At 73.7% G+C, this 56,261-nt stretch carries 55 protein-coding genes (2 of these 55 cut by a window edge); 34 read left to right on the plus strand and 21 right to left on the minus strand.

The window, feature by feature from the left end; all coding sequences use genetic code 11:
- The 6 genes from FHX32_RS14365 to FHX32_RS14390 form a co-directional block, all read left to right on the plus strand.
- Positions 1–755 carry the 3' portion of a hypothetical protein gene (locus FHX32_RS14365; RefSeq protein ID WP_167181812.1) on the plus strand. It extends 169 nt beyond the left edge of the window, so 755 of the gene's 924 nt are visible here — the last part of the coding sequence; its start codon lies beyond the left edge, outside the window; the stop codon is at positions 753–755.
- 346 nt (positions 756–1,101) lie between these two features.
- Positions 1,102–3,615 (plus strand): bifunctional FO biosynthesis protein CofGH, encoded by a 2,514-nt coding sequence (locus tag FHX32_RS14370; RefSeq protein ID WP_167181814.1) that lies wholly within the window; start codon positions 1,102–1,104, stop codon positions 3,613–3,615.
- Positions 3,616–3,782: 167 nt separating this feature from the next.
- Complete coding sequence (locus FHX32_RS14375) at positions 3,783–4,058, plus strand: hypothetical protein (RefSeq protein WP_167181816.1); 276 nt, start codon at positions 3,783–3,785, stop codon at positions 4,056–4,058.
- A gap of 17 nt (positions 4,059–4,075) precedes the next feature.
- Positions 4,076–5,470 (plus strand): DUF4331 domain-containing protein, encoded by a 1,395-nt coding sequence (locus tag FHX32_RS14380; protein WP_167181818.1) that lies wholly within the window; start codon positions 4,076–4,078, stop codon positions 5,468–5,470.
- Positions 5,471–5,481: 11 nt separating this feature from the next.
- Positions 5,482–5,835: a phospholipase gene (locus FHX32_RS14385; protein ID WP_167181820.1), complete on the plus strand. Its 354-nt coding sequence runs from the start codon at positions 5,482–5,484 to the stop codon at positions 5,833–5,835.
- Positions 5,836–6,306: 471 nt separating this feature from the next.
- Positions 6,307–6,564: a WhiB family transcriptional regulator gene (locus FHX32_RS14390; protein WP_007455784.1), complete on the plus strand. Its 258-nt coding sequence runs from the start codon at positions 6,307–6,309 to the stop codon at positions 6,562–6,564.
- Positions 6,565–6,675: 111 nt separating this feature from the next.
- Here FHX32_RS14390 and FHX32_RS14395 read toward each other — a convergent pair whose 3' ends face one another.
- A complete protein-coding gene (locus tag FHX32_RS14395) occupies positions 6,676–7,125 on the minus strand; it encodes a metallopeptidase family protein (RefSeq protein WP_167181822.1) in 450 nt (149 codons plus the stop codon).
- A gap of 153 nt (positions 7,126–7,278) precedes the next feature.
- Between FHX32_RS14395 and FHX32_RS14400 the strand changes: the two genes are divergently transcribed.
- Entirely contained in the window at positions 7,279–7,644 is a 366-nt protein-coding gene (locus FHX32_RS14400) for a DUF3499 domain-containing protein (protein ID WP_167181824.1), read from the plus strand.
- A 56-nt stretch (positions 7,645–7,700) separates the two neighbouring features.
- Here the strand turns inward: FHX32_RS14400 and FHX32_RS14405 are convergent, their stop codons facing one another.
- The 3 genes from FHX32_RS14405 to FHX32_RS14415 form a co-directional block, all read right to left on the minus strand.
- Positions 7,701–9,077: an NAD(P)/FAD-dependent oxidoreductase gene (locus tag FHX32_RS14405; protein WP_167181826.1), complete on the minus strand. Its 1,377-nt coding sequence runs from the start codon at positions 9,075–9,077 to the stop codon at positions 7,701–7,703.
- 145 nt (positions 9,078–9,222) lie between these two features.
- Positions 9,223–10,569: an aspartate aminotransferase family protein gene (locus FHX32_RS14410; RefSeq protein WP_167181828.1), complete on the minus strand. Its 1,347-nt coding sequence runs from the start codon at positions 10,567–10,569 to the stop codon at positions 9,223–9,225.
- Positions 10,570–11,011: 442 nt separating this feature from the next.
- Positions 11,012–11,524, minus strand: coding sequence for an Lrp/AsnC family transcriptional regulator (locus FHX32_RS14415; protein WP_109898180.1), 513 nt, complete (start codon positions 11,522–11,524; stop codon positions 11,012–11,014).
- Between the two features lie 204 nt (positions 11,525–11,728).
- On the opposite strand from FHX32_RS14415, the gene FHX32_RS14420 reads away from it, so the two are divergent.
- The 7 genes from FHX32_RS14420 (at position 11,729) to FHX32_RS14450 (ending at position 18,254) form a co-directional block, all read left to right on the plus strand.
- Complete coding sequence (locus tag FHX32_RS14420) at positions 11,729–12,913, plus strand: polyamine ABC transporter substrate-binding protein (protein ID WP_167181830.1); 1,185 nt, start codon at positions 11,729–11,731, stop codon at positions 12,911–12,913.
- 11 nt (positions 12,914–12,924) lie between these two features.
- On the plus strand, positions 12,925–14,085 hold the full coding sequence (locus FHX32_RS14425; protein ID WP_167181832.1) for an ABC transporter ATP-binding protein: 1,161 nt from the start codon (positions 12,925–12,927) through the stop codon (positions 14,083–14,085).
- Entirely contained in the window at positions 14,082–14,996 is a 915-nt protein-coding gene (locus tag FHX32_RS14430) for an ABC transporter permease (RefSeq protein WP_167181834.1), read from the plus strand. Before FHX32_RS14425 ends, FHX32_RS14430 begins: the two co-directional genes overlap by 4 nt.
- A 55-nt stretch (positions 14,997–15,051) precedes the next feature.
- On the plus strand, positions 15,052–15,903 hold the full coding sequence (locus FHX32_RS14435) for an ABC transporter permease (protein WP_486481053.1): 852 nt from the start codon (positions 15,052–15,054) through the stop codon (positions 15,901–15,903).
- Positions 15,900–17,321: an FAD-dependent oxidoreductase gene (locus tag FHX32_RS14440; RefSeq protein ID WP_167181836.1), complete on the plus strand. Its 1,422-nt coding sequence runs from the start codon at positions 15,900–15,902 to the stop codon at positions 17,319–17,321. Before FHX32_RS14435 ends, FHX32_RS14440 begins: the two co-directional genes overlap by 4 nt.
- A 78-nt stretch (positions 17,322–17,399) precedes the next feature.
- Positions 17,400–17,627, plus strand: a complete 228-nt coding sequence (locus FHX32_RS35105) for a saccharopine dehydrogenase NADP-binding domain-containing protein (protein WP_486481054.1) — start codon at positions 17,400–17,402, stop codon at positions 17,625–17,627.
- A 456-nt stretch (positions 17,628–18,083) separates the two neighbouring features.
- Positions 18,084–18,254: a hypothetical protein gene (locus FHX32_RS14450; RefSeq protein WP_167181838.1), complete on the plus strand. Its 171-nt coding sequence runs from the start codon at positions 18,084–18,086 to the stop codon at positions 18,252–18,254.
- Positions 18,255–18,459: 205 nt separating this feature from the next.
- On the opposite strand, the gene FHX32_RS14455 is transcribed toward FHX32_RS14450, so the two are convergent.
- From FHX32_RS14455 to FHX32_RS14465, 3 genes are read right to left on the minus strand one after another with little or no spacing between them, the layout of a single operon-like run.
- Positions 18,460–18,807 (minus strand): DUF779 domain-containing protein, encoded by a 348-nt coding sequence (locus FHX32_RS14455; protein ID WP_167181840.1) that lies wholly within the window; start codon positions 18,805–18,807, stop codon positions 18,460–18,462.
- Entirely contained in the window at positions 18,807–20,312 is a 1,506-nt protein-coding gene (gene adh / locus FHX32_RS14460) for an aldehyde dehydrogenase (RefSeq protein ID WP_167181842.1), read from the minus strand. The genes FHX32_RS14455 and adh overlap by 1 nt, the downstream gene beginning before the upstream one ends.
- A 43-nt stretch (positions 20,313–20,355) precedes the next feature.
- Positions 20,356–21,657 (minus strand): GAF domain-containing protein, encoded by a 1,302-nt coding sequence (locus FHX32_RS14465; protein ID WP_167181844.1) that lies wholly within the window; start codon positions 21,655–21,657, stop codon positions 20,356–20,358.
- A 235-nt stretch (positions 21,658–21,892) separates the two neighbouring features.
- Here FHX32_RS14465 and FHX32_RS14470 point away from each other — a divergent pair, with 235 nt between their 5' ends.
- From FHX32_RS14470 to FHX32_RS14490, 5 genes are all read left to right on the plus strand, one after another.
- Entirely contained in the window at positions 21,893–22,558 is a 666-nt protein-coding gene (locus FHX32_RS14470) for a response regulator transcription factor (protein WP_167181846.1), read from the plus strand.
- Positions 22,555–23,607, plus strand: a complete 1,053-nt coding sequence (locus tag FHX32_RS14475) for an ATP-binding protein (RefSeq protein WP_167181848.1) — start codon at positions 22,555–22,557, stop codon at positions 23,605–23,607. The genes FHX32_RS14470 and FHX32_RS14475 overlap by 4 nt, the downstream gene beginning before the upstream one ends.
- A 163-nt stretch (positions 23,608–23,770) precedes the next feature.
- A complete protein-coding gene (locus tag FHX32_RS14480) occupies positions 23,771–24,793 on the plus strand; it encodes a pyridoxal-phosphate dependent enzyme (protein WP_167181851.1) in 1,023 nt (340 codons plus the stop codon).
- Positions 24,790–25,929, plus strand: a complete 1,140-nt coding sequence (locus tag FHX32_RS14485; RefSeq protein ID WP_167181853.1) for a D-alanine--D-alanine ligase family protein — start codon at positions 24,790–24,792, stop codon at positions 25,927–25,929. Before FHX32_RS14480 ends, FHX32_RS14485 begins: the two co-directional genes overlap by 4 nt.
- Positions 25,926–26,561: a M15 family metallopeptidase gene (locus FHX32_RS14490; RefSeq protein ID WP_167181855.1), complete on the plus strand. Its 636-nt coding sequence runs from the start codon at positions 25,926–25,928 to the stop codon at positions 26,559–26,561. Before FHX32_RS14485 ends, FHX32_RS14490 begins: the two co-directional genes overlap by 4 nt.
- 12 nt (positions 26,562–26,573) lie before the next feature.
- On the opposite strand, the gene FHX32_RS14495 is transcribed toward FHX32_RS14490, so the two are convergent.
- The gene (locus tag FHX32_RS14495; protein ID WP_167181857.1) at positions 26,574–27,395 is read right to left on the minus strand and encodes an NmrA family NAD(P)-binding protein; all 822 of its coding nucleotides are present in this window, start codon (positions 27,393–27,395) and stop codon (positions 26,574–26,576) included.
- A gap of 138 nt (positions 27,396–27,533) precedes the next feature.
- Between FHX32_RS14495 and FHX32_RS14500 the strand changes: the two genes are divergently transcribed.
- Positions 27,534–27,884, plus strand: coding sequence for an RlpA-like double-psi beta-barrel domain-containing protein (locus FHX32_RS14500; protein ID WP_486481055.1), 351 nt, complete (start codon positions 27,534–27,536; stop codon positions 27,882–27,884).
- A 232-nt stretch (positions 27,885–28,116) separates the two neighbouring features.
- On the opposite strand, the gene FHX32_RS14505 is transcribed toward FHX32_RS14500, so the two are convergent.
- From FHX32_RS14505 to FHX32_RS14515, 3 genes are all read right to left on the minus strand, one after another.
- Complete coding sequence (locus FHX32_RS14505; protein ID WP_167181859.1) at positions 28,117–30,051, minus strand: S8 family peptidase; 1,935 nt, start codon at positions 30,049–30,051, stop codon at positions 28,117–28,119.
- 173 nt (positions 30,052–30,224) lie between these two features.
- Positions 30,225–31,499 carry a 4-aminobutyrate--2-oxoglutarate transaminase gene (gabT, locus tag FHX32_RS14510; protein WP_167181861.1) on the minus strand — a complete coding sequence of 425 codons (1,275 nt, stop codon included), beginning with the start codon at positions 31,497–31,499 and terminating at the stop codon, positions 30,225–30,227.
- Positions 31,500–31,502: 3 nt separating this feature from the next.
- On the minus strand, positions 31,503–32,939 hold the full coding sequence (locus FHX32_RS14515; RefSeq protein WP_167181863.1) for a gamma-aminobutyraldehyde dehydrogenase: 1,437 nt from the start codon (positions 32,937–32,939) through the stop codon (positions 31,503–31,505).
- A 145-nt stretch (positions 32,940–33,084) separates the two neighbouring features.
- Between FHX32_RS14515 and FHX32_RS14520 the strand changes: the two genes are divergently transcribed.
- The gene (locus tag FHX32_RS14520; protein ID WP_167181865.1) at positions 33,085–34,524 is read left to right on the plus strand and encodes an aldehyde dehydrogenase family protein; all 1,440 of its coding nucleotides are present in this window, start codon (positions 33,085–33,087) and stop codon (positions 34,522–34,524) included.
- Positions 34,525–34,561: 37 nt separating this feature from the next.
- Here FHX32_RS14520 and FHX32_RS14525 read toward each other — a convergent pair whose 3' ends face one another.
- Positions 34,562–34,789 (minus strand): winged helix-turn-helix domain-containing protein, encoded by a 228-nt coding sequence (locus FHX32_RS14525; protein WP_109898201.1) that lies wholly within the window; start codon positions 34,787–34,789, stop codon positions 34,562–34,564.
- A 900-nt stretch (positions 34,790–35,689) separates the two neighbouring features.
- On the opposite strand from FHX32_RS14525, the gene FHX32_RS14535 reads away from it, so the two are divergent.
- The 11 genes from FHX32_RS14535 to ahcY all read left to right on the plus strand — a co-directional run bounded on the left by FHX32_RS14535 (position 35,690) and on the right by ahcY (position 46,381).
- Positions 35,690–35,860 (plus strand): hypothetical protein, encoded by a 171-nt coding sequence (locus tag FHX32_RS14535; RefSeq protein ID WP_167181869.1) that lies wholly within the window; start codon positions 35,690–35,692, stop codon positions 35,858–35,860.
- Positions 35,861–35,908: 48 nt separating this feature from the next.
- Positions 35,909–36,499: a DinB family protein gene (locus FHX32_RS14540; protein WP_167181871.1), complete on the plus strand. Its 591-nt coding sequence runs from the start codon at positions 35,909–35,911 to the stop codon at positions 36,497–36,499.
- Positions 36,499–37,170, plus strand: coding sequence for a tetratricopeptide repeat protein (locus FHX32_RS14545; RefSeq protein WP_486481056.1), 672 nt, complete (start codon positions 36,499–36,501; stop codon positions 37,168–37,170). Before FHX32_RS14540 ends, FHX32_RS14545 begins: the two co-directional genes overlap by 1 nt.
- A 122-nt stretch (positions 37,171–37,292) precedes the next feature.
- Complete coding sequence (locus FHX32_RS14550; protein ID WP_486481111.1) at positions 37,293–37,961, plus strand: endonuclease V; 669 nt, start codon at positions 37,293–37,295, stop codon at positions 37,959–37,961.
- Positions 37,962–38,168: 207 nt separating this feature from the next.
- Positions 38,169–39,329, plus strand: coding sequence for a hypothetical protein (locus FHX32_RS14555; RefSeq protein WP_208418088.1), 1,161 nt, complete (start codon positions 38,169–38,171; stop codon positions 39,327–39,329).
- A 68-nt stretch (positions 39,330–39,397) separates the two neighbouring features.
- Positions 39,398–40,783, plus strand: coding sequence for a phosphomannomutase/phosphoglucomutase (locus tag FHX32_RS14560; protein WP_167181875.1), 1,386 nt, complete (start codon positions 39,398–39,400; stop codon positions 40,781–40,783).
- Between the two features lie 63 nt (positions 40,784–40,846).
- Positions 40,847–41,029, plus strand: coding sequence for a Trm112 family protein (locus FHX32_RS14565; RefSeq protein WP_167181877.1), 183 nt, complete (start codon positions 40,847–40,849; stop codon positions 41,027–41,029).
- Positions 41,026–42,222, plus strand: coding sequence for an SIS domain-containing protein (locus FHX32_RS14570; RefSeq protein WP_167181879.1), 1,197 nt, complete (start codon positions 41,026–41,028; stop codon positions 42,220–42,222). Before FHX32_RS14565 ends, FHX32_RS14570 begins: the two co-directional genes overlap by 4 nt.
- Positions 42,223–42,298: 76 nt before the next feature.
- The gene (locus tag FHX32_RS14575; RefSeq protein WP_167181881.1) at positions 42,299–43,306 is read left to right on the plus strand and encodes a cation diffusion facilitator family transporter; all 1,008 of its coding nucleotides are present in this window, start codon (positions 42,299–42,301) and stop codon (positions 43,304–43,306) included.
- Between the two features lie 3 nt (positions 43,307–43,309).
- Positions 43,310–44,473 carry a mannose-6-phosphate isomerase, class I gene (manA, locus tag FHX32_RS14580; protein ID WP_167181883.1) on the plus strand — a complete coding sequence of 388 codons (1,164 nt, stop codon included), beginning with the start codon at positions 43,310–43,312 and terminating at the stop codon, positions 44,471–44,473.
- 408 nt (positions 44,474–44,881) lie between these two features.
- The gene (gene ahcY / locus FHX32_RS14585) at positions 44,882–46,381 is read left to right on the plus strand and encodes an adenosylhomocysteinase (protein WP_167181885.1); all 1,500 of its coding nucleotides are present in this window, start codon (positions 44,882–44,884) and stop codon (positions 46,379–46,381) included.
- Positions 46,382–46,546: 165 nt separating this feature from the next.
- On the opposite strand, the gene FHX32_RS14590 is transcribed toward ahcY, so the two are convergent.
- From FHX32_RS14590 to FHX32_RS14605, 4 genes are all read right to left on the minus strand, one after another.
- Positions 46,547–46,708, minus strand: coding sequence for a hypothetical protein (locus FHX32_RS14590; RefSeq protein ID WP_167178325.1), 162 nt, complete (start codon positions 46,706–46,708; stop codon positions 46,547–46,549).
- Entirely contained in the window at positions 46,696–47,568 is an 873-nt protein-coding gene (locus tag FHX32_RS14595; protein ID WP_167181887.1) for a tetratricopeptide repeat protein, read from the minus strand. The genes FHX32_RS14590 and FHX32_RS14595 overlap by 13 nt, the downstream gene beginning before the upstream one ends.
- A gap of 88 nt (positions 47,569–47,656) precedes the next feature.
- Positions 47,657–48,103, minus strand: coding sequence for a hypothetical protein (locus tag FHX32_RS14600; protein WP_167181890.1), 447 nt, complete (start codon positions 48,101–48,103; stop codon positions 47,657–47,659).
- 199 nt (positions 48,104–48,302) lie between these two features.
- A complete protein-coding gene (locus FHX32_RS14605) occupies positions 48,303–49,382 on the minus strand; it encodes an RDD family protein (protein ID WP_486481057.1) in 1,080 nt (359 codons plus the stop codon).
- Between the two features lie 16 nt (positions 49,383–49,398).
- Here FHX32_RS14605 and FHX32_RS14610 point away from each other — a divergent pair, with 16 nt between their 5' ends.
- Positions 49,399–50,427, plus strand: a complete 1,029-nt coding sequence (locus FHX32_RS14610) for a stage II sporulation protein M (protein ID WP_208418091.1) — start codon at positions 49,399–49,401, stop codon at positions 50,425–50,427.
- Between the two features lie 47 nt (positions 50,428–50,474).
- Here FHX32_RS14610 and FHX32_RS14615 read toward each other — a convergent pair whose 3' ends face one another.
- The 5 genes from FHX32_RS14615 to FHX32_RS14635 are packed head-to-tail and all read right to left on the minus strand — an operon-like array spanning position 50,475 to position 55,639.
- Complete coding sequence (locus FHX32_RS14615) at positions 50,475–51,785, minus strand: DUF58 domain-containing protein (RefSeq protein ID WP_167181894.1); 1,311 nt, start codon at positions 51,783–51,785, stop codon at positions 50,475–50,477.
- On the minus strand, positions 51,782–52,711 hold the full coding sequence (locus FHX32_RS14620; RefSeq protein WP_208418793.1) for an AAA family ATPase: 930 nt from the start codon (positions 52,709–52,711) through the stop codon (positions 51,782–51,784). The genes FHX32_RS14615 and FHX32_RS14620 overlap by 4 nt, the downstream gene beginning before the upstream one ends.
- 59 nt (positions 52,712–52,770) lie before the next feature.
- Positions 52,771–54,225, minus strand: coding sequence for a DUF4350 domain-containing protein (locus tag FHX32_RS14625; RefSeq protein WP_167181898.1), 1,455 nt, complete (start codon positions 54,223–54,225; stop codon positions 52,771–52,773).
- A complete protein-coding gene (locus FHX32_RS14630; RefSeq protein ID WP_486481058.1) occupies positions 54,222–54,749 on the minus strand; it encodes a DUF4129 domain-containing protein in 528 nt (175 codons plus the stop codon). Before FHX32_RS14630 ends, FHX32_RS14625 begins: the two co-directional genes overlap by 4 nt.
- 47 nt (positions 54,750–54,796) lie before the next feature.
- Entirely contained in the window at positions 54,797–55,639 is an 843-nt protein-coding gene (locus tag FHX32_RS14635; protein ID WP_167181902.1) for a hypothetical protein, read from the minus strand.
- Positions 55,640–55,841: 202 nt separating this feature from the next.
- Here FHX32_RS14635 and mtrA point away from each other — a divergent pair, with 202 nt between their 5' ends.
- Positions 55,842–56,261: the 5' portion of an MtrAB system response regulator MtrA gene (gene mtrA, locus FHX32_RS14640; RefSeq protein ID WP_088995875.1), read on the plus strand. Its footprint extends 270 nt past the window's final position; 420 of the gene's 690 nt are visible here — the first part of the coding sequence; it begins with the start codon at positions 55,842–55,844; its stop codon lies beyond the right edge, outside the window.

The following is a 56,261-nucleotide window of genomic DNA, read 5'->3' on the forward strand; positions in this document are numbered from 1 at the left end:
GGGCCGGGACCGCCTTCTACGCGTTCGCCGGTTGGGAGGCGGTGGTGCTGCCCGTGCTGGCCGTGCTGCTGGCCACGCACGTGCAGCCGGTGGTGGCCAAGGCGAAACTGATCACCCAGGTGGCGCTCGTCGAGTACGCGGTCAGCGCCCTGTTCGGCGTGCTGACCCTGCTGATCTGGACGGTCGGCCGGCTGTCCCAGGGCGAGGTGCTCGACGCGCTGCTCGGCCTGCTCGCCCGGGTGGCCTGGCTCGCCGTCTTCGCGGCCGCCGGCTACGTCGTCTACACGGTGTGGCGCAAGCTCTACTACGTACCGAAGCCCAAGCCGCAGCCCGGCGTCTACGGCCAGCCCCAGCCCGGCTGGCCGCAGCAGCAGGCCGGCTACCCGGCACCCGGCCAGCCGGGTGGCTACCCGGTGCCCGGCCAGCCCGGCGCCTACCCGGCCCCCGGCCAGCCGAGCGGCTGGACCGCCCCCGGCCAGTACGGTGGCCAGCCCGCCGCGCCGTACGCCCCGCACCCGGCCCCGCAGTCCGCGCCGCCGGCCAACCCGGTCCCCGGGTTCGGCCAGTCGGACAACCCCGTCCCGGGCTTCGGGCAGCCGCAGCCCGCGCCGCCGTTCGGGCAGCCGCCGTCGGCCGATCCGACCCAGGCGATCCCGCGCCAGTCCGCCGAGCCGACCCAGGCCATCCCGCGCGACGGTGACAGCGACCGCACCCAGCGGATCAACCCGGGCGAAGACCCCGACCAGCCCCGCTGACCCGGCGCCCCGCGCCGCACCACCACCCGCGCCCCGCACCACCACCCGCGCCCCGCGCCGCACCCGCGGCGCGGGGCGCACCGCCTCCCACCCCGCGCCCTCCTCCCTCCCTCCCTCCCTCCGCGCCCAACGCCGCACCAAGGTCGAACGCCCGGCACATTCACTGAATGAGTGGCCTCGCGCGCCGCTGAAACCCCGCATTCACTGAATGTGCGACCCGCGCCCGCGGCGGGTTGCGCCCGCGGCCGCGCCGCGTAAAGGGCCGTGGCCGGAGGTGGGAGTGGGGGTGGGGTTTGCCACCGGGTGGCTGGGGTGGGCGGGGCGGGGCACCGCATAGGCTGAGCGGATGGTTGATCGCACCGACCCGGGCCCGAGCGACGCGAGCGTGCGCCGGGCGCTGCGCCGGGCCGAGACCGGGCGGGCGCTGGACGTCGACGAGGCGACCGCACTGCTGAGCGCCCGTGGCGCCGCGCTGGACGAGCTGCTCCGGGTCGCCGGTGCCGTACGCGACGCGGGCCTGCGCGAGGCCGGTCGCCCCGGCGTCATCACCTTCTCCAAGAAGGTCTTCATCCCGCTCACCCGGCTCTGCCGGGACCGCTGCCACTACTGCACCTTCGCCACTGTGCCGCACCGGCTGCCGGCGGCCTTCCTGGACCGTGACGAGGTGCTGGCGATCGCCCGGGCGGGCGCGGCCCAGGGCTGCAAGGAGGCCCTGTTCACCCTCGGCGACCGGCCCGAGGAGCGCTGGCCGGCGGCCCGCCGCTGGCTGGACGAGCGCGGGTACGACTCCACCCTGGACTACCTGCGGGCCTGCGCGGTGGCGGTGCTGGAGGAGACCGGCCTGCTGCCGCACCTGAACCCCGGCGTGCTCTCCTGGTCGGAGCTGCAGCGGCTCAAGCCGGTCGCGCCGAGCATGGGGATGATGCTGGAGACCACGGCGACCCGGCTCTGGTCGGAGCCGGGCGGCCCGCACTACGGCTCGCCGGACAAGGAACCGGCGGTCCGGCTGCGGGTGCTCGACGACGCCGGCCGGGTCGGCGTGCCGTTCACCACCGGCATCCTGATCGGCATCGGGGAGACCCTGGCCGAGCGGGTCGACGCGATCTTCGCGATCCGCCGGGCGCACCGCGAGTACGGCCACCTCCAGGAGGTGATCGTGCAGAACTTCCGCGCCAAGCCGGACACCGCGATGCGCGGCATGCCCGACGCGGAGCTGCACGACCTCGCCGCCACGGTGGCGGTGGCCCGGCTGCTGCTCGGCCCGCGGGCCCGGATCCAGGCTCCGCCGAACCTCATCGCCGGCGAGTACGACCTGCTGCTGCGGGCCGGCATCGACGACTGGGGCGGGGTGTCGCCGCTGACCCCGGACCACGTCAACCCGGAGCGGCCCTGGCCGCAGCTCGACGAGCTGGCCGGGCACACCGAGAAGTCCGGCTTCACCCTGCGCGAGCGGCTGACCATCTACCCGGAGTACGTCCGGGCCGGCGACCCGTGGCTGGACCCGCGGCTGCTGCCGCACGTGACCGCGCTGGCCGACCCGGCCAGCGGCCTCGCCGTCGAGGAGGCCCGGCCGACCGGCCGCCCGTGGCAGGAGCCGGAGGAGGTGTTCGGCGGGCGGACCGACCTGCACGCCACCATCGACACCACCGGGCGTACCGGCGACCGGCGGGGCGACTTCGACAGCGTCTACGGCGACTGGTCCGAGGTGGCCACCAAGGTCGGTGCGGCGCCGGCCGGGCCGGGTGGCGGCGACGCCGACCTGCGGGCCGGGCTGCGGCTGGCGGCCGACGACCCGGCCGCGCTGCTCGACCCGCGACACACCGACGCCGCGCTGGCGCTCTTCGCCGCCGACGGGCCGGCGCTGGACGAGCTCTGCCGGCTGGCCGACGACGTCCGCCGGGACACCGTCGGCGACGACGTGACCTACGTGGTCAACCGCAACATCAACTTCAGCAACGTCTGCTATGTCGGGTGCCGGTTCTGCGCCTTCGCCCAGCGGGAGCGGGACGCCGACGCGTACCGGCTCTCGGTCGACCAGGTCGCGGACCGGGCCGAGGAGGCGTGGGCGGCCGGCGCCACCGAGGTCTGCCTGCAGGGCGGCATCGACCCGAAGCTGCCGGTCACCGGGTACGCCGACCTGGTCCGCGGGATCAAGGCGCGGGTGCCCGGGATGCACGTGCACGCGTTCTCGCCGATGGAGATCGTGACCGCCGCCGCCAAGGCCGGCGTGCCGGTGAAGGAGTGGCTGGGCCTGCTGCGCGACGCCGGGCTGGACACCATCCCGGGCACCGCCGCGGAGATCCTCGACGACGAGGTGCGCTGGGTGCTCACCAAGGGCAAGCTGCCGGCCGCCGCCTGGGTCGAGGTGGTCAGCACGGCCCACGAACTGGGCATCCGGTCCAGCTCCACGATGATGTACGGCCACGTCGACCATCCCGGCCAGTGGCTCGCGCACTTCCGGGTGCTGGCCGGCGTGCAGGACCGCACCGGCGGGTTCACCGAGTTCGTGGCGCTGCCGTTCGTGCACACCAACGCCCCGATCTACCTGGCCGGCATCGCCCGGCCCGGGCCGACCTGGCGGGAGAACCGGGTGGTGCACGCGATGGCCCGGCTGCTGCTGCACGGGCGGATCGACAACATCCAGTGCTCCTGGGTCAAGCTCGGCGACGACGGCACGGCGGAGATGCTCCGCGGTGGCTGCAACGACCTCGGCGGCACCCTGATGGAGGAGACCATCTCCCGGATGGCCGGCTCCGCCAACGGGTCTGCGCGGACCGAGGAGCAGTTGCGGGCCATCGCGGCAAAGGCCGGACGACCGGCCCGCAAGCGTACGACCGCGTACGGTCACCCGCGCCCGTAGCGTCGAACCTTTCCCCGCCGCCGGCCGTACCACTGGCTGCCGGCGGCGGTCGCGGCGAGGACCGCCGCCGGCATCCCCGCAGGGGCCCGGCGGCGTCGGTCCGTGGCGTGACGCCGGCCCCGGTCCGCCACCCGGGCGCGCCCGCGCCGCAGCCGGAAAGGTTGCCCATGACCAGTGATCAGCGGAAGCGGCCCTGGCCGCGACTGACCCGCCGGCAGACGTTGACGGCGGCGGCCAGCGCCACGCTCGGCGCGGCCGCCCTCACCGTGCCGGGCCTGTCGGCCGCGCAGAACGCCCCCGACGCGGTCGCCGACGAGCCGATCGTCGTGCACCTGCGCGACGCCGCCGCCGGGAAGCTGGACGTCTTCGTCGGCACCTCGCGCATCGAGGTACGCGACCGCGGCCTGGCCGACCGGCTGCGCCGCGCCGCCGGCCGGGCCTGAGCGGAGGCTGGTCTGCCATGTCTTCCCACCGTGAGGCACCGGAGATAGCCAGGGACCCGGTCGCCGACTCGTCCGACCTGTACGCGTTCGTCAGCCCCGACCGGCCCGACACGGTGACCCTCATCGCGAACTACGTGCCGTTGCAGTTACCGTCCGGCGGGCCGAACTTCTTCGAGTTCGGCGACGACGTGCAGTACGACATCAATATCGACAACGACGGCGACGGTCGCCCCGACATCGGCTACCGTTTCGAATTCACCACCGAGATCACCAATCCGAACAGCTTTCTCTACAACACCGGCCCGATCGACTCGCTGGACAGCGAGAACTGGAACCGGCGGCAGTTCTACAGCCTGACCCGGATCGCCGGCGGCCGGGAGCACCGGCTGGCGCACAAGCTGCCCTGCCCGCCCTGCAACGTGGGCCCGCTCTCCACGCCCAACTACACCGAGCTGGTCCGGCAGGCCACCTACAGCCTCTCCACCGGTGAGCGGGTCTTCGCCGGGCAGCGGGCGGACGGCTTCTTCGTCGACCTGGGCGCGGTCTTCGACCTCGGTACGCTGCGCCCGTTCCAGCAGCTGCACGTGGCCGGCAAGAAGGTCTTCCGGGCCGAGGGCGAGCCGGTGAACGCGACCGACCGGATGAACGTGCACAGCATCGCGTTGCAGGTGCCGCTGGACAAGGTGCGCCGGCGCGCCAACCGTTACGGTGCGGCCGACCAGGCGTCGGTGATCGGCGTCTGGACCTCGGCCGCGCGGCGGCAGGCCCGGGTGATCGGCAGCGATCCGGGACGGGCCGTGGCGGCCGGGCCGTTCGTCCAGGTGTCCCGGCTGGGCAATCCGTTGTTCAACGAGGTCATCGTGCCGATGTCCCGAAAGGACCTGTGGAACTCGCTGCCGCCGGCGGAGGACAAGCGGTTCACCCAGTTCGTCGAGCAGCCGGAGCTGGCCGCCCTGCTGCCGGCGCTCTATCCGGGCGTATTTCCCAACCTGGACCGGCTGAACAAGGCGAAGAAGGCCCGGGCCGACCTGGTGGCGATCCTGCTCACCGGCGTACCGGCGGGGCTGATCGACGGGTTCACCAACGCCACCGGCGACGTGCAGGCCGACATGCTGCGGCTGAACACGGCCATTCCGCCCAGCCGCCGGCCGGACCGGTTCGGCGTGCTCGGCGGCGACCTGGCCGGGTTCCCGAACGGCCGCCGGCCGGTCGACGACGTGGTCACCATCGCGCTGCGGGCCATCGCGGGGTTGACCGTGCCGCTGGTCGACCGGGCGTTCCGGCCGGACGCGGCGGCGGCCGCGGTCACCCCCGGGCTGAGCGCCGCCGACGTGACCGCCGGGTTCCTGCCGGCCTTCCCCTACCTGGGCACGCCGTACGACGGGTTCAACAACCCACCGGCGGCGCAGTGACGGGGGACCGGATGACCGAGCACGCGTACGGGCCGTCCGAGACCGGCAGCGTCGTCCTGGACCTGGGCGGGGACACCGGGGCCCTGATCATCTACACCGGACGGGATCTGCACGGGCGGGAGATCGAGATCAGCCGGACCGCCGACCCGGCTGCGGGCGCCGACGACGCGCCGCGTACCCACTCGGCGGTGCGGGAGCGGCGGGTACGCGACGGCACCTTCCACAGTGCTGTCTACCCGGATCTGCCCGCCGGTCTCTATACCGTCTGGTGGGACGACCGGACGCCGGCCGGCGCGGTCACCGTCAGCGGCGGCTCGGTCGCCGAGTTCGTCTGGCCGACCAGGGTCACGCCGGGTGGCGGCTGACCCTCTCCGGCTCCCCGGGCACCGCGCTCCGTCCACATTGTGGGCGGAGCGCGGTCGGCGTTTCCGGCTCGACGGGCGGTCCTGGCGTACTCGGGTTAACCTGGCACCCATCAAGATCACCATCTTGATGGGTGCTCTCCCGGGAGTCCTCGCCGGCACGCCCGTGTCGGGCCGGCGCGGAGACGCCACGGGAGAAAACTCGGGCAACTCGCCGGAGAGGGCGTTACTCGGCCGGGGTCTGAATCGATAGGGCAGGTTGCGAGGCCGGGTGGTCGCGGTGGCCGTCCGGGTGCGTGTCGGGAGGGCGACTCCATTATCAAGTTTGGCTTGACGGCGCACGCATTACACGCGTGTAATTTGAATGGGGTTGTTCGCACGGAACGCAACAAAACGGGACCGGACGGACACGCACGCCTTTCGCGTGGGGGGTTGCAGCGGCGATGACGCCGGTGCGCGACAAGGAGGCATCAGATGGACGGCCAGCTTGAGGTGGCCGACCTGCTCGGAAACGCGCCGGAGTGGCAGGAGCGGGCGCTGTGCTCGCAGACCGATCCGGAGGCGTTCTTTCCCGAGAAGGGCGGTTCGACCCGCGAGGCGAAGCGGATCTGCTCGCGCTGCGAGGTCAAGACGGAATGCCTCGAATACGCTCTCGGTCACGACGAGCGGTTCGGGATCTGGGGTGGGCTCTCCGAGCGGGAGCGGCGCAAGCTGAAGCGGCGGGCCGCCTGAGCGGTGCCGGGCCGGGGCGGTGGGGGCCGCCCGGCTCGGGCCCGGGCGCCACGGCGTCCCGACGGGCCGTCACGGGCTCGTCCGCTGGGCTCCGGTCCGCCCTGGTGCGGGTCAGGCCAGCTCGTCGGGGTCGACGCCGAGCAGGTTGGCCACCTGCTCGATGATCACGTCATGTACCAGGTCGGCGAGGTCCTCGCGATCCATCGCGCGGAACTCCAGCGGGCGGCGGTAGAGCACGATCCGGGGCGGCACCTCCTGCCGGCCGCGGTGGCCGGGCAGCAGCCGGGCGAGCGGCACCTCGCCGTCCTCCAGCACGTCGGAGTCGTAGACGTTCAGTTCCGGTGGCACGTCCTCCACCGCGAACTCGACCCCGGCCAACTCCTTGGCGAACCGCCGCTCCAGCGTCTCGACGGTGTCCAGGACAAGGTCGTCGAAGACCTCCGCCTTGGTCCGGGCCAGCGGCACGGTCGCCGGCACCAGCCGTCCGCGCAGCCCGCGCCCGTGCCGGTCACGGTGGGCACGCCGGCCGGAGCCGGGGCGGCGGTGTTCCGGGCTCGTCATGAGGCAAAGGGTAGCCTCCGGGCCAGCCTGGCCTGCGGCAGTGCCGCCACCGTGGCGCGGCGTGGCCACGCCGGTCGAATTGTGATCACCATGACGGGCGTGTCGCAACGCGAAGCGGTGCGCCGGAGCCGGTAATGGAGATACCCTGCCGCCGTGAGGTCACCACGGCGCTGCTCCCGTAACGGCTGCCCCCGGCAAGCGGTCGCCACATTGACCTATGTCTACAACGAGTCGACCGCCGTGGTGGGCCCGCTGGCGGCCTTCGCCGAGCCGCACACGTACGACCTCTGTGAGCCGCACGCCCGCAGCCTGACCGCGCCGCGGGGCTGGGACGTGGTCCGGCACGAGGGCGAGTTCGAGCCCCCACCGCCCACCACCGACGACCTGGTCGCGCTGGCCGAGGCGGTCCGCGAGGCCGCCCGCCCCACCCCCCGTCCCCCTGAGGACGACCACGACCTCCCCGCCGCCCCCCACACCGCCCGCCGCGGCCACCTCCGCGTAATCCCCCCCAACCACTAACCCCACCTGGGCCCCGGGGTTCCCCCCCCCGTTGGGTGGGGCCGGTAGGGGTCGGGCTAGTGGCCGAGTAGGCGGGAGAAGGCGGCGGCGCGGCGGGAGGGGCGGCCGGAGCGGAGTTCGGCGGCGTCGGCGGAGAACATCAGGCGGAGGCCGGCGTTGACCGCGAGCCAGCGCAGGGGCTCCGGCTCCCACCTGGGGGAGCGGTGGTTCACCCAGGGGAGGGCGGTCAGGTCGGTGCGCTCGCCCCGGATCAGGTCGGCCAGCGTACGGCCGGCGAGGTTGCTGGTGCCGACGCCGTCGCCGATGTACCCGCCGGCCCAGCCGAGCCCGCTGGCCGGGTCGTAGCCGACCGAGGCCGCCCAGTCCCGGGCCACCCCGAGCGGCCCGCCCCAGGTGTGCGTCACCGGCACGTCCGGGCCGAGCACCGGGAACAGTTCGCCGAGCGTACGGCGTAGCGCCGCGAAGACCCGCGGCTCCCGGTCGTGCCCCGGCACCACCCGGGACCCGAAGTGGTACGGGGCGCCCCGCCCGCCGAAGGCGAGCCGTCCGTCGGCGGTGCGCTGGCCGTAGATGATGACGTGCCGGTGGTCGGAGAAGGTCTCCCGCTCGGCCAGCCCGATCCGCTCCCAGGTCCGCGCCGGCAGCGGCTCGGTGGCCACCATCAGCGAGTAGACCGGCGCGACCGTGCGCCGCTGCCCGGGCAGCAGGGGCGTGTAGCCCTCGGTGGCCCGGACCATCACCGGCGCGCGTACCGTGCCGGCCGGGGTCACCGCCGCGCCGGACCGGAGCGCCGTCACCGGGGTGCGCTCGTGGATGGTCACCCCGCGCCGCTCGACCGCCCGGGCGAGGCCACGGACCAGCCGCGCCGGGTGCACCGCCGCGCAGTGCGGCGTGTACGTGCCGCCGAGCACCCCGTCGGCCGCGCACCGGGCCGACGCCTCGGCGGCGTCGAGCAGCGCCAGGTCCGCCGGGCCGAGTCCGAACTCCCGGGCCTCCTCGACGACCGCCCGGGCCCGGGCGAGCTGTGGGGCCGTCCGGGCGAGCACCACCGTCCCGCCGTACGCCCAGTCGCAGTCGATGCCCTCGGCCGCGACCACCCGGCCGACCTCACGCACGGTGGCCTGCATGGTGCGCTGCATGGCGAGCGCGGCCTCCCGGCCGTGCCGGCGGGCCAGCGCGGGCAGCGAGGTGGGGAAGAGCGCGGAGCACCAGCCGCCGTTGCGCCCGGACGCGCCGTACCCGGCGATCTCGGCCTCCAGCACGGTGATCCGCAGCGTCGGGTCCGCGCCGGCCAGGTAGTACGCCGCCCACAGCCCGGTGTAGCCGGCGCCGACGATCACCACGTCGGCCTCGGCGTCGCCGGGCAGCGGCGGGCGCGGGGTGAGCGGCTCGTCCACGGTGGACAGCCAGTACGACAGCTCCGGGTAACGCATCACCACTCCGGGGGCGGCAGGTCGAAGCGGAGCGGCAGCTGGCGTACGCGGGTGCGCGCCGTCCGCCCGACCTCGGCGTCGGCCGGTGGCCGGGCCCCGGGAGAACGGGACCCGGCCGCGGCGGGCGAAGGCCCGGACCCGCCGGTCAGAGGCGCGCCCATGCCTCGGTGAGCACGCCGCGCAGGATCTGCTCGATCTCGTCGAACTGCTGCTGCTCGGCGATCAGCGGCGGGGCGAGCTGCACCACCGGGTCGCCCCGGTCGTCGGCGCGGCAGTACAACCCGGCCTGGAAGAGCGCGGTGGAGAGGAAGCCGCGCAGCAGCCGCTCAGCCTCGGCCTCGTCGAAGGTCTCCCGGGTGGTCTTGTCCTTGACCAGCTCGATGCCGTAGAAGTAGCCGTCGCCCCGGACGTCGCCGACGATCGGCAGATCGTGCAGCTTCTCCAGGGTGGCGCGGAACGCCGCCTCGTTGGCACGGACGTGCCCGACCAGGTCCTCGCGGGCGAAGACCTCCAGGTTGGCCAGCGCCACCGCGCAGGAGACCGGGTGCCCGCCGAAGGTCACCCCGTGGGCGAACATGCCGGTCTCGGTGAGGAACGGCTCCATCAGCCGGTCGCTGGCGATCATCGCGCCGAGCGGGGCGTAGCCGGAGGTGATGCCCTTGGCGGTGGTGATGATGTCCGGCCGGTAGCCGTAGCGGACGGCGCCGAAGTACTCGCCGAGCCGGCCCCAGGAGCAGATCACCTCGTCCGAGACGAGCAGCACGTCGTACGCGTCGCAGATCTCGCGGACCCGCTCGAAGTAGCCGGGCGGTGGTGGGAAGCAGCCGCCGGAGTTCTGCACCGGCTCCAGGAAGACCGCCGCCACCGTGTCCGGCCCCTCCCGCTCGATGGCGCGGCCGATCTCGTCGGCGGCCCAGCGGCCGAACGCCTCCGGGTCGTCGCCGTGCTCCGGCGCCCGGTAGAAGTTGGTGTTCGGCACCTTGATCCCGCCGGGCACCAGCGGCTCGAAGTCGCTTTTGATGCCGGGCAGGCCGGTGATCGACAGCGCGCCCATCGAGGTGCCGTGGTAGGCGATGTAGCGACTGACCACCTTGTGCTTGTTCGGCTGGCCGGTGCGCTTGAAGTAGGCCCGGGCCAGCTTCCACGCCGCCTCGACGGCCTCCGAGCCGCCGGTGGTGAAGAAGACCCGGTTCAGGTCGCCGGGGGTGAGGGCCGAGATCTTCTCGGCCAGCTCGACCGCCTTCGGGTGGGCGTACGACCAGAGCGGGAAGTAGGCCAGCTCGCCGGCCTGCTTGGCGGCGGCCTCCGCCAGCTCCGCGCGGCCGTGGCCGGCGTTGACCACGAACAGCCCGGCGAGCCCGTCGAGGTAGCGGCGGCCCTGGGCGTCCCAGACGTACGCGCCCTCGCCGCGGACGATGGTCGGCACCTCGCCGGCGGAGTAGCTCGCCATCCGGGTGAAGTGCATCCAGAGGTGGTCGGTGGCGTTGGCCATGTCAGCCCCATCGGGTCTCGGGCCGGTCAGGGGACACCGGCCGCTCTGCCCACGGTTATCCCACAGCCCAAGCCCGGAAGCAAGTGGGATCGGTGGTGTATCGCCGATTTGGCAACGGATTCAGCGAATGTCAAGAGCATGAACAACGGAATCCGCATCGACCGGGGGTGGGGCTCCGAATCGGTGGTCCGGGGCGGGTCGCGGGCCTGGTGGCCAACCCTGTTGGGCGCTGTCGAGCTGCCCCATCTGTGCGGCCCGCGCCGACCAGGCAGGTGGTCCGCGGGCCCTTTGCGTCCATGTCACGGCCTGGACAGTTCCGGGGCCTTCTCCGGGCATTGGCCGGGCCACCGCGGATGCCACGAGGGGCGCTGAGGTGGCCCATCTGGACAATCAGCTCCGTGGTCAGATCGGGATGGTCGGGCGGCCCGGGCACGCCGACTGATCAGGCTGTGCCCCAGGTGTAGGTCTGCTTGCGCAGCTTGAGGTAGACGAACGCCTCGGTGGAGAGCACGCCCTCGACCGCGCGCAGCCGTTGCAGGATCTCCAGCAGGTGGTCGTCGTTGCGGCAGACCACCTCGGTGAGCAGGTCGAAGGAGCCGGCCGTGATCACCACGTAGTCCACCTCCTCCAGCTCGGCGAGCCGGTCGGCGACCGCCTCCAGGTCGCCGTCGGTGCGCAGGCCGATCATGGCCTGGCGGGGGAAGCCGAGCTGGAGCGGATCGGTCACCGCGACGATCTGCATCACCCCGGCGTCGAGCAGCCGCTGCACCCGCTGCCGTACCGCGGCCTCGGAGAGCCCGACCGCCTTGCCGATGGTCGCGTACGGCCGGCGGCCGTCCTCCTGGAGCTGCTCGATGATCTGTTTCGCCACGTCGTCGAGCAGAGCGTGACTGGCTCCTTCACGCACGGCTACCCGCCGCCCGCCGTTGCCGTTGTCCTGCTGCCGGTTCGTCATCGACCGCTCCCCATGTCCGTTCCCGGGCTGAGCCTAATGCCCCCGCGCAGTGTGGCGTATTTCGTCGTGGAGAGCTAATCCCGCAACGGAATCCCTTGTAAGGAAGGTCACCTCATGTCAGGATCGGTCGTCCACCGCACTTGACCCTCCCGCCGGCGCGCCACCTGAGTCCCGCCGCCGACGATGACCCTTAGGAGTCGTCACATGCGAACTCCCCCTCGGCCCCTCACCCGGCGTGGACTGCTCACCGGCACCCTCGGTTCGGCGGCGCTGCTCGCCGCCGGCGGCGCCCTGGCCGGCTGCGGCACCAAGGGCGCCCAGCAGACCGAGGCCGGCTGCGTCAGCGAGGACCTCTCCGGCACCGAGAAGAAGCTCGCCTTCTCCAACTGGCCGCAGTACCTGGACGTGGATGAGAAGGACGAGTCGAAGCGGCCCACCCTCGACGCGTTCATCGCCAAGTCCGGCATCGCGGTCACCTACACCGAGGACGTCAACGACAACAACGAGTTCTTCGGCAAGGTGCAGAACCAGCTCGCCGCCTGCCAGGCGACCGAGCGGGACATCATGGTGCTCACCGACTGGATGGCCGCCCGGATGATCCGGCTCGGCTGGATCCAGAAGCTGGACAAGTCGAAGCTACCCAACGTCGAGGCCAACCTGCTGTCCTCGCTGCGTGGCCGCTCCTTCGACAAGGACAACCAGCTCGCCATCCCGTGGCAGTCCGGCCTGGCCGGACTCGCCTACAACGGCAAGGTGACCAAGGAGATCCGCACCGTCGACGAGCTGCTCACCCGTCCCGACCTCAAGGGCAAGGTGACCGCCCTGTCCGAGATGCGCGACACCATGGGCCTGCTGCTCCAGGCAGGCGGGCACGACCCGTCGAACTTCACCGCCGCCCAGTTCGACGACGCGCTGAACAAGCTGAAGAAGGCCGTCGACTCCGGGCAGATCCGCAAGTTCACCGGCAACGACTACGCCCCCGACCTGGCCAAGGGCGACATCGCCGCGTGCATCGGCTGGTCCGGCGACGTCATCCAGCTCGGCTTCGAGGACGAGAAGGTCAAGTTCGTGGTGCCCGAGTCCGGCGTGATGCTCTGGTCGGACAACATGCTGGTGCCGAACAAGGCCACCCACAAGGCCAACGCCGAGCAGTTGATCAACCACTACTACGACCCGGCGGTGGCCGCCCAGCTCGCCGCGTACGTGAACTACATCTGCCCGGTGCAGGGGGCGCAGGCCGAGATGGAGAAGATCGACCCGGAGCTGGCGGCCAACCCGCTGATCTTCCCCGACGACGCGATGCTCGCGAAGTCCAAGGTCTTCATGGCCTTGGACGAGAAGCAGGAACGCGAGTACGAAGGCAAGTTCCAGCAGGTCATCGGGGCGTGACGGGAGTGGGCGTGGCATCTGTGGGGCGCGAGACACCGGCCGGCGACCTGCGGCTGGCCAACCTCACCAAGCGGTTCGGCATCTTCACCGCGGTCGACGACCTCAGCCTGACCATCCCGCAGGGCTCGTTCTTCGCCCTGCTCGGGGCGTCCGGCTGCGGCAAGACCACCACGTTGCGGATGATCGCCGGGCTGGAGGAACCGACCAGCGGGCAGGTGCTGCTCGGCGACCGTGACATCGCCCGGCTGCGGCCGTACAAGCGGCCGGTGAACACCGTGTTCCAGAGCTACGCCCTCTTCCCGCACCTGGACATCTTCGAGAACGTGGCGTTCGGGCTGCGCCGGCGCGGCATCCGCAAGGTCGACGACCAGGTCGAGCGGATGCTGGCCCTGGTGCAGCTCGAAGGGTACGGCCGGCGCCGGCCGGCCCAGCTCTCCGGCGGCCAGCAGCAGCGGGTCGCGCTGGCCCGGGCGCTGATCAACCACCCGCAGGTGCTCCTGCTGGACGAGCCGCTCGGCGCACTCGACCTCAAGCTGCGCCGGCAGATGCAGATCGAGCTGAAACGGATCCAGACCGAGGTCGGCATCACCTTCGTGCACGTCACCCACGACCAGGAGGAGGCCATGACGATGGCCGACACGGTCGCGGTGATGAACGCCGGGAAGATCGAGCAACTGGGCGCCCCGGCCGAACTCTACGAGTTCCCGGCCACCGCGTTCGTGGCGAATTTCCTCGGCCAGTCCAACCTGCTCGCCGGCGAGGCCGCCGGCCCCGCCGGGGGCGAGGTGCCGGTCTCCGCGCACGGCTCCCGCTTCGCAGTGCCCGCGGAGCGGGCCCGGGTCGACCGGGGCCCGGTCCACCTGGGCGTACGCCCCGAGAAGCTGCACCTGGTCGACTCCGCCGACCAGGTCCCCGCCGGGCACCAGCACGTCACCGGGGTGGTCAGCGACGCCTCCTACGTCGGGGTCAGCACCCAGTACCTGCTGCGCACCGGCTGGGGCAGCGAGCTGTCGGTCTTCGTGGCGAACAGCGGCGCCACCGCGCAGCTGCCGGTCGGCACCGCGGCGGTGGCGCACTGGGACCCGCGGCACGCCTTCCTGCTGCCCCGTGACCCGGGCGCGGACGACCGGACCAGCCCGGTGCTGGACGAGCCGGTGGGGGCCTCCTCGTGACAGCCCTGGCCCACGTGCCGACCGGGTCGGGGCAGCCGGCGGCGCCGGAGCGGGCCGTCCGGTCCGGGCGGTACCGGTTCCTGCCGTACCTGCTGCTGCTGCCCGGCGCGGCCTGGCTGTTCCTCTTCTTCGCCGTGCCGCTGTTCCAGCTCGCCGCGGCCAGCCTCTACGACCCCAGCGGCTCGCTCTCCACCGGGTACGCGCTGACCTGGGCGTTCGGCAACTACCCGGACGCGTTGGCGGCGTACTGGCCGCAGTTCACCCGGTCCTTCCGCTATGCCGGGATCGCGCTGGTGCTGGCGCTGCTGATGGGCTACCCGCTGGCGTACGCCATCGCGCAGAAGGCCGGCCGGTGGAAGAACCTGCTGCTGGTCTGCGTGATCGCGCCGATGTTCACCAGCTTCCTGGTGCGCACCCTGGCCTGGAAGACCATCCTGTCCGACAACGGTTGGCTGGTCGGGCTGCTGCGCGACGTGCACCTGCTCGCCCCCGACGGCCGGCTGCTGGCCACCCCGGTCGCGGTGGTGCTCGGGCTGACGTACAACTTCCTGCCGTTCCTGGTGCTGCCGCTGTACGCGAGCCTGGAGCGGCTCGACCCCCGGCTGCTGGAGGCGGCCAGCGACCTGTACGCCAGCCCGGTGCGGGCGTTCCGCAAGGTCACCCTGCCGCTGTCCATGCCCGGCCTGGTCGCCGGCACGCTGCTCTTCTTCATCCCGGCCAGCGGCGACTACATCAACGCCGAACTGCTCGGCACCCCGAACGAGTACATGATCGGCAACGTCATCGACTCGGCCTTCCTGGTCCGGCTGGACTACCCGCAGGGCGCGGCGCTGTCCTTCCTGCTGATGGCGGCGATCCTCGCGGTGGTCTTCGGCTACCTGCGCCGCGCCGGCACCGAGGAGGTCCTGTGAGCGCGAGGAGTGCGGCGCAGCGGAGCCCCGCCGTCGCGAACGAAAGGGGGGCGCAGTGACCGTGGCCCACCGCATCGGTCGCTGGCTGGCCGACCACTGGGTGCTGGGCGTCGGGCTGCTGGTGCTCGGCTACCTCTTCCTGCCCATCGCCGTGGTCGCCGGCCTGTCCTTCAACCGCCCGTCCAGCCGGCTGTCGTACGACTTCCACGAGTTCACCCTCGACAACTGGCGCAACCCGTGCGCCACCTCGGACATGTGCGACGCGGTGGTGCGCAGCGTCCAGATCGGCTTCATCGCCACCGTGGTGGCCACGGTGCTCGGCACCCTGATGGCGTTCGCGCTGGTGCGGCACCGGTTCCGGGGCCGGTCCGGGATCAACGTGCTGATCTTCCTGCCGATGGCCACGCCGGAACTGGTGATGGGCACCTCGCTGCTCGCCCTCTTCGTCTCCGCCGGGGTGCCGCAGGGGTTCTGGACCATCGTCATCGCGCACGTGATGTTCTGCGTGTCGTTCGTGGTGGTCACGGTGAAGGCGCGGCTGGCCGGGATGGACTCCCGGCTGGAGGAGGCCGCGATGGACCTCTACGCCAGCGAGTGGCAGACCTTCCGGCGGATCACCCTGCCGCTGGTGATGCCCGGCATCGTGGCCGCCGCGCTGCTCGCCTTCTCGCTGTCGTTCGACGACTTCATCATCACCAACTTCAACGCCGGCACCACCGTCACGTTCCCGATGTACGTCTGGGGCGCCGCCCAGCGGGGCATCCCGCCGCAGGTCAACGTCATCGGCACGGCGATGTTCGTGATCGCGCTGCTGCTGGTGCTGGCCAGCATGCTGCGCGGCCGGCGGAGCCGCCGCGCCGCGCTGCGGGTCGCGGCGGGCGCCGGGCCGGCCCGGCGCCCGTCATGACCGGGCCGCATCCCGGCCGGGCGCTGGCCGACGCGGTGCCGGTGCCGTACTGGCTGGACCGGCCGGAACGCCCCGACCCGCTGCCCCCGCTGACCGGCCCCGACACCGCCGACCTGCTGGTGGTGGGCGGTGGGTACGCCGGGCTGTGGAGCGCGCTGCTGGCCAAGCGGGCGGACCCGGGCCGGGACGTGCTGCTGGTCGAGGCGGGCACCTGCGGCTGGGCGGCGTCCGGGCGCAACGGCGGGTTCTGCGCCGCCTCGCTCACCCACGGGCTGGCCAACGGCGTCGAGCGCTTCCCGGACGAGATCGAGCTGCTGGAGCGGCTCGGCCGGGAGAACCTGGACGCCATCGCCGCGACCGTGGCCGAGTACGGCATCGACTGCGACTTCGAACGCACCGGCGAACTGGCCGTCGCTGTCGAGCCGTACCAGCTCGACGGGCTCGCCGCCGACGCGGAACTGGGCCGCCGGTACGGCCACGACGTACGGCTGCTCGACGCCGACCAGGTACGCGCCGAGGTGAACTCGCCGACGTACCTCGGCGGGATGTGGGACCGGGATCGCACGGCCCTGCTCGACCCGGCGAAGCTGGCCTGGGGGCTGCGCCGCGCCTGCCTGAGCGAGGGGGTGCGGATCGCCGAGCACACCCGGGTGACCGGGCTGCGCCGCGACGGCGCCGCGCTGCGGGCCGCCACCGCCGGCGGCCGGGACGCCGCCCCGGGCAGCGTCCGCGCCGGGCGGGTGGTGCTGGCGACCAACGCGTTCCCGCCGTTGCTGCGCCGGCTGCGCGCCTTCGTGGTGCCGGTCTACGACTACGCGGTGATGACCGAGCCGCTCGCGGACGACGAGCGGCGCTCGATCGGCTGGGCGAGCCGGCAGGGGCTCGCGGACACCGGCAACCAGTTCCACTACTACCGGATCACGCCCGACAACCGGATCCTCTTCGGCGGGTACGACGCCGTCTACCACTACGGCAACCGGATGGCCCCGTCCCTGGAGCAGCGCTGGGACACCTTCTGCACCCTCGCCGACCACTTCTTCACCACCTTCCCGCAGCTCGACGGGCTGCGGTTCAGCCACCGCTGGGGCGGGGTGATCGACACCTGCACCCGGTTCTGCCCGTTCTTCGGCACCGCGTACGAGGGCCGGTTGGCGTACGCGGCCGGGTTCACCGGGCTCGGCGTCGGGGCGACCCGGTTCGCCGCCCGGGTGATGCTCGACCTGCTCGGCGAGGAGGAGACCCCGCTGACCCGGCTCGACCTGGTGCGCCGGATGCCACTGCCGTTCCCGCCCGAGCCGGCCCGCGCGGTCGGCATCAATCTCACCCGCTGGTCGCTGGCCCGCGCCGACGAGCGCCAGGGCCGGCGCAACCTCTGGCTCCGTGCGCTCGATCGTTTCGGTTTGGGGTTCGATTCCTGATGCGCATCCTGCTCGTGGGCCGGCGGTGTCGGCTCCGCCGCGGCCGCCATCGCCGCCCGCCGTACCTGCTTCGAGACCGTGGTGGTCGCCGACCACGACCCCGTCCGGGCGGCCCGGGCGGTGGCCGGGCATGGTGACCGGTTCGTCGCCGCCACGGTCGACGCCTCCTCGGCCGGCGCGGTGGCCGCGCTCTGCCGGGAGCACCGGATCACCCACGTGCTCAACGCGGTCGATCCGCGCTTCGTCCTGCCGATCTTCGACGGGGCGTTCGCGGCCGGCGCGGACTATCTCGACATGGCCATGTAGCTGTCCCGGCCGCACCCGCGCCGCCCGTACGCCGAGACCGGCGTGAAGCTCGGCGACGAGCAGTTCGCCGTCGCCGACGAGTGGTCGGCGGCCGGGCGGTTGGCGCTCTGCGGCATCGGCGTCGAGCCGGGCCTGTCCGACGTCGAGGAGTGCCTCAACCCGCCGGTGGTGTGGGAGCTCGGGCTGGACGCGACCGCGCCGGTGCGGGTCGGCGGGGTTTCCGTGTCCTGTCCCCGCGCGACGTGGTGGCCGCCTGCCCGACCCGGCCACCCTCGGCGACAGGATGCGCGGCAAGACCTGCGCCGGCACCTGGGTGCGCGGCCGGCCTGGACGGCAACCGCCGCCACGACGCCGCCGGCGGACCGCCGTGGGATCCCCGCCAACCCCTGCTCGACGACCGCTGACCCCGGCGCTGGCGGGGCACCGCAACCCGGGCGGCGGGGTGACAATCGGTCGATGACCGCAACGAGCGTGCCGCGCCGCCCCGATCCCCGGGCGGCGGTGCTGGTGACGGCGGGCTGGTACGGCGCTGTCGTCGTGGTGTTCCTGGTCGGCGTCGCGCTGCTCTCCGGGTCTGTACCAGTGGGCTGCGGGGACGAGTGCACCTCGGACCGGGACCTGCGCTGACCGTCGCCGCGACCGGTTGCCCCGGCCGGGCTCGTGGTTTGCCCCGGCCGGGTTCGCGGTGGCCGGCCGAGGTGTGGCGGGAGAGCGTGATACCTCTGAGTCATATTGATGCCTCAGAGGTATCACGTCGTTGTGCGGTGGTGTCTCCCGGCCACCTCACGCTGTGTCATCCCGCAGCCCGGACCCGACGAGGCGGCGCGACCGGTCAGGCGGCGAGGCGGGAGCGGATGAGGAAGCGGACGCCCTCGGGGGCCTCCAGGGAGAAGCCGCTGCCCCGGCCCGGCACCACGTCGACGGTCAACGTGGTGTGTTTCCACAGCTCCCACTGCGCCGTGGACATCCAGAACTCGACCGGCTCCGGGACGCCGTCGATCTCCAGCGCGGCCAGCAGGACGTCGGACGAGCCGGTGCGGAACTCGCCGGCCGGGTAGCACATCGGGGCGCTGCCGTCGCAGCAGCCGCCGGACTGGTGGAACATCAGCGGCCCGTGCTGCCCCCGCAGCGACCGGATCAGCTCGGCCGCCGCGGGGGTCACGGTCACGGGGGCGTCCATCAGAAGAAGCCGAGCTTCTTGGGCGAGTAGCTGACCAGCAGGTTCTTGGTCTGCTGGTAGTGCTCCAGCATCATCTTGTGGTTCTCCCGGCCGATGCCGGACTGCTTGTAGCCGCCGAACGCCGCGTGCGCCGGGTAGGCGTGGTAGCAGTTCGTCCAGACCCGGCCGGCCTGGATCGACCGCCCGGCCCGGTAGGCGGTGTTGATGTCCCGGGTCCACACGCCCGCGCCCAGCCCGTACAGCGTGTCGTTGGCGATCTTCACGGCGTCGTCCAGGTCGGCGAAGGAGGTCACCGACACCACCGGGCCGAAGATCTCCTCCTGGAAGATGCGCATCGAGTTGTCGCCCTCGAAGATGGTCGGCTCGACGTAGTACCCGCCGGCAAGTTCGCCGCCGAGGTCGGCCCGCGCGCCGCCGGTGAGGACGCGAGCGCCCTCCTGCCGGCCGATGTCCAGGTAGGACAGGATCTTCTCCAGCTGGTCGTTCGACGCCTGGGCGCCGATCATCGTGTCGGTGTCCAGCGGGTGCCCCTGCACCACGGCCCGGGTCCGCTCGACCGCGGCGGCGAGGAAGTCGGCGTAGTGGCCCTGCTGGATCAGCGCCCGGGACGGGCAGGTGCAGACCTCGCCCTGGTTGAGGGCGAACATGGTGAACCCTTCGAGCGCCTTGTCGAAGAAGTCGTCCCGGGCGGCGCTGACGTCGTCGAAGAAGATGTTCGGGCTCTTGCCGCCCAGCTCCAGGGTGACCGGTTTGATGTTCTCGCTGGCGTACTGCATGATCAGCCGCCCGGTGGTGGTCTCGCCGGTGAACGCCACCTTCGCCACCCGCGGCGAGGACGCCAACGGCTTGCCCGCCTCGACGCCGAAGCCGTTGACCACGTTGACCACCCCGGGTGGCAGCAGGTCGGCCACCAGCGACAGCCAGTAGTGGATCGACGCGGGCGTCTGCTCGGCCGGCTTGAGCACCACCGCGTTGCCGGCGGCGAGCGCCGGGGCGAGCTTCCAGGTCGCCATCAGCAGCGGGAAGTTCCACGGGATGATCTGCCCGACCACGCCGAGCGGCTCGTGGAAGTGGTAGGCGACGGTGTCGTCGTCCAGCTCGCCGAGGGAACCCTCCTGGGCCCGGATCGCCCCGGCGAAGTACCGGAAGTGGTCGATCGCCAGCGGGATGTCGGCGGCCAGCGTCTCCCGGACCGGCTTGCCGTTCTCCCAGGTCTCCGCGATCGCCAGGGCCTCCAGGTTCTCCTGCATCCGGTCGGCGATCCGGTTGAGGATCAGCGCGCGTTCGGCGACCGGGGTACGCCCCCACGCGTCGGCGGCGCCGTGGGCGGCGTCGAGGGCCTTCTCGACGTCCTCGGCGGTGCCGCGGGCCACCTCGCAGAAGGTCTGCCCGGTGACCGGGGTGGGGTTCTCGAAGTAGCGGCCGGAGTGCGGCGTGACGTACTCGCCGCCGATGAAGTGGTCGTAGCGGGACTGCCAGTGGGTGGGCGCGTCGTAGCGCGTCATGGTTACCTCCGCCGTCCGATCGGGTCGGGTGACGGCGGAGAAGCTAGTTTCCGGGACGTTGCAGCAACGTTGCGCGCGGCAGGTCGTACTCCCGGGAGAGCTGGTCGACCCGCGCCAGCGCGAGCGGCCGGCGCGGCGCGCCCGGCGGCGACGCCGCGGCGAGCGCCTGCCAGGCGGTCAGGTCGTCGGCGCCGGCGGGCGTCGCGGTCCAGGCCGCGAGCAGCGCCGGGTCCCGGGTGGCCAGCACGGCCGCGCGGAGCTGGCCGTCGACCAGCCGGCGCAGCCGGGTCACGCCCGGCGCGTCCGAGGCGGGCAGCAGCGGCCCGGCGTACGCGTCGAGCGCGCCCGCCGGATCGCCGCGCTCCAGCAGTTCGCCGACGGTCCGGAAGTCGGCCCGGACGGTCCCGCGCAGCCGGTACGGCCGGGAGTCGAGCAGGTCGGGGCCGAGGATGCGGCGCAGCCGGGACAGCTCGGCGCGCAGGGTGACCGGGTGCAGCCGGTCGTCGCCGTACAGGTCGAGGCCGAGCTGCTCGCCGGTGCGCCCCTCGGGATGGTCGAGCAGCAGCACCAGCAGTTCGCTGTGCCGGCGGCCGAGCCGGATCCGCCGCCCGTCGACCCGCAGCTCCGCCTCGTCCCGGCCGAGCGCGGCGACGGTGACCACGCCCGGCTCGGCGGGCCGGTCGGCGGCAAGCTGCGCCTCGGCGGCCCGGGCGGTCGCCCGGACCAGCGCCAGGCTCTGCGGGTTGGCCAGGTGGTCGCCGCCGGTGATGTCGATCGCCCCGAGCAGCCGGCCGGTGGTCGGGTCGTGGATCGGCGCGGCGGCGCAGGTCCACCGCTGCACCCGGCGGCTGAAGTGCTCGGTGGCGAAGATCTGCACGCTGTGGTCGATCGCCAGGGCGGTGCCGGGTGCGTTGGTGCCGGCGTGCGGCTCGTCCCAGCGCGCCCCGGGCACGAAGTTCATCCGCTCGGCGTGCCGGAGCACTCCGGGGTGCCCCTCCACCCAGAGCAGTCGGCCGTGGGCGTCGCAGACCGCCATCAGGTGCGCGCCGTCCTGGGCGATGCCGCCGAGCAGGTCGCGGAAGAGCGGCAGCACCCGGGCCAACGGGTGAGCGGCGCGGTAGCTCGCCAGCGCGTCGTCGGTCAGCTCGACCGGCGGGGTGGTCTCCGGGTCGAGCAGCGCCGCCGAGCGGCGCCAGGAGTGCGCCACCACGTCCCGCAGCCGCCGGTCGGTACGCCGGGCCGCCTCCGGCCCACCGGCGAGGAACGCCTCGTGGGCGGCGCCGACCTGCGCGATCCGTTCCGCCGGATCGACGCCGAATTCCAGGGCGAGCCACGGGTCGGCCATCGCGACCTCCTCGCGCCCATCGTGACGCAGCTCACCCCCGATCGCCAAGTGTCGCCGGGGACGAGGGACGGACGCCCCAGACGGCGTACCGGGGCGGCAAGCACCCCGGCCCGGCTCGCGAGCGGTTGTCCGGGGGACGCCGCCGTGGAGGATGGCTCCTGCCGGTGTTTACAGAACCCTTAACTCCGGCCTGAGACGGTGTCCCGGTCAGCGAGGAACCATGGGGAGAGCAGGCGTGCGGGTGTTGGTGGCGGACGACGAGCGGTTGCTGGCGGACACGGTCGCCGAGGGGCTGCGCCGCTTCTCGATGGCGGTCGACGTCTGCTACGACGGCGACGGCGCGCTGGAGCGGGTCGGGGTGAACCGGTACGACGTGGCCGTGCTGGACCGGGACATGCCCGGGCACACCGGCGACGAGGTGTGCCGCAGCATCGCCGACTCGGGCGCGGGTACCCGGGTGCTCCTGCTCACCGCGGCGGCCGGCATCCGGGACCGGGTGGAGGGGCTCGGGTTGGGCGCCGACGACTACCTGACCAAGCCGTTCGCCTTCGCCGAGCTGGTCGCCCGGGTGCAGGCGCTCGGTCGGCGGTCCGCGCCCGCGCTGCCGCCGGTGCTTGCCCGGCACGGGGTGGTGCTCGACGTGGCCCGGCACGTCGCCACCCGGGACGGCCACCCGCTGCACCTGAGCCCGAAGGAGTTCGCGGTGCTGCACGTGCTGATGCGCGCGGGCGGCCGGGTGGTCAGCGCGGAGGAGCTGCTGGAGCAGGCCTGGGACGAGTTCGCCGACCCGTTCACCAACGCCGTCCGGGTCACCGTGATGACGCTGCGCAAGAAGCTCGGCCCGCCGGCCGTCATCCACACCGTGCCGAAGGCCGGCTACCGGATCGGCGGCCCGGAGTGACCCCGCGCCGTCGCATCCTGCTGGTGGGGGTGCTCGCCCTGTTCGTCGGCTACTTCCGGCCCAGCCTGGAGAAGTGGCTGCTGACCACGGTGTGGCTGCGTGGCCGGGAGTTCTGCGACCTGCCACTGCCCGGGTCGGGGCTGGTGTGCCAGCCGGCGCGCGACCTCGACGTGGCGCTGTACCCGCTGATCATGCTCGCGGTGCTGGTGGGCGCGGTGGTGGCGATCTGGGGAGCCGCGGTGTGGTGCCTGCGCCCGGTGCGCGACCTCGCCGAGCCGATCGCCCACGTCGGCCCGCAGAACCTCGGGCACCGGATCCGCCGGCCGGGCCGGGACGAGCTGGCCCGGTTGACCGGGGCCATCGACGAGATGATGGAGCGGATCTCCGCCGGTTACGAGGGGCAGCGGCGGTTCGCCGCGAACGCCTCACACGAGCTGCGTACCCCGCTGGCCGTTCAGCGGACGCTGATCGAGGTCGGGATGGCCCGGACGCTCACCGGCGAGCAGATGGAACTGCTGACCGCCCAGCTGCTGCAGACCAACGAGCGCAACGAGCGGCTGATCGAAGGGCTGCTCACGCTCAGCGAGAGTGACCAGGGCCTGCGCTCCCGTACGCCGCAGCGGCTCGACGAGATCGTGGCCGGCGTGCTGGCCGGCTTCCAGGACCGGGCCCGGGAGGCGGGCGTGACGATCGACAGCCACCTCGCGCCCCGGGTGGTACCCGGCGAGCGGGTGCTGCTGGAGCGCCTGGTCACCAACCTGGTGGAGAACGCGATCAAGTACAACCGGCCCGGCGGCGCCCTCACCGTCGCGGTCGGCGGCACCCCGGCGCTGACCGTGGTCAACACCGGCCAGGTGGTGCCGGCCGAGGCGGTGGCCGGCCTCTTCGAGCCGTTCCGGCGGCTGGCCGCGGACCGCACCGGCCACGGCGGTGGCGCCGGCCTCGGCCTGGCCATCGCCCGCTCGATCACCCAGGCGCACGACGGCATCATCGCCGCCCGACCCGCCGAGTACGGCGGCCTGCGGGTCGAGGTCCGGCTGCCGCACTGACCCGGCCGACCGGCCGGCACACATCCAGCGACGCCCCTCGGGGCCGCATGAAGCGGCACCCCTTCCTCCGGCGTGCCCGAAAACCGGCACCGCCCCGACCTGCGATCCGGTACGGCCCGGCGACCAGCCGCGCCCCGCCGACCACGAAACGGAAGGAGACGAGATGTCCCGCATCGACACGCCGGCCCCGGCCGGCCCGGTCCGGGCCGACGTCGAGGAGGCCGCCCGCCGGCTGTCCGGCCAGGTGGTCCGCACTCCGGTGCTGCGCTCCCCGGCGATCGACCGGCTGGCCGGCGTCCGGGTGCTGATCAAGGCGGAGAACCTCCAGCACGGCGGCTCGTACAAGATGCGCGGCGCGTCGCTCGCGGTCGGCCGGCTCGCGGCCGGCGGGCACGGCGGCGTCGTCGCGCAGAGCACCGGCAACCACGCGGTGGCGGTGGCGCTGGCGGCCCGCCGGCACGGGCTGGCCGCCACCGTGGTGCTGCCGGTGGACGCGGCGTCGACCAAGGTGGCCCGGGCGCGGGCGGCGGGGGCCCGGATCGTGCTGGCCGACACCGCCGAGGAGCGGCTGGCGCTGACCCGCGAACTCAGCGACGCCACCGGCCACCCGGTCGTCGACGCGTACGACCACCCGGACGTGATCGCCGGGCAGGGCAGCGCCAGCCTGGAGCTGATCGAGGACGCCGAGCGGGCCGGCACCCCGCTGGACGCGCTGGTGCTGCCGGTCGGCGGCGGCGGTGGGGCGGCCGGCGCCTGCCTCGCCGCCACCGGCCGGCCGATCGAGGTGTACGGCGTGGAGCCGGTCGGCTGTGACTCGCTGGCCCGGAGCCTGGCCGCCGGCCGGCCGACCCCGGTCGCACCGGCGCCGACGATCGCCGACGGGCTCCGTCCGTCCTGTGTGGGCGAGCTGCCGTTCGCCATCCTGCGCACCGCGCTGCGCGGGGTGGTCCGGGTCGACGACGAGGAGATCGCCGAGGCGTTCCGGCTGCTGCTGCTGGAGCTGAAGGTGCTGGCCGAGCCGTCCGGGGCGGCCGGCCTGGCCGGGGCGCTGCGGATCGCGGCCGACGGCCGGCACCGCACCGTCGGGGTGGTGTTGACCGGCGGAAATGTCGAGGCGGAGCTGGTGGTTCGGTTGGCGGCCCACCGGCTCGCCGACGTCCCAACTGTGGAAGGTAGGGCGGCATGAGCGCGCCGGTCCGGATCGGAATCCTGTTCGGCGGCCCGTCCGCGGAGCACGAGGTGTCCTGCGCCTCGGCCCTCGGCGTGGCCCGGGCCCTGGCCGGCGGCGGCTACCGCACGGTCGCCATCGGGGTGACCCGCACCGGGGGTCTGCGGCTGGTGCCGGACGCCGTGCTGGCGCAGCTGCGCGACGGCGTCGGGGCGGACCGGGCCATCGACGACCGGCTGACGGTGACCGGGCCGGCGGTCGAGCTGCGGGCCGGCCGTCGTCCGGGAACGGCGGTGGTGGCCGCCGCGAATGCGTCCGGCGCGGTGCACGCCGAGCTGGACGTGGTCTTCCCGGTGCTGCACGGCCCGTTCGGCGAGGACGGGGTGGTCCAGGGACTGCTCGAGTCGCTGGGCGTGCCGTACGTCGGGTGCGGCATCCTCGCCGCCGCGGTCGGCATGAACAAGGTGGCGATGAAGCGGGCGCTGCGCGCCGAAGGGGTGCCGATCACCCCGCACGTGGCGTTCGACGCGCACACCTACCGGGCCGCCGACGACCCGGAGAAGCTGGTGGTGGGGCTGCGGCGGCCGCTGTTCGTCAAGCCGGCCAGCATGGGTTCGTCGATCGGCATCTCCCGGGTCGCCGAGGGTGACGACCTGGCGGCCGCGATCGAGGAGGCGCTGCGCCACGACCAGCAGGTGGTGGTCGAGCAGGGCGTCACCGGCCGGGAACTGGAGTGCGCGGTGCTCGGCGGGTGGCGACCCGAGGCGTCAGCGGTGGGCGAGGTCCGGGTCTCCGGCGGCTGGTTCGACTACCGGCAGAAGTACTTCGGCGACGCCGACCCGATGGTCGTCCCGGCGGCACTGCCCGGGGAGGTGACGGACCGGATCCGGGAGCTGTCGCTGCGGGCGTTCGCCGCGATCGGCGGCTGGGGGCTGGCCCGGGTCGACTTCCTCTACGACGAGGCGGCCGGCGAGCTCTACGTCACCGAGCTGAACACCATGCCCGGCTTCACCGCGCACTCGATGTATCCGAAGGTGTGGGCGGCGGTCGGCGTCGGCTACCGGGAGATCGTGGACCGGCTGGTGGAGCTGGCCTTCGCCCGCCAGGCGGAACGCGCCGCCACCGCCCGCGCCGCCACCGGGGAGCCGCGATGATCCTGCTCGCCGATCCCCGGGTGGCGGCCGTGCCCAGCGCCGACGACGGCGACCCGCTGGTGGACCTGCGCGACCTGCCGGAGCTGCGGCTGGACCCCCGGGCGGCGGACCCGGCCGGCGCGTACGCCCGGGTGCGTCGCGGGGTCGCCGACCGCCTGCTGGCAGCGCAGCGCGCGCTGCCGGCCGGCCTGCGCCTGCTGGTCGTCGAGGGGTACCGGCCGTACCGGGCCCAGCTGGAGATCTTCACCGGCTACCGGGAGGAACTGCGCCGGGCGCACCCGGACTGGTCGCCGCAGCGGCTGCACCGGGAGACCACCAAGTTCGTCTCGCCGGTCGAGGTGGCGCCGCACAGCACCGGCGGAGCGGTCGACCTGACCCTGTGCACCGAGGACGGGGTCGAGCTGGACCTGGGCACTGCGATCGACGCCACCCCGGAGGCCAGCGCCGACGCCTGCTTCACCGACTCGCCGGCCGTCTCGGCGACCGCCCGGCGGTACCGGCGGATCATGGGTGCCGCGCTGCGCGGGGCGGGCCTGGTGAACTACCCGACCGAGTGGTGGCACTGGTCCTACGGCGACCGGTACTGGGCGTTGCTGACCGGCGCCCCGCACACCCGGTACGGCCCGGTGTGACCGGGCGGGTGCTCAGCGGAAGGCGTCGGCGTGCGCGCGGGCCCAGTCGGCGAAGTCGCGTGGTGGCCGGCCGAGCAGCCGCTCGACGGTGTCGGTGACCGTGTACGCGACCGGCGGCGGGTCGCCCTGCCAGGACGCGAGCAGGTCGATCAGTTCCTCGTCGTAGCCGGCCTGCCGCCACCGGGCGCGGGCCTGCTCCTCGGTCAGTTCGACGAAGCGCAGCTCGCGGCCGGTCGCCGCGGCGACGGTGGCCAGCCGCTGGCGCGGGGTGAGCGCCTGCGGGCCGGTGAGGATGTACGCCTGGCCGGCATGTCCGTCGCCGGTGAGCACCTCCGCCGCGACCGCGCCGACGTCGGCCTCGTCGACCACGGCGGCGCGCACGTCGGCGAACGGCTCGCGTACCTCGCCGGCGGCGCGGATCGACTCGGCCCAGTGCAGGGTGTTGCTCATGAGGTCCACCGGCTGGAGCATCGTCCACTCCAGACCACCGGCCCGGACTGCCTCCTCGACCGGGCCGGCCTTGCCGTTCCACAGCACGGCCAGCCGCCGGACGCCGGCCCGTTCCGCCAGGGCGACGATCTCCGGCCCGGTACGCAACGTGGCGTAATCGTCACCGGCGGCGGTCAGCAGGTGTACGCCGACGACCCCGTCGAACGCCGCCGGGAGGGTGGCCGGGTCGGTGAGGTCGCCGGCCACCACCTCGACCCCGGGCGGCAGCCCGGTCGCCCGGGCCGGATCCCTGGTCAGGGCGCGTACCGGCACCCCGCGCGCCACCAGTTCGGACACCACGTGCCGGCCGGCCCTGCCGGTCGCTCCGGTCACCAGATACGTCACGGAACCCTCCTTGATCGCCGGTCCCGACGCTAAGACCTGAAGTCGACTTCAGGTCAACTTCCGGATCGCGGTGAACGGTGCAGCGCTCCCAGTCCGTACCAGGCGCCGTAGGAGACACCGACGACGGGAGAGACAACGGTGAGGGTGCAGCGGAAGCACGTGCTGGCGGCGGGCGTGGTGGTGGTCGCCTCGGCGGTCGTGGCGGTGGGCACCGGGCTCGGGTTCGCGGACAGCGCGCCGGCGCGCGCCTCGGTGTGCCAGGGGTCGGTGACCTTCTCGGCCGAGGGTGGTGCGCCGGCGGCGACCAGCGACCGGTTCCCGGTGGGCACCCGGCTGCGGGTGACCAACCTGGACAACAACCGGTCGACCACGGTGACGGTGACCGGCCCGTCGGGCAGTTGCGTGCTGCTCAACGCGGCCGCCATGGAGCTGGTGCGGGAGCCCGGCAAGAACGTGATCCGCCGCAACGTGGTCGAGGTGCTCCGCTGACCGGCCGGGCGGCTCCGCCGAGCTGATCGGGCAGCTCCACGGGCCGGCGCCGGGCAGCTGAGCCCTGGCGCGCGCCAGGCGGCTCCCGCCCTGCCGGCCCGGGCAGCTCCCGGCCGGCCGGACCAGGCGGTTCCCGTCCTGCCGGACCGGGTGCGAAGGGCCCCTCGCGCGGCGAGGGGCCCTTCGTTCGTGACCGTCGGTGGCCGGACCGGTGGCTGCCGGCCCGGTCCGCCTACAGGGTCAGGGTCCAGCTGTTCAGGTAGCCGGTGTCGCCGCCGGCCGCGTCCTGGACGCGCAGCGTCCAGGTGCCGTTACGGGTCTCCGCGGACAGGTTGACCGAGTAGGTCTGGTTGATGTTGTCGGCGGAGCCGCCGGCGCGGTTGTGCAGGATGTAGGTGCTGCCGTCGGGGGCGACGAGGCTGACCACGAGGTCCCCGATGTAGGTGTGCACGATCTGCACCGCGACCGTGCTGGTCGACGAGGCGGCCCCGGTGCAGCCGGCGATCGTGATGGTGCTGGTCGCCGTGGCGTTGTCCCGGATGGTCACGTCGGTGCCGTTGGTGCCGGTGCAGTCCGTGGTGCCGGAGCCGCCCAGGTTGAGCGTCCAGCTGTTCAGGTAGCCGGTGTCGCCGCCGGCGGCGTCCTGGACGCGCAGCTTCCAGGTGCCGTCGGCGGTCTCCGCGGACAGGTTGACCGGGTAGGTCTGGTTGATGTTGTCGGCGGAGCCGCCGGCGCGGTTGTGCAGGGTGTAGGTGCTGCCGTCGGGGGCGACGAGGCTGACCACGAGGTCCCCGATGTAGGTGTGCACCAGGTCCACCGCCACCGTGCTGGCGGAGCCGGCGTTGCCCGTGCAGCCCGCGATGGTGATCGTGCTCTCCACCGTGGTGTTGTCGCGGATGGTCACGTCGGTGCCGTTGGTCTGCGTGCAGCCGGTGGGCGGCGGGGGCGTGGTGCCGCCGTCACCGACGTGGAGCAGCTTGTTGGGTGAGCCGGAACCGGGGTTGCTCACCGCGTTGCTGGTGGCGTCGGCGACGAGCTTGTCGCGCACCTGCTGCGGGGTGAACGACGGGTTGGCGGCGAGCACGAGTGCGGCGGCGCCCACCACGTGCGGGGTTGCCATCGAGGTGCCGCTGATGGTGTTCGTGGCGGTGTTGCTGGTGTGCCAGGCCGAGGTGATCGAGCTGCCGGGGGCGAAGATGTCCAGGCAGGAGCCGATGTTGGAGAACGAGGAACGGGCGTCGGTGTTGGTGGTCGAGCCGACGGTGATGCCGGCGGGCGTGCTGGCCGGGGAGCTGTTGCAGGCGTTCGCGCCGCTGTCGTTCCCGGCCGCGAGGCCGTAGCTGACGCCGTCGGCGATGGACCGGGCCACCGCGTCGTTGACGGCCTGGTTGAAGCCGCCACCGAGGCTCATGTTGGCCACCGCGAGCTGGCCGGCGGCGTGGTCGCCGGTCACCCAGTCGACGCCCTGGATGACACCGGCGTTGGTGCCGCTGCCCGCGCAGTCGAGCACCCGGACGCCGACGAGGGTGACGCCCTTGGCGACGCCGTAGGCGCTGCCGCCGACCGTGCCGGCCACGTGGGTGCCGTGCCCGTTGCAGTCGTCGGCGCTGCCGCCGTCGATCGCGTCGAAGCCGGAGACGGCCCGGCCGCCGAAGTCGTTGTGGCCGAACCGGATGCCGGTGTCGATGATGTACGCCTTCACCCCCGAGCCGGTGTTCGGGTAGGTGTACGAGTTGTTCAACGGGAGCGCGCGCTGGTCGATCCGGTCCAGCCCCCAGGACGGGGTGGGGCTCTGCGTGCCGCTGATCCGCATGGTGTGGTTCTGCTGGACGTAGCTCACCGCCGGGTCGGCGGCGAGCCGCCGGGCCTCCTTCTCGGACAGCCGGGCCTCGAATCCGCGCAGCGCGTTGCGGTACGTGCGGTTGACCGCACCGCCGTGCCGGCCGGCGAGGTCGCGAGCCCGCTCCGCGACGTCGGACCGGCTCACCGAGGTGTCCTTGAACACCACGATGTACGAGTCGGCGACGGCGGTCGGCCCTCCGGCCAGGAGGACCTGCCCCTCGGCGGGGGCGGCGGTCGCGGGGGCGCCGAACGCCACGGCGGTGGCGACGGCGGCGGTGGTCAGGCCGAGGCGCCAGCGGCGCGCGGCACGGTGGGGAAGTGTCATCCCTCGGACGTTCCTCTCGCTCAACGACGGCGGGTCGCGCCATCGATAGCAGTTGATCAAATTGAGCAAGATCATAGAGGGAGTTCAGTCGAATGTGTAGATGTTTCGATATCTGGCAAACGGCGGCACACGGTGCTATGGCGAGCCGGGGGCGGACCCCGGCTCGCTCGGTCTCAGCTGGCGAAAGCCGCCTCCAGGATGTCCAGGCCTCGGCGCAGCTCAGTGGCGGAGATCACCAGCGGGGGCAGGAAGCGCAGCACGTTGCCGTACGTGCCGCAGGTCAGGGTGAGCAGGCCGGCGGCGTGACAGGCCGCCGAGATCGCCGCCGTGGCGACCGGATCGGGGGTCAGGGTGCCGGGCTGGACGATCTCCACGGCGAGCATGGCGCCCCGGCCGCGTACCTCGGCGACCACCCCGGTGCGCTCGGCGATGGCCTGCAGCCGGGGCACCATGGCGGCCTCGATCCGCCGCGCGGCGGCGGCCAGGTCCAGCTCGTGCATGGTCTCGATGCTGGCCAGGGCGGCGGCGCAGGCGAGCGGGTTGCCGCCGTACGTGCCGCCGAGCCCGCCGACGTGCACCGCGTCCATCAGCTCGGCCCGGCCGGTCACCGCGGCCAGCGGCAGCCCGCCGGCGATCCCCTTGGCCAGGGTGACCAGGTCCGGTTCGACCCCCTCGTGCTGGCAGGCGAACCAGTCGCCGGTGCGGCAGAATCCGGTCTGGATCTCGTCGGCCACGAACACCACCCCGGCGGCGGTAGCCCACTCGCGCAGCGCCGGCAGGAATCCCGGCGCCGGTACGACGAACCCGCCCTCGCCCTGGATCGGCTCGATCAGCAGCGCCGCGACGTTCTCCGCGCCGACCTGCTTCTCCACCAGCTCGATCGCCCGGGCGGCGGCCTCCGCGCCCGGCAGGCCGCCGTCGCGCAGCGGGTACGACATCGGCACCCGGTAGATCTCCCCGGCGAACGGCCCGAACCGGTGCTTGTACGGCATGTTCTTCGCGGTCAACGCCATGGTCAGGTTGGTCCGGCCGTGGTAGGCGTGGTCGAAGACCACCACCGCCGGCCGCCCGGTGGCGTGCCGGGCGATCTTCACCGCGTTCTCCACCGCCTCGGCGCCGGAGTTGAACAGCGCCGAGCGTTTCTCGAAGCCGCCCGGGGTGAGCGCGTTGAGCTGCTCGCACACCGCCACGTACGACTCGTACGGCGCCACCATGAAGCAGGTGTGGGTGAACCGCTCGACCTGCGCCCGTACCGCCTCGACCACCCGGGGGGCGGAGTTGCCGACGTTGGTCACCGCGATGCCGGCGGCGAAGTCGATCCACTCCCGCCCGTCGACGTCGGTGAGCGTGCCGCCGCCGGCACGCTCCACGTAGGACGGGATGACGCTGCCGACGCCGCGGGCGACGGCCGCGCCCCGCCGCTTGTGCAGTTCCTCGCTCGACGCCATGGGTCAGCCCTCGATGTTGTGCATGACGTGCTTGATCCGGGTGTAGTCCTCCAGGCTGTAGACCGAGAGGTCCTTGCCGTGCCCGGAGTGCTTGAAGCCGCCGTGCGGCATCTCGGAGATGAACGGGATGTGCGTGTTCACCCAGACGCAGCCGAAGTCGAGCCGGCGGGTCATCCGCATCGCCCGGCCGTGGTCCCTGGTCCAGACCGAGGCGGACAGGCCGTACTCGACGCCGTTGGCCCAGCGCACCGCCTCGTCCTCGTCGGTGAACCGCTGCACGGTGATGACCGGCCCGAACACCTCGTCCTGGATGATCTCGTCCGGCTGGCGCAGGCCGGAGACCACGGTCGGGGCGTAGAAGTAGCCGCGCTCGCCGAGCTGCGAGCCGCCGGTCTCGACGGTCGCGTGGTCCGGCAGCCGGTCCACGAAGCCGCGCACCCGGGCCAGCTGGTTGGCGTTGTTCAGCGGGCCGTAGAGCACGTCCTCGTCGTCCGGCGCGCCGGTCTTCGTGTTGCGGGCCTGCTCGGTGAGCGCCGCGACGAAGTCGTCGTGGATGCCGGGGCCGGCCAGCACCCGGGTCGCCGCCGTGCAGTCCTGCCCGGCGTTGAAGTAGCCGCCGACCGCGATCGCCTCGGCCGCCGCCGCCACGTCCGCGTCGTCGAAGAGCACCACCGGCGCCTTGCCGCCCAGCTCCAGGTGGGTCCGCTTGAGGTCCGGCGCGGCCGCGGCGGCCACCTCCATGCCCGCCCGGGTCGAGCCGGTGATCGACACCAGCTGCGGGGTCGGGTGCGCGACGAGCGTACGACCGGTGTCCCGGTCGCCGCAGACCACGTTGAACACGCCGGGCGGGAGGAACTCGGCGGCGATCTCGGCCAGCAGCAGCGTGGACACCGGGGTGGTGTCGGACGGCTTGAGCACCACCGTGTTGCCGGCGGCCAGCGCCGGGGCGATCTTCCAGACCGCCATCATCAGCGGGTAGTTCCAGGGCGTCACCTGGGCGCAGACGCCGATCGGCTCGCGCCGCACGTACGAGGTGTGGCCGGCCAGGTACTCGCCGGCCGAGCGCCCCTCCAGCAGCCGGGCCGCGCCGGCGAAGAACCGGAACTCGTCCACCGCCGGCGGCAGCTCCTCGTCGGCGGTGAGCTGGCGCGGCTTGCCGGTGTTGCGGACCTCCGCGTCGACCAGTTCGGCCGCCCGGGCCTCGACCGCGTCGGCGAGCTTGAGCAGCGCCTTCTGCCGCTCGGCCGGGGTGGCGTCCCGCCAGCTCTCGAACGCGTCGGCGGCGGCCTTCATCGCCGCGTCCACGTCGGCGGCTCCGGAGACCGGGGCCTGCGCGAAGACCTCACCGGTGCAGGGGTCGATCAGGTCGGCGTAGCCGCCGTCCACCGGCTCGACGTACTCGCCGTTGACGAAGTTGCGCAGCTTCTGCTGGTCACTCATGACTCGATCTCTCCGAAGGGGGGCCGGGGGTACGGGTCTGCGGCGGTAATCGCAGTCTGTGTGCCATCTTCGCTACTGAATTCGCGGCGGACAAGGGCTAACGCGACTGTTTCCGTGTTCAGGTTGGTCGTCTAGGCTGCTCAGCGTGGAGCCCGTTGCCTTCTATGTCGCCGGCCGCCCCGCCCACGGTGAGGGCGAGCTGACCGTGCACCACCCGTACGACGGGCGGGCTGTCGGTCGTACCACCTGGGCCACGCCCGACCAGGTCGAGGCCGCCGTCGCCGCGGCGGCCGAGGTGGCGGCGAGGGCCGCCGCGCTGCCCGCGCACGCCCGCGCGGCGGCCCTGGACCACGTCTCCCGGCGGCTCGCCGGGCGGGCCGACGAGGTGGCCCGGCTGATCACCGCCGAGAACGGCAAACCGCTGAAGTGGGCCCGGGCCGAGGTGGGGCGGGCGGTCTCCACGTTCCGCTGGGCGGCCGAGGAGGCCCGGCGGTTCTCCGGCGAGCTGCAACGACTCGACACCGACCCCGCCGCCACCGGGCGGATCGCCCTGGTGCGGCGGGTGCCGAAGGGGCCGGTGCTGGGCATCGCGCCGTTCAACTTCCCGCTCAACCTGGTCGCGCACAAGGTCGCGCCGGCCATCGCGGTGGGCGCACCGATCATCGTGAAGCCGGCCCCGGCCACCCCGCTGTCGGCGCTGCTGCTCGGCGAACTGCTCGCCGAGACCGACCTGCCGGCCGGGATGTTCTCGGTGCTGCCGCTGCCCAACGAGCGGGCCGCCGAACTGGTCGCCGACCCCCGGCTGCCGGTCGTCTCGTTCACCGGCTCCGGGCCGGTCGGCGCGGTGATCCGCCGGTCGGTGCCCGACAAGCACGTCACCCTGGAGCTGGGCGGCAACGCCGCCGCGGTGATCTGCGAGGACTGGAACAGCGACGAGGATTTGACCTTCGCGGCGCACCGGATCGCCACCTTCGCCAACTACCAGGCCGGCCAGTCGTGCATCGCTGTGCAGCGGGTCTACGTGCACGAATGGCTCTACGACGGCTTCCTGCCCCGGCTGGTCGCCTCGGTGCAGGAGCTGCGCACCGGCGACCCGTCCGACGAGCTGACCGACGTCGGGCCGCTGGTCTCCGAGGACGCCGCGCGCCGGGTCGAGGTGTGGGTGGACGAGGCGGTCGCGGCGGGCGCCACCATCGAGGTCGGTGGCCGGCGCGAGGGGGCGACCTACCCGCCGACCGTGCTGACCGGGGTGCCGGCCGACGCCAAGGTCAGCGCCGAGGAGGTGTTCGGGCCGGTGCTGGTGGTCGCCCGGGTCGAGAACGACGAGGCCGCGTTCGCCGCGGTCAACGACTCGGCGTACGGGTTGCAGGCCGGCGTCTTCACGCACAGCCTCCAGACGGCCTTCCTCGCCGGGCGGACGCTGGAGGTGGGCGGGGTGATCGTCGGCGACGTGCCGTCGTACCGGGCCGACCAGATGCCGTACGGCGGGGTGAAGGGCAGCGGCGTCGGGCGCGAGGGGCTGCGCAGCGCGATGGAGGACTACACCGAGCCGCGGGTCATGGTGCTGACCGGGTTGTCGCTGTAGTCGCTTGTCGGCCTGCCGCTGCCCTGCCTTGGCGTCGCTACCGCTTCGGTAGCGGGTCCATGACGTAGACGCCCTTGCCCTGTCGACCGTCGATCAACTGCTCGGCCTTCAGTAGAACCATGGCGGTCCGGATCACCGTGCCACTCACCTTGTAGTGCTCGCACAGGGCTGCGAATGACGGCAACTTGTCGCCCGGCTTCAACTGGCCGGACGCGATCTGCTCGCGGATGTCGCGGGCGACCTGAAGATATGCGGCTTCAGACATCGGTGGTGCTCCCAGCTTGGCGGCTGGCACAAGCAGACCACACGACACGCCGTACATACAACACAATGTGCCCGAGGCGTTGACCGTGAATACATTGTACTCTAAGTTGCGGGTGGGGCTACTGAGCTTGGCGGCCGGATGCCCCGCCGTGGGTGTCTGGGCTGGTCCCCGGCCAGCCAGGCACCCGCGGCACCGTCCTGGCGACTCGACGGGAGGCCCAATGACTCATCGGATGCGGTGGATGCAGAGCCGATGCGGGGCCACTGAGCAGGCGACCGAGCTTCGGGAGTGGCATGCGGGTTCAGGAACTAAGCGGAAGACGCGTTAGTGCGTCGCGTTTCCTACGAGGAGTACCTGGTCGCGGTGGCGATGACCCTGGCCCGCCGCCATCGGCCCGTTTGGTGCTGGCGGAGGTGGCGGCGGGTCTGCCGGTGCGGGGCGGATCTGCCGTGCCGGACGCAGCACCGGATCCCGATCAACCGGAGTCACTGGCCGGGGGAGAAGTAGCCCTGGACGAGCGCCCTGTGCAGGCCATCCTCGCGGTGCACCTCCGCGGGCTCGACGGCATGTGCGTCGGATGTCGGGCCTGGTGGTCACAGCTGTCGCCGCACCCATGCTGGCAGTTCGAGTGGGCGACCAGCCGGCGGGCCCGGGCGAGTACGACGTGGTTCCTCGGTGGTCTCCCGTGACCGCCCACGGCCCGGTACTTCCGATCTGGACCTGCGCCGGCTGCGGTGCGCCGTGGCCCTGCCCTACCCGCAAGCGCGAGCTGCGCGCGGAGTTCGACAAGGCGCCCGTTTCGCTGGCCATCTACATGGGTTCATACCTCGTCTGGGCGGCCGAGGACCTTTCGTGGGTGCCAGCCGGTGGGCTGCACCAGCGCTTCGTCGGGTGGGTGCGGTGAGCGTGCTCCGGCCGGGCGACGAGAAGTTCCACTACAGCGACGGCTCGCACAAGTGGATCCCGCCCGACCCCGATTACGACCAGGAGGTCTGGGATGAGCAGGTCCGCCAACACAAGCAGCGTCACCTGAGCAACGAGCAGCCACGATTCCGCCTGCGTCGGATCTGATCACGAAATGGCTTGCGAGTCCTCCGATGGCTGGGCGAGGGTCGCGCCATGGCTGACTCGCGTACGGATACCGACGCCGCCGACCGGCCCGCCCAGAACTTCGCCTGGTCGAACCTGTTCGTGCACCCCGACGACGACCCCCGCTCCGAGGGCGGCTTCGACGACGAGCGCACGATCCTCGTGCAGTACCTCCGTGACCAGCGCCTGACGCTGGAACTCAAGTGCGCCGGCCTGGACGCCGAGGCGCTGGCCCGCCGGGCCGTACCGCCGTCGACGCTGTCGCTGCTCGGCCTGGTCCGGCACCTGGCCGAGGTGGAGCGGGGTTGGTTCCGGCGGGTGATGGCCGGCGAGGACGCGCCGAAGATCTACCGCTCCGACACGGACCGGGACCTGGACTTCAACGGTGCGGTGGCCGATCCCGACGTGGTGGCCGAGGCGTGGCGGAACTGGCGAGCCGAGGTGGAGTACGCCGAGCGGCTGGTCGCCGAGGCGCCCGACCTCGGCGTCAAGGGCCGGCAGCGGGACGGCAGTGAGATCTCGCTGCGCGAGCTGCTGGTGCACATGATCGAGGAGTACGCCCGGCACAACGGCCACGCCGACCTGCTCCGCGAGCTGATCGACGGCCGGGTGGGCCAGTAATGACAATGGCCGACCGGCGCCGAGCGAGCGCCGAGGACCGGCTCGGGCGGGCGCAGGCGCTCTACGAGCGGGCCGTGTTCGGTGGTGACGCCGCCGCGCTGGCCGAGGCCGACCGGCACCTGGCCGGGGTCGAGGCGGATCTCGCCCTGGCCCGGGGGCGCATCCTGCACGCCCGCTTCCTCAACGACCGGGTGGAGGATCCGCGCGAGTTGGCGCTCTTCGAGCGGGCGGCCGAGCTGTTCCAGCAGGTTGGGGACGACCGCGGCGCGGGCGAGGCGCTGTTCTGGATCGGCACGGTCCACCAGGTCGTCCGCCAGGACGAGGCCGCCGCCGCACCGGCCTTCGCCCGGGCGCGGGAACTGGCGGCGCGGGCGCGCGACCGGTTGACGATGTCGTACGTGCTGCGTCACCTGGCCTTCATCGAGCAGGGCGCCGGCCGGCTCGACGAGGCCCGGGAACTGTTGACCGAGTCGACGCGGCTGCGGCGGGAACTGGGGTTCCTCGCGGGCGTGGCGGCGAACCTGATCGGTCTGGCGTCTCTCGCGGGCGAGCAGGGCCGCTCGGACGAGGCGGAGCGGTTGCTCGACGAGGCGGCGGAGCTGGCGGCAGACAGCGAGGCGTACGGCGTCGCGCGCTGGGTGGACCAGGCCCGCGCCGCCCTGTCCGGCTGACTGCCATGACGGGCCGTCGGGGTGGTGATCGACACGAGATCCCGGATCCGGCGGTGTCCGGGCAGTCGGGACACCGCCGGATCCGGGAACCGGAGTCGATCACCCCGACCACCCCGCCGGACGTGGCCAGCGCGCCGGGGAGCGTGGCGGCGGCGGTGGCCGTACAGGATCGGCTGCGGCCGCTGGTGGACCTGGTCGGGCCGGGGCCGGCCGCGCCCGCGACGGTGGCCGGCCTCGACGTCGCGTACGCCGAGGGTGGTGACCGGCTCGCGGCGGCCGTCACGGTGCTGGACGCCCGGACCCTCGCGGTGGTGGCGAGCGCGGTCAGCGTCGGCCGGCCCGCGTTCGGGTACGTGCCGGGGCTGTTCGCCTTCCGCGAGCTGCCGGCCCTGCTCGACGCGCTGGACCGGCTGACCACCCGCCCGGAGCTGCTGGTCTGCGACGGGCACGGGCTGGCCCACCCGCGCCGCTTCGGGCTGGCCTGCCACCTGGGCGTGGTGACCGGCCTGCCGGCGATCGGGGTGGGCAAGACGCCGCTGGTCGGCGAGTGGACGCCGCCGGCGGACGTCCGGGGCGCCTGGTCGCCGCTGCGTGACGGCGGCGAGGTCGTCGGGCGGGTGCTGCGGACCCGGGCCGGGGTGAAGCCGGTCTTCGTCAGCGTCGGCCACCGGATGAGCCTCGACAACGCCACCGCCCAGGTGCTGGCCCTGACCCCGCGCTTCCGGCTGCCGGAGACCACCCGGACCGCCGACCGGCTCTGCCGCGAGGCGCTGGCCGCCGCGTCGCCGTGACGTCCCGCCCGAGAGGCCAGGACCGCGGCATGTCCCGGGGGCGTCGACGGTGAGCGCCGCGAGTGCCGCCGCGGCCTGCGCTTCGGTGTCGCAGGTGGTGGGTAATACGGCACACATCTGGGGCGCTCTATGACCAGGTGCTGTCCGGCCCTGGTAGTAGCCTGACCGACGGTCCCCCGCTCCCGGGGGAGGAACGGCGAGGTGATCATGGCGGTGCGTCGGCACGCGGTGCGGCTGGCGACGATCGGCGCGTTGCTGGGCGGCCTGGTGGCGCTCGGCGGGTCGCCGGCGCTGGCCGACGACGACCAGGTCCGGGTCCGCTCGGCGGGCAGCTTCACCGCGGGTGGTTCCGCCGAGGGCGTCGCGGTCGAGGTACGCCGGCGCAAGGACGGCTGCGTGCTGCTGCGTACCGCGCTCGGGCTGCGCCTCGCCGGCCTCCGCGCCGACCAGGCGCGGGTGCAGGTGAGCTACAACGGCCAGTGGTTCCCGGTGCCGCTGGGCGGTGGCGGGGGCAGCGTGGCCAGCACGACCACCTCACCGCCGAACCCGCGGTTGTGCAAGGGCAAGAGCATCACCGTGCGCTACCGGGTGTCGTTCACCGCCGCCGCGCCGAGCGGTCGGCTCACCGTCACCGCCGAGGCGACGAACGGCATGGGCCAGGTGCTGGGCCGTGGCGCGGACGCCTCCCGGGTGGTCGGCGGGCGCGCCTCCGCCTCGCCGACGCCGTCGAAGAAGCCGTCGCCCACGCCGAGCGCGGTGCCCACCGAGGAGGCCGCCGAGGACGTCACCCCCGTGGCCGCGCTCGCCAACCCGGCCGGGAACACCTCGAACGCGGCCGAGGAGTCCTCGGGCATCGGCTCCGTGGTGATGTTCTTCGGCATCGCCATGGTGGCCGTCGGGATCCTGCTCATCGTGCTGCTGTTCCGCCGCTCCCGCGCCGACAAGGAGCAGGTCGACGGCGTGCCGCCGGCCCCGCTGCCGGGCAACCCGGGCGGCACCACCTACCGCTCCGGGCAGGGCCCGGCCGCCGCCGGGGTCCGGCCCGGCCAGATGTACGGCCAGCAGCCGCCGGCCACCGGCGCGGTGTACGGCGGGGCGCCCGCCCCGCGTCCCACCGGCGGCGTCTACGGCGGCCGCCCGACTCCCGAGGCGACCCAGGTGATGCCCGGCCGGCACGCCGCACCCACCCCGCCGGTCTCCGGCCCGCCCGCCCCGCCGCGGGCCGGCTGGCCGGAGCAGCCGGCGCCCCGGCAGCCGGGGGCGTCGCCGGCCGCACCGACCTCGGCGCCACCCGGGCAGCCCGGCGACCCGCCCGAGGGCGACGGCGGCGGCGACCACACCGTCTTCATGCCCCGGCTACCCGGCTGAGCCGGGCGGCGCGGCGACCCTCCGATACGCTCAGGCCGTCGATGACGAGCGGCCGAGGAGTGGAACCGGTGTCTGATCTGTCCCAGATCGTGAAGGCTTACGACGTCCGTGGGACGGTGCCTGACCAGTGGGACGAGCGTGTCGCCGAGGCGCTCGGGGCGGCCTTCACCCAGGTGCTCAACGGCTCCGGGGAGCCGGGTGAGGCGGTCCTCATCGCGCACGACATGCGCGCCACCGGGCCCGGCCTGGCCGCCGCCTTCGCCGCCGGCGTACGCGCCGAGGGGCGTACGGTCATCGAGCTGGGGCTCGGCTCCACCGACATGCTCTACTACGCCTCCGGCTCGCTGAACCTGCCGGGCGCGATGTTCACCGCCAGCCACAACCCGGCGCAGTACAACGGGATCAAGATGTGCCGCTCCGGCGCCCGCCCGATCGGGCAGGACAGCGGGCTGGCCGAGATCCGCGACCGGGCCCAGGCCCGGCTCGACAAGGGCGAGTCCGGTCCGGCGGGCGAGCCGGCCGCGCCCGCCGAGCGCCGCGACCTGCTCCCGGACTACGCGGCGTACCTGCGCAAGCTGGTCGACCTCTCCGGCATCCGGCCGCTGAAGGTGGTCGTCGACGCCGGCAACGGGATGGGCGGCTACACCGTGCCGACGGTGCTCGGTGACGCGGCGCTGCCGGCGCTGCCGCTGGAGATCGTGCCGCTCTACTTCGAACTCGACGGCACCTTCCCCAACCACGAGGCCAACCCGCTGGACCCGGCCAACCTGGTCGACCTGCAGCGGGCCGTGGTCGAGCACGGCGCGGAGATCGGGCTGGCCTTCGACGGCGACGCCGACCGCTGCTTCGTGGTGGACGAGCGCGGCGAGCCGGTCTCGCCCTCGGCGATCACCGCCCTGGTCGCGGCCCGCGAACTGGCCAAGCACCCCGGCTCCACGGTGATCCACAACCTGATCACCTCCGACGCGGTGCCGGAGATCATCCGGGAGCACGGCGGTGAGCCGGTGGTGGCCCGGGTCGGCCACTCCTTCATCAAGGCCGAGATGGCCCGCACCAACGCCATCTTCGGCGGGGAGCACTCGGCGCACTACTACTTCCGGGACTTCTGGTTCGCCGACACCGGCATGCTGGCCGCGATGCACACGCTCGCCGCGCTCGGCGAGCAGTCGCAGCCGCTGTCCCTGCTGGCCAGCCAGTACGAGCGGTACGCCGCCTCGGGCGAGATCAACTCCACGGTGACCGACCAGGCGGCGAAGGTCGCCGAGGTGCGGGCCGCGTACCCGGAGGCGGCGGCCGACGAGCTGGACGGGCTCACCCTGCGCTTCCCGGACGGCGCCTGGTTCAACCTGCGCGCCTCCAACACCGAGCCGCTGCTGCGGCTGAACGTCGAGGCCCCCACCACGGAGCGGATGATCGCCCTCCGTGACGAGGTGCTCGACCGGGTTCGCCGATAAGATCGCCTGCGCCGGGTCGGCACCGCCGCCCGCTGACGCCGCATACGTGGAAGGAGCCGCGCCGTGGCCCTGGACCCGCAGTTGCTGGAAATCCTCGCCTGCCCGGACACGCACCACGCCCCGCTCGACTACGACCCGCAGGCGCAGACGCTGACCTGCACCGAGTGCGGCCGGATCTTCGAGGTCCGCGACGACGTGCCGGTGCTGCTGCTGGACGAGGCGCGTGGCCCCGCGGAGCAGCCGTGATCGACGGTACGGCCGGGGTCAGCGGCCGGCGTGACGCCGACGAGGCACTGCTCGACGACCCGGAGGCGCTCGCCGAGCGCGACCCGGGCGGGATGCTGCGGCACATCGCGTCCGCCGGGGCGCAGGTCCGCGAGTCCGCGGCCCTGGCCGCCGAGGCGAACCTCCAGGTGCTCGCCGACGAGGGGCGGCCCCGGGCGGTCGTGATCGCCGGCATCGGCACCGCCGGTCGTACCGGTGACGTGCTGGCCACGGTCGCCGGGCCGCGCTGCCCGGTGCCGGTCATCCCGCACCGCAGCGCCGGCGTGCCCGGCTGGGTGGGCGCCGCCGACGTGGTGATCGCGGTCAGCGCCTCCGGCCGCAGCCCCGAGGCGCTCGGCGCCGCCGAGGCCGCGCACCGCCGGGGCGCCCGGCTGGTCGCGGTCGGCGCGCCCGACTCGCAGTTGCAGTCGGTGGCCGAGCGGGCCCGCGCCCCGTTCATCCCGGTGCCGCGCCGCGCGCCGGCCCGGGCCAGCCTCTGGGCGCTCACCGTGCCGGTCCTGCTGGCCGCCCGTACGCTCGGACTCGTCAAGGTCAACGAGGCGGACCTGGCGGAGACCGCGGCCCGGCTGGACGCGGACGCCGACCGGTGCCGGCCCACCGCGGAGTCCTTCGTCAACCCGGCGAAGTCGCTCGCGCTCGGCCTGGCCGGCTCGATCCCGATCGTCTGGGGGTCGTCGCCGCTGGCCACCGTCGCGGCCCGCCGGTTCGGTGACACGCTCTCCGCCAACGCCCGCTACCCGGTGGTCAGCGGGGCGCTCGGCGAGGCCGGCCGGGGCCGGGTCGGCCTGCTCGACGGCGTCTTCGGCGGGTTGGTCGAGGGGGCGCGGGACATCTTCGCCGACCCCGACGAAGGCGGGGACGGGGCCACCCGGCTGCGGCTGGTGCTGCTGCGCGACGGCGGGCTCAACCCGGAGGACGACGCCGACGAGCCGCTCGCCGTCGAGGAACGCCGCGCGGAGGCGGTGCAGACCCTCGCCGAGCGGCGGGGGGTGCGCTGCGACGTGGTGACGGCCGAGGGCGGTTCGGCGCTGGAGCGGCTCGCGTCGCTGATCGCGGTGCCGGACTTCGCCTCGATCTACCTCGCCCTCGCGCACGGACTGGACCCGATGGCGGTGCCCGCCATCACCGAGATGAAGGAGCTGGCAAACCAGTGAGCGAACGCAGTGGGCGAGCCATCCGGCTCAGCAGCGTGGCGCCTCGCGCCGCCACGCGGCGGAGCGGAGCGGCGGCGTGAGCGCCAACGGTGGGACGAAGGCGATCGTCGCCGCCCTGCTGGCCAACGTCGGCATCGCGATCACCAAGTTCATCGCGTTCCTGCTGACCGGCTCGTCGTCGATGCTGGCCGAGTCGATCCACTCGGTCGCCGACTCCGGCAACCAGGGGCTGCTGCTGCTCGGTGGCCGGCGGGCCAAGCGGGCCGCCACCCCGCAGCACCCCTTCGGCTACGGCCGGGAGCGCTACATCTACGCGTTCATCGTCTCCATCGTGCTGTTCAGCGTCGGTGGCCTCTTCGCGCTCTACGAGGCGTACCACAAGTGGTCGCACCCGGAGCCGATCGACGAGTGGCAGTGGGTGCCGGTCACCGTGCTGGTGGTCGCCATCATCATGGAGTCGTTCTCGTTCCGGACGGCCATCAAGGAATCCAACCTGGTCCGAGGCAAGCAGTCCTGGGTGCACTTCGTCCGCCGGGCCAAGGCCCCGGAGCTGCCGGTCGTGCTGCTGGAGGACCTGGGCGCGCTGGTCGGTCTGGTCTTCGCGCTCTTCGGCGTCACCATGACGCTGATTACCGACAACGGTGAATGGGACGCCATCGGCACCGCCATGATCGGCATCCTGCTGGTCGTCATCGCGATCGTGCTGGCCATCGAGACCAAGAGCCTGCTGCTCGGTGAGGGCGCCGAGGCGCACGACGTCGCCGCCATCGAGAAGGCGATCACCGACGGCCCCGAGGTCGAGCGGATCATCCACATGAAGACGCTCTACCTCGGCCCCGACGAGCTGATGGTGGCCGCGAAGGTCGGCGTGCCGGCGTGTGACAGCGCCGAGGAACTGGCCCGGGGCATCAACATCGTCGAGGCCCGGATCCGCGCCGCCGTGCCGGTCGCCCGGGTCATCTACCTCGAACCGGACATCTACCGCGCCGCCGCCGCGCAGGCGGGCACCGGCGCGGCGGCGCACACCGCGGTGGCGCAGCCGGGAGCCGAGCCGGACGAGGCCGCCGGGCGGCCCGGAAGCTGATCCGTGGAACCGCTGTACGGGCCGATCAAGGACTACGCCTGGGGCTCCCGCTCGGCGATCGCCGAACTCCAGGGGCGCCCGGCGCCCGCCGACGGCCCCGAGGCCGAGCTGTGGCTGGGCGCCCACCCGGGCGCTCCGGCCACGGTCGACCGCGAGGGCGCCCGGGTCAGCCTGGCCGAGCTGCTGCGCGCCGAGCCGGGGCACTGGCTCGGCGCGCGGATGGTCGACCGGTTCGGTGCCCGGTTGCCGTTCCTGCTCAAGGTGCTCGCGGCCGACGCGCCGCTGAGTCTGCAGGCGCACCCGGACGCCGAGCAGGCCCGCGCCGGCCATGCCGCCGACGCGGTCCGCACCGACGGGCACCGCAACTACGTGGACCCGTACCACAAGCCGGAGTTGCTGGTCGCGCTCTCGCCGTTCGAGGCGCTCTGCGGCTTCCGGGATCCGGCGGTCTCGGCCGCGGCGCTGGCCACGTTCGGCGTACGCGAGCTGGAGCCGGTGGTGGCCGCGCTGCGGGCCGGGCCGGCGGGCCTGCGCGACGCGGTGGAGCTGCTGCTGACCTGGCCGCGGGCGGAGTGCGCCGGGCTGCTGGCGGCGGTGCGGGGCTCGGGGGTGACCGGGCCGGACGCGGAGCTGGCCCGAGACCTGGCCACCGCCTACCCGGGCGATCCCGGCGCGCTGGTCGCGCTGCTGCTCAACCGGGTGCGGCTGGCGCCGGGCGAGGGGATCTGGATGCCGGCCGGCAACCTGCACGCCTACCTGCGCGGCACCGGCGTGGAGATCATGGCGGCCAGTGACAACGTGCTGCGCGGCGGCCTGACGCCCAAGCACGTGGACGTGCCGGAACTGCTCCGGGTGCTGCGGTTCGAGGTGTTGGCGGACCCGGTGGTCACGCCGCGTGCGGTGTCCCCGGGGGTGGTGTGCTGGCCGGTCCCGGTGGACGACTTCGCATTGCACCGGGTGACCGTGGACCCGGAGGTGCCCGAGGTGACGCTGGCGCTGACCGGGCCCCGGGTGGTGCTCTGCTGCGGCGGTGAACTCGTGGTGGACGACGGCTCGGGTGCGGTGAAGCTGGGGCCGGGCCGGGCCGCGGTCGGGTCCGCGGCCGGCGGGCCGCTGGTGGTCACCGGCGCGGGGCACGCGTACGTGGCGACCGCCGGCCAGCGCTGAGCGGCCCGCTCGCTCGGCCCGGGTGCGCTGGCGGTCCGGCGCGGCGAGCCCGGCGGCTCGCAGTCGGGCTGCCTGGCGCTCCGGCGCGGCAACCTCGGCGACGGCAAGTCCGACTTTCCCGAAATAGCTTGACGCAGTGCTCGCCCAATGTGACTCTATGAGTGCGCAGCGTTATCGCGACGACGGTCCGAGAACGCGCGGGGGAACCAAACCGGGGGGATGCACGGGGCGGCCGGCGAGTGGACGGAAAGTCCGTCCATGACCGACCGCCCCGTGCGCTGTCCGCCGGCACTCCCTGTCGGGCGCGCTCCGGCCGCCCCGGCCGCTGTCCGCCGGCCGCCCCCTGCGCCGTCCGCCGACGCGCGTAAGGTGGGGGGTCGCGCAGGACAACGTTCGACAGGAGCTTTCATGACCAGCACCCTCCCGGCGTCCGCCAGCGGCACGCCGTCCGAGGCCCGGCCGCGCACTCTCGCCGAGGGCGACTTCAAGGTGGCGGATCTGTCGCTCGCCGAGTTCGGGCGCAAGGAGATCCGGCTCGCCGAGCATGAGATGCCGGGTCTGATGGCGATCCGTCGTGAGTTCGCTGAGGCGCAGCCGTTGGCGGGCGCTCGGATCACGGGTTCGTTGCACATGACCATCCAGACCGCCGTGTTGATCGAGACGTTGGTGGCGTTGGGTGCGCAGGTGCGGTGGGCGTCGTGCAACATTTTCTCCACGCAGGACCACGCGGCTGCGGCGATCGTGGTGGGTCCGGATGGCACCCCGGAGGCGCCGGCGGGTGTGCCGGTGTATGCGTGGAAGGGTGAGTCGCTTCAGGAGTACTGGTGGTGCACCGAGCAGGTGTTGACGTGGCCGGATGGTCAGGGTCCGAACATGATCCTCGACGATGGTGGTGACGCCACCTTGCTGGTGCACAAGGGTGCGGAGTATGAGAAGGCTGGTGTCGTGCCGCCGGTGGAGTCGGCCGACTCGGAGGAGTTCGCGGTCATCCTCGGTCTGTTGCACCGTTCGCTGGCTGAGGATGGTCAGCGGTGGACCCGGATCGCGTCGGGGATCAAGGGGGTGACGGAGGAGACCACCACCGGTGTGCACCGGCTGTATGAGATGCACCGGGCGGGCACGTTGCTGTTCCCGGCGATCAACGTGAACGACTCGGTGACGAAGAGCAAGTTCGACAACAAGTACGGTTGCCGGCATTCGTTGATCGATGGCATCAACCGGGCCACCGATGTGCTGATCGGTGGGAAGATGGCCGTGGTCATGGGCTACGGCGATGTGGGTAAGGGTTGCGCGGAGTCGCTGCGCGGGCAGGGCGCGCGGGTGGTGGTGACCGAGGTCGACCCGATCTGCGCGTTGCAGGCGGCGATGGACGGCTACCAGGTGGCCACCCTGGACGACGTGGTGGAGCAGGCGGACATCTTCGTCACCGCGACCGGTTGCTTCAACGTGATCACCAACGAGCACATGGCGCGGATGAAGCACCAGGCGATCGTGGGCAACATCGGTCACTTCGACAACGAGATCGACATGGCCGGGTTGGCCAAGCGCTCGGACGTGACCCGGGAGAACATCAAGCCGCAGGTCGACCTGTGGCGCTTCGACGACGGGCACGCGATCATCGTGCTGTCCGAGGGTCGGCTGCTGAACCTGGGCAACGCCACCGGTCACCCGAGCTTCGTGATGTCGAACTCGTTCGCCAACCAGACCATCGCGCAGATCGAGCTGTACACCAAGACCGACGAGTACCCGATCGGCGTGTACGTGCTGCCCAAGCACCTGGACGAGAAGGTCGCCCGACTGCACCTGGACGCCCTCGGCGCCAAGCTGACCCAGCTCACCAAGGAGCAGGCCGCCTACCTCGGCGTCTCAGTGGAGGGGCCGTTCAAGCCGGAGCACTACCGCTACTGATCCGACGCGTTACCGACCCGGGCCGGCCGCATCCGCGGCCGGCCCGGTTCGTCGTTCCGGCCGGACTCTGCCGGGCTCGGTCCGATGCTGAGAGCCCGGCTCGACCCGGTGGTGCCCCGGCGTGCCCGGCTCGACCCCCGGGAGGCCCGAGCTGCGACCGGCCGGTCAGCGTGGGCCGCGGCGGGTCGGGCGGACCCACGTCCACACGCACCAGGCGAGCCAGGCCAGCGAGACGACGGTGGCGAGCGTCCGCAGCCGCAGCGCGCTGAGCAGCAGCACCACTGCCAGCACCGCCAGCCACGGCCCGAAGCCCCTCACGACCGCCACCGGCCGTGCACCAGCCGCCGCACCAGCGGCGGCGCGACCCAGGACCAGACGCAGAACAGCAGCCAGGCGAGCCCGAACAGCCCGGCGAGCAGGTCCAGCCCGGCCAGGTTGAGCAGCACGATCACGCCCACCGCGATCAGCCAGGTGCGCAGGATGCCGAGTCGGTAGAGCGGGCGCAGCGGCAGCAGCAGCGGGTGCGTGTACACCCGGGACTCCCAGGCGGCGTCGGCGTAGTCGGCGTCGGTCGGGTCGTGCGCCACCGCCTGACCGAACGACCGGTGCGCCGCGTCCACCCGGCCCCGCTGGGCGGCGGCGGCCCCGTGCAGCGCGAGCGCCACCGGATGGCCGGGCCAGGCGCCGAGGAACTCCCGGGCCACCCGCTCGGCCTCCCGGTCGTCGCCCCGGGCGTACGCCAGCTGGAAGCGGGACGCGAAGACCGGCGGCGCCTCCGGGGCCAGCGCGGCGGCCCGGGCGAGCAGCCGTTCCGCCTTGTCGGTCTGCCCCACGGCGCTGCACAGGTCGGCGTACTGGCAGAGCAGCCAGGGGTTCTGCGGCTCGATCGCCAGCCCGTCCAGCAGCGCCCGTTCGGCCGGCGCGTACTCGTCGAGGTGGCGCAGGGCGAGACCGAGCCGGCCGAGCAGCTCCGCGTCCGGGCCGGTCTCGGCGAGGCCCTGCCGGGCGACGGTGGCGACCTCCGCCCACCGGTCCAGGTCGGACAGCGCGGCGGCGCGCAGCCGGAACGCGGCCACGTCGGTGGCCAGCGCGGCGGGCAGCCGGCTCAGCTCGGCCAGGGCCTGCTCGGCCCGGTTCAGTTCCAGCAGCTGGGCGGCCCGCAGGAGCACCGCCTCGGGGGCGCTCACGCCGACGCTCCGCTTCCCGCCGGGTCACCGTGCGACGCCATCGCGCGGAGCCCGATCCGCCCGCTCACGCGGAGCCCGATCCGCCCGCTCATTCGGCGGCCAGCAGCACGATCAGCAGGGCCTCGGCGACGCCGAGCAGCAGCACCGCGGCGATGCCGGGCAGCCAGAGCGACGCCGGGTCGCCGCCCCGCAGCTCGTACGCCCGGAACCGGCCCTTCTGGGTGACCGAGACGACCAGCCAGACCAGGGCGCCGGCCAGCGCGCCGATCAGCCGGACGGGTCGGTCCGCCGAGCCGGAGAAGACCACCAGGGTGACCGCGACCCGGGCGGCCAGCGCGGCGAACCCGGCGCCGGCCACCGCCAGCCGGGCCCGCCCGGGCAGGCCCAGCCGGGCCGCGTTGACCAGGGCGAGCACGGTGACCGCCGTCGGACCGCCGAAGACGGCGGGGAAGAGCAACGACTGGGGCCGCCACGGTGGGCGCCGCGATTCGTACGCCGCCGGGGCGATGGTGGGGGTGAACAGGTCGTCGGCCACGGGTCGTCCTGTCTGCGGTAGGGGCAGGGCGGATACTGCCACAACCGGCCCGTCCGGGCGGACCGCCCGTCGGGCGGACGGCGGGCCCCGGCCCGCCGAGGCGCCGTCCCGCCGGGCCGTCGACCGGTCAAGGCGCCGCCGTCGGGCGTCGCCCCGACACAACGCCGCCGTCGAGGTGCCGACCGTCGAGCAGCCGCCGTCACCGGTCGGGGCGGTCCCCGGGCGCCGTCGCCGGTCGTAGCGTGGGCGGGCCGGCCTGCGCCGGCACGGCCACTGGCGCCGCGCCGGGCGCCGCCGGCCGGACGGCCGTCGTCGGGGCGGTCACCGACGCCGCCGCACCGCCGGCCGTGGCCAGGGAGGCGACGGCCGAGGAAAGGGGGCTGGCTGCGGCGGTGGCCGAGGGAGTGGCGGTGCTGGCCGGGCCGGGCAGCAGCTCCGGCCAGAGCGCCGCGGTGACCGCGCGTCCCCGGGCCAACCGCAGCCGCGCCCGGCGGTGCCGCTCACCGAGCACCGCTGCCAGGTAGACCGTCGCCGGCAGGCCGGGCGGCGGGGGCGGGGTGATCACCGCCACCAGCTCGGCCCACAGGCCGCGGGCCAGCCGGTCCCGCGCCGGCTCGGCCAGCTGGTGCACCCGGGCCAGGTACTGCCGCGCGGCCAGCGCCAGGCCGTCGTCCAGCCGGCTCAGGTCCAGCGTGTACGCCCAGTCGACCAGCGCCGGCACCGAGGTCGGCACCGGTCGCCAGATGGTCGCCGACCGGGTGTGCACGACCATCGTGCCGGCCACCAGGTCACCCAGCCGCCGGCCGTGCCGGTCGGTCAGCATCACCGTCACGCCGGCCACCCAGCTCAACAGCGGCAGCACCAGGCCGGGCCACTCCACCGCCACGCCGACCAGCGCGCGGGTCAGTGACTGCCGGACACCCACCGGGGCGCCGTCGGCGCTGACCACCCGCAGGCCGACGGCCATCTTGCCGGGCGTCCGGCCGTGGTTGAACCGTTCGAAGAGCACCGGGTAGCCGACCAGCACGGCGACCAGCGCGACGGTGCCGAACGCGTTGCTCAGCGCCGCGTCCACCACGCGCATCGGCAGCGCCGCGAGCACGATGCCGACCAGCATGGCCAGGGCCAGCGCGAGCAGCAGCTGGGTCAGCACGTCGAGCAGCAGTGCCAGCGCGCGGGAGCCGATCCGGGCGACCCGCACGTCCAGCGCCACGGCCTCTCCGCTGACCAGCCCGGCGTCACCCCAGCCCGGGGCCGGCGGTCGTGGTTGCGCGCTCACCCCGACAGTGAACACTATGATCCGCGAACGGGGGTGGGCGGTGGATCTCGACGCGTACGTCGCGGAGCACGGCGGGGAGTGGCGTCGGCTCGAGGTGCTGACCAACCGGCGACGGTTGGACGCCGCCGAGATCGACGAGTTGGTGGTGCTCTACCAGCGGGCCGCTACCCAGCTCTCGGTGCTGCGCAGCCGCTCGCCCGACCCGGCGCTGGTCGGCCAGCTCTCCCAGGTGGTGCTCCGGGCCCGGGCCCGGCTCACCGGGAGACCCCGGCCGTCCTGGGCGGCGGTGGGCCGTTTCCTGCTGGCCGGCTTCCCCGGCGCGGTCTACCGGGCCTGGCCGTGGTGGTGCGGCGTGGCCACCGGGTTCACCCTGCTCAGCTTCTTCCTGATCTGGTTCGTGGCGGGAAACCCGGACACCGCGGCGGCGTTCATCGGCGAGGAAGCGGCCGCCGAACTGGTCGACTCCGGCTTCGCCGACTACTACACCGAGTACTCCGCGCCGACGTTCGCGGTCCAGCTCTGGACGCACAACGCCTGGGTGGCCGCCCGCTGCCTGGCCGCCGGGGTGCTGATCGTCCCGGTGCTCTACCTGCTGTGGCAGAACGCGTTGAACATCGGCGTCACCGGTGGGGTGATGGTCTCCTACGGCCGGGGCGACGTCTTCTTCGGCCTGATCACTCCGCACGGGCTGCTGGAGCTGACCGGGGTCTTCGTGGCCGCCGGCGTCGGCCTGCGGACCGGCTGGGCATGGATCTCGCCACCGGCCGGGCTGACCCGGGGACAGGCGGTCGCCCGGGCGGGACGCCAGGCCATCCTGGTCGCCGTCGGCCTGGTCGGGCTCTTCGCCGTCTCCGCCGTGATCGAGGCGTTCATCACCCCCGCACCGGTGCCGATCCCCCTCCGCGTCGCCGCCGGCGCCGCCATCTGGCTGGCCTTCCTCGCCTACGTCCTCACCCTCGGCCCCCGCGCCACCAGCACCGAACCCACCGTCGATCCCGTTGATCATGAAGTTGTTGACGCGACACGCCGGGCCGGCGAGCAATAAACTTCATGATCAACCGGCCGCACCGCGAGCCGGGGCGGGGCGGTGGGTCAGAGTTGGGCTTGGGATTTGAGGCGGAGGTAGGTGTCGGCGAGGGTGGGGGCGAGGCGGCCGGCGGGGGCGTCGACGACCAGGACGCCGTGCCGGGCCAGCGCGGCGCGGATCCGGCCCCGCTCGGCCAGCGCCCGCCAGCCGGCCGCCGCCGCGTAGGCGTCCCGGGGCTGGGCCGGTACGGCCGTGGTGAGCGCGGTCAGCACCGGGTCGTGGGTCGCCGCGATCAGCACCCGGTGTCGGGCGGCCAGCCGGGGCAGCACCGGCAGCAGACCCGCGCTCAGCGCACCCGCCTCCAGCGCGGTGAAAAGCACCACCAGGCTGCGCTGCCGCTGCCGTCGTAGCAGCTCGCCGGCGATCAGGTCGAAGTCCGTCTCCACCAGCGTCGGCTGCAACGGGGCCAGCGCGTGCACCAGCCGGGGCAGCAGGGCCGGCCGGCCGGTCCCGGTCACCGTGGCCCGTACGGCGGTGTCGGCGGCGAGCAGGTCGACCCGGTCACCGGCACGCGCGGCGAGGGCGGTGAGCAGCAGCGCCGCGTCGATCGCGGTGTCCAGCCGGGGCTCGTCGCCGACCCGGACCGCCGAGGTGCGGCCGGTGTCCAGCACGCAGACCAGCCGCCGGTCCCGCTCCGGCCGCCAGGTGCGCACCAGCACGTCGGCCCGGCGGGCGCTGGCCCGCCAGTCGATCGAGCGCACGTCGTCGCCGACCACGTACTCGCGCAGGGTGTCGAACTCGGTGCCCTGGCCGCGTCCCCGGGTGACCTGGGTGCCGTCGATCACCCGGAGCCGGGACAGCTTCTCCGGCAGGTGCCGGCGGGAGTCGAAGCGGGGCAGCACGCGCAGCGTCCACGGGGGCGTCGCCGGGCGCTCCGAGCGCTGGCGGAACCCCAGCCCCAACGGGCCGAGGGAGCGGACGGTCAGCGCCACCGCCGGCCGGTCACCGCGACGGGTGGGGGTGAGCCGGCTGGGCAGCGCGGCGGACCGGCCGGGCTCCACCCGTACCGGCCGCGTCGGCGGGACGCCCGGGCGGGCGCCGGCCGACGGCACCCAGGCGTCGCGGACCTGGGCGCGCAGCGTACGGCCGGAGGTGTTGCCCAGGTGCAGCACGACGGTGGCGGTGCCGCCGAGCCGGACCGCGCGGTCCCCGTCCCGGGTGGCGGTCACCGCGCTCGGCGGCACCGCCAGCGCCCGGTCCAGCACGACCAGGAGCAGCACCGCGCCGGTCATCACCAGCACCCCGGCGAGCGGCGACGGCCAGGCCGGCAGGGTCAGCGCACCGGCCGCCAGCAGGAGCGCCGCCCGCCAGGTCATCGCGGGGTCGGCACGGTGGCCAGCACCGTGTCCAGCACCGCGTCCACGTTCACGCCCTCCAGTTCGACCTCCGGCCGCAGCCGCAGCCGGTGCCGCAGGGTCGGCCGGGCGACCGCCTTGACGTCGTCCGGCACGACGTGGTCCCGGCCGGCCAGCCAGGCCCACGCCTTGGCGGTGCTGAGCAGGGCGGTCGCGCCCCGGGGGGAGGCGCCCAGCTCCAGCGCCGGGGTGGCCCGGGTGGCCCGGCACAGGTCGACCAGGTAACCGAGGAGCGGCTCGGCCACGTGCACCCGGCCCACCGCGGCCCGCGCCGCGGCCAGGTCGGCCGCCCCGGCCACCGGTCGTACGCCGGCGGCGGACAGGTCGCGGGGGTCGAAGCCGGCGTGGTGCGCGCGCAGCACGCCCAGCTCCTCCTCCCGGCTCGGCAGCGGCACGGTGAGCTTGAGCAGGAACCGGTCCAGCTGCGCCTCCGGCAGCGGATAGGTGCCCTCGTACTCGATCGGGTTCTGGGTGGCGGCGACGATGAACGGCTCGGGCAGCGGCCGCCGGTCGCCCTCCACCGAGACCTGCCGCTCCTCCATCACCTCCAGCAGCGCCGACTGGGTCTTCGGCGGCGTCCGGTTGATCTCGTCGGCGAGCAGCAGGTTGGTGAAGACCGGCCCCTCCCGGAAGGTGAACGCGGCGGTGTGCGGGTCGAAGATCAGCGACCCGGTGACGTCGCCGGGCATCAGGTCGGGGGTGAACTGCACCCGCTTCGAGGTCAGGTCCAGTGCGGTGGCCACGGTGCGGATGAGCAGCGTCTTGGCCACCCCGGGCACCCCCTCCAGCAGCACGTGCCCGCGGCAGAGCAGGGCGATCACCAGGCCGGTGACGACCGCGTCCTGCCCGACGACCGCCTTGGCCACCTCGGCGCGCAGCCGGTGCAGGGCCGCTCGGGCGTCGTCCGGGTCGGCGAGCTGCGACTCGGCGGTTCCGGCGGGTCGGGTCACCGCGGTTCTCCTTCGGTTCGGTTCGGCAGCGGCACGTCGGGGGAGGCCGGCGGTGCCACCGTACGGGTCACCCCGTCCAGCGCGCGCGCCAGCTCCAGCAGGTCGTGGTCGGTCTCCGGCTCACCGCCGTACAGCAGCTCCTCGGTCGCGGCCGGATCGGCGCCGGTGCGGGCGGCGACCGCGCCGGCGACCCGGTCCGGTGCCGCGTCCGCCGGCAGGTTGAGCCAGGGAAGCAGCCGGGTCAGGGCGGCCTCCCGCAGGGTCCGGGCGGCCGCCTCGCGCGCCCCGGCGCGTTGGTATAGCCGGGCCCGGCCGAGGACCGTCTCGGCGGAGCGGACGGTCACCGGCAGCGGCTCCGCCGCCGGCGGGCCGAGCCGGCGGGCCCGCCAGAGCGCCAGGAACAGCACCGCCAGCGCGAGCTGGGCCAGCAACGCCCAGAACCAGGGCGGGAACGCGGCCCAGAGCGGGTTCGGCGGATCGTCGGGGGCGGCGGCGTCACGGTCGCCGTCACCGGAGCCGGACTGGTCGCCCCCGCCCGGGCCGCCGGGCTGACCGGGTGCTCCGGGGCCGCCCCGGCCGTCGCCGGTGCCTGTGCCGTCGCCGCTGCCGTCACCGGTCCCGGTGCCCGGACCGTCCTCGGTGGCCGGCGTCCGGGACGGGCGGCCGGTGCCGGTGGCCGGCGGCGGCTCCGCCTCGGCCAGGTCGAGCCAGACCACCCGGCCGGTGACCCCGAGCAGGCCGGTGGCGAAGGCGAGGTTGTCCCACTCGCCGATCCGGTCGTTGCGGAACGGGTCGCTGGCGCCGACCGCCACCTGCTCGGCCGCCCCGGGCACCCGGGCCAACGCGCCGGCGAAGCAGAACTGGACCTGGTTCGGGCGGTAGCCGCCGGCGGTGTAGCGCTGCAGGCCGACGGCCGCCGTGCCGACCCCGGCCAGCTCGGGCAGCTGGCAGGGCAACCCGTTCGCCGCCGGGCCGAGCGCCCGCGCCGCCCAGCGACGCTCGCCGGGCAGCAGCGGCAGCCCGGCGGAGACCAGCACCGGGCGGGCCGGGTCGACCAGGACAAGCCGGGTCCGGGCGGGAAGCCGGTCCAGGTTGCGGACGGTCTCCCGGCGCAGCAGCGCCGGCGCGGGGACGAAGAGCGTGGCCGGCGCGGACCGGACGGCCGCTAGCGCCGCCGGGGTGGTGGTCTCCCGCTGCACGGTGACCCCACGCTCGCGCAGCGCGGCGGCGAGCCGGCTGCCCCCGTGGTCGCCGGTCGCCACCGGGGAGAGGAAGCCGGCTTCCGGATCGGGCTGGTCGACGGCGTGCGTGACCAGCGTGGTGGTGAGCAGCAGCGCGGCCAGCCCGAGCGGAATCATGACCCGGTGCCACCGCCGACGCCGCCCGCCGCGCCGCCTGGCGCTCGTCGTGGCCCCGGTCCGCGCGCCGGCGGTCGTCGTGGTCGTGGTCACCGCCGGTCCTCCCGCTCGGCCGGGTCGGCCAGCGCCCGGTGCAGGTCGCCGGCGTGCTCCCGCATCCGGCGGTCGTGCTCGGCGGTGGCGGGGCGGTCGGCGTACCAGAGTTCGGAGAAGATCGCACCGGCCGCGCGCAGCGGCGGGCCGGCCGGCGGGTGGTGGTCGCTCGCCGCGGCGATCACCTCGGCGACGGTCATCCCGGCGCGCATCCGCACCATCCGGCGGGTAACCAGCTCGCGGAGCATCCCCCGCAACCGTTCGCGGACCGCCTCGGCGTAGCGGCCCTCGGCGGCCAGCCGGTCGGCCAGCGACAGGTGGACGGCGGCCGGTGGCTCGTCGGCCGGCTCCCGGGCGGCCGGCACGGCCGGCGCGGCGGTCGCCGGGCGCGGGCCGTCCCGGCGTGCCTTCCGGCGCCGCAGCCGGGGCAGCCGGCGGGGCACCCAGGCCGGGTAGCTGTACCAGCCGGCGGCGACCAGCGCCGCCACGAGCACCAGCAGCAGCGCGGCCAACGGCAGCGGCACGCGGTCACCGAGGGACGCCGTGGTCTCGGTCCACCACCGGCTGAAGCTCATCGCAGGGCCGCCAGCAGCGCGGCGTCCGGCGTGCCGGCCGGCGCGCGGGCCAGCAGGATGTCCAGCCCCTCCGTGCGGATCCGGGTCTCCAGGTGGACCACCGCGTCCAGGCAGGCGATGGCCGGGTACGCGACGCTGTTCACGCCCGCCCAGATGAGCAGGGAGACCGGGATCTGCCACGTCTCGGGCAAAAGGTCGAGCCCGTCGAGCCCGTAGTAGACGCCCACCCCGAGGCCGACCCGGACCAGCCACCAGGCGAGGTAGCCGAGCAACCGGACGGCGCCGGCGCGGCCCCCGGCGCGGACCGCGAGCGTGGCCGAGCGCAGCGGGGCGCGCAGCGGGTGGACCCGGTCCACGACCAGCGCCGGGGTCACCGCGCCGAGCAGGGCGAAGCCGATGATCCAGGTGGGCCCGAGCAGGGCGGCGGTGGTCATCACCGCCCCCACCACCGGCACCAGCAGCAGGGTCGACCCCCAGCGCGCCCCGGCGGGGCGGAGCAGTTCCCGGGCGCTGGCCCGGCGGCCGAGCAGCGCCGCCCCGGCGGCCCGCGCGGCCGGGTTGCCGAGCACCATGATGATCATCGCCTCGGTCGCCGCGCCGATGACCAGCAGCAGCCAGTACCAGCCGAACCGGCCGTACTCCGCGAACCAGACCGGCTGGTCGGTGCCGGCCGCCAGGCGTACCGGCAGGAGCAGTAGCTGCTCGCCGGCGGCCAGCGCCGCGGCGAGCGGGACCAGCACCCGGGCGTGGTCGCGCAGCAGCAGGACCGCCGAGTCGAGCAGCTCACCGACGGTGAGCGGGCGACGCGGGAGCACGGCGGTCGGGCCGGCGTCGGGCACGCGTACTCCTGACGGGGACGAACGGTGGTGGCGCGCGAGGGCGCCCGCGGGGATCATGGTGTCACGCGCGGTCCGCCGAGGTGGACCCGCACGCCGGGCGGTGTCGTCCGGGGGCCGGTTGCTGGGCGACGGCGTCCCGCGGCAGTACCGTGCCGGGTGACGTGGATCCCACCGAACTGAACGGGGATGGAAAATTAATCCCATGAGAGCCCGGGTACTGGTGGTCGACGACGACCCAGCGCTCGCCGAGATGCTCGGCATCGTCCTGCGCAGCGAGGGGTTCCTGCCCTCGTTCGTGGCCGACGGGGAGCGGGCCTTGGCCGCCTTCCGCGACAATCGGCCCGACATCGTGCTGCTCGACCTGATGTTGCCCGGTATGAGTGGTATCGACGTGGCGCGGTCGATCCGTGCCGAGTCGGGCGTTCCGATCGTCATGCTGACCGCCAAGAGCGACACCGTCGACGTGGTCCTCGGCCTGGAGTCCGGCGCCGACGACTACGTGGTCAAGCCGTTCAAGCCCAAGGAACTCGTCGCCCGGATGCGCGCCCGGCTGCGCCGCGGCGAGGACGCCGCCCCGGAGATGCTCACCATCGGGCCGCCGGGCAACCAGATCACCATCGAC

The sequence above is a fragment of the Micromonospora sp. CNZ280 genome, assembly GCF_011759515.1.

Coding starts and splice junctions, on each gene's coding strand:
- adh (WP_167181842.1), bottom strand. CDS start 20,312: ATGACGCGCTACGACGCGCCCACCCACTGGCAGTCCCGCTACGACCAC.
- FHX32_RS14405 (WP_167181826.1), bottom strand. CDS start 9,077: ATGCGTTACCCGGAGCTGTCGTACTGGCTGTCCACCGTGGACGAGCCG.
- FHX32_RS14615 (WP_167181894.1), bottom strand. CDS start 51,785: ATGACCTGGCGGGCGGCGCTCCTGCTGGCGGCCGGTGCGCTGACCCTG.
- FHX32_RS14415 (WP_109898180.1), bottom strand. CDS start 11,524: ATGACGAACCGGCAGCAGGACAACGGCAACGGCGGGCGGCGGGTAGCC.
- gabT (WP_167181861.1), bottom strand. CDS start 31,499: ATGGCGTCGAGCGAGGAACTGCACAAGCGGCGGGGCGCGGCCGTCGCC.
- FHX32_RS14480 (WP_167181851.1), top strand. CDS start 23,771: ATGTCCCGCATCGACACGCCGGCCCCGGCCGGCCCGGTCCGGGCCGAC.
- FHX32_RS14515 (WP_167181863.1), bottom strand. CDS start 32,939: ATGAGTGACCAGCAGAAGCTGCGCAACTTCGTCAACGGCGAGTACGTC.
- FHX32_RS14610 (WP_208418091.1), top strand. CDS start 49,399: ATGATCCGCGAACGGGGGTGGGCGGTGGATCTCGACGCGTACGTCGCG.
- FHX32_RS14455 (WP_167181840.1), bottom strand. CDS start 18,807: ATGGACGCCCCCGTGACCGTGACCCCCGCGGCGGCCGAGCTGATCCGG.
- FHX32_RS14410 (WP_167181828.1), bottom strand. CDS start 10,569: ATGGCCAACGCCACCGACCACCTCTGGATGCACTTCACCCGGATGGCG.
- FHX32_RS14440 (WP_167181836.1), top strand. CDS start 15,900: ATGACCGGGCCGCATCCCGGCCGGGCGCTGGCCGACGCGGTGCCGGTG.
- FHX32_RS14485 (WP_167181853.1), top strand. CDS start 24,790: ATGAGCGCGCCGGTCCGGATCGGAATCCTGTTCGGCGGCCCGTCCGCG.
- FHX32_RS14390 (WP_007455784.1), top strand. CDS start 6,307: ATGGACGGCCAGCTTGAGGTGGCCGACCTGCTCGGAAACGCGCCGGAG.
- FHX32_RS14555 (WP_208418088.1), top strand. CDS start 38,169: ATGGCGGTGCGTCGGCACGCGGTGCGGCTGGCGACGATCGGCGCGTTG.
- FHX32_RS14375 (WP_167181816.1), top strand. CDS start 3,783: ATGACCAGTGATCAGCGGAAGCGGCCCTGGCCGCGACTGACCCGCCGG.
- FHX32_RS14380 (WP_167181818.1), top strand. CDS start 4,076: ATGTCTTCCCACCGTGAGGCACCGGAGATAGCCAGGGACCCGGTCGCC.
- FHX32_RS14385 (WP_167181820.1), top strand. CDS start 5,482: ATGACCGAGCACGCGTACGGGCCGTCCGAGACCGGCAGCGTCGTCCTG.
- FHX32_RS14465 (WP_167181844.1), bottom strand. CDS start 21,657: ATGGCCGACCCGTGGCTCGCCCTGGAATTCGGCGTCGATCCGGCGGAA.
- FHX32_RS14525 (WP_109898201.1), bottom strand. CDS start 34,789: ATGTCTGAAGCCGCATATCTTCAGGTCGCCCGCGACATCCGCGAGCAG.
- FHX32_RS14370 (WP_167181814.1), top strand. CDS start 1,102: ATGGTTGATCGCACCGACCCGGGCCCGAGCGACGCGAGCGTGCGCCGG.
- FHX32_RS14420 (WP_167181830.1), top strand. CDS start 11,729: ATGCGAACTCCCCCTCGGCCCCTCACCCGGCGTGGACTGCTCACCGGC.
- FHX32_RS14490 (WP_167181855.1), top strand. CDS start 25,926: ATGATCCTGCTCGCCGATCCCCGGGTGGCGGCCGTGCCCAGCGCCGAC.
- FHX32_RS14395 (WP_167181822.1), bottom strand. CDS start 7,125: ATGACGAGCCCGGAACACCGCCGCCCCGGCTCCGGCCGGCGTGCCCAC.
- ahcY (WP_167181885.1), top strand. CDS start 44,882: ATGACCAGCACCCTCCCGGCGTCCGCCAGCGGCACGCCGTCCGAGGCC.
- FHX32_RS14545 (WP_486481056.1), top strand. CDS start 36,499: ATGACAATGGCCGACCGGCGCCGAGCGAGCGCCGAGGACCGGCTCGGG.
- FHX32_RS14450 (WP_167181838.1), top strand. CDS start 18,084: ATGACCGCAACGAGCGTGCCGCGCCGCCCCGATCCCCGGGCGGCGGTG.
- FHX32_RS14505 (WP_167181859.1), bottom strand. CDS start 30,051: ATGACACTTCCCCACCGTGCCGCGCGCCGCTGGCGCCTCGGCCTGACC.
- FHX32_RS14540 (WP_167181871.1), top strand. CDS start 35,909: ATGGCTGACTCGCGTACGGATACCGACGCCGCCGACCGGCCCGCCCAG.